The organism is Mesorhizobium sp. P3_A10, from assembly GCF_056403175.1.
Window position 1 is genome coordinate 326469 of record NZ_JBFUFZ010000007.1, and the last position, 57671, is coordinate 384139.

Annotated in this window: 47 protein-coding genes; 28 read left to right on the forward strand and 19 right to left on the reverse strand. The window is 63.2% G+C overall.

Annotated elements, in window-relative coordinates:
• Nucleotides 1-58 precede the first annotated feature (58 nt).
• The 4 genes from AC1DXU_RS25485 to AC1DXU_RS25500 all read left to right on the forward strand — a co-directional run bounded on the left by AC1DXU_RS25485 (nt 59) and on the right by AC1DXU_RS25500 (nt 3182).
• Nucleotides 59-310, forward strand: a complete 252-nt coding sequence (locus AC1DXU_RS25485) for a GlsB/YeaQ/YmgE family stress response membrane protein (RefSeq protein ID WP_477345419.1) — start codon at nt 59-61, stop codon at nt 308-310.
• 404 nt (nt 311-714) lie between these two features.
• Nucleotides 715-1191: a YciE/YciF ferroxidase family protein gene (locus AC1DXU_RS25490; RefSeq protein ID WP_477373404.1), complete on the forward strand. Its 477-nt coding sequence runs from the start codon at nt 715-717 to the stop codon at nt 1189-1191.
• Nucleotides 1192-1508: 317 nt separating this feature from the next.
• Nucleotides 1509-2360, forward strand: a complete 852-nt coding sequence (locus AC1DXU_RS25495; RefSeq protein WP_477373406.1) for a PRC-barrel domain-containing protein — start codon at nt 1509-1511, stop codon at nt 2358-2360.
• A 207-nt stretch (nt 2361-2567) separates the two neighbouring features.
• A complete protein-coding gene (locus tag AC1DXU_RS25500) occupies nt 2568-3182 on the forward strand; it encodes a DUF2062 domain-containing protein (protein WP_477373514.1) in 615 nt (204 codons plus the stop codon).
• Between the two features lie 192 nt (nt 3183-3374).
• Here the strand turns inward: AC1DXU_RS25500 and AC1DXU_RS25505 are convergent, their stop codons facing one another.
• On the reverse strand, nt 3375-4781 hold the full coding sequence (locus AC1DXU_RS25505; RefSeq protein ID WP_477373408.1) for an FAD-binding oxidoreductase: 1407 nt from the start codon (nt 4779-4781) through the stop codon (nt 3375-3377).
• 98 nt (nt 4782-4879) lie between these two features.
• On the opposite strand from AC1DXU_RS25505, the gene AC1DXU_RS25510 reads away from it, so the two are divergent.
• The gene (locus tag AC1DXU_RS25510) at nt 4880-5911 is read left to right on the forward strand and encodes a GlxA family transcriptional regulator (RefSeq protein ID WP_477373410.1); all 1032 of its coding nucleotides are present in this window, start codon (nt 4880-4882) and stop codon (nt 5909-5911) included.
• A 124-nt stretch (nt 5912-6035) separates the two neighbouring features.
• Here the strand turns inward: AC1DXU_RS25510 and AC1DXU_RS25515 are convergent, their stop codons facing one another.
• From AC1DXU_RS25515 to AC1DXU_RS25530, 4 genes are all read right to left on the reverse strand, one after another.
• Nucleotides 6036-7289 carry an adenylate/guanylate cyclase domain-containing protein gene (locus tag AC1DXU_RS25515; RefSeq protein WP_477373412.1) on the reverse strand — a complete coding sequence of 418 codons (1254 nt, stop codon included), beginning with the start codon at nt 7287-7289 and terminating at the stop codon, nt 6036-6038.
• Entirely contained in the window at nt 7286-7675 is a 390-nt protein-coding gene (locus AC1DXU_RS25520; RefSeq protein ID WP_095081778.1) for a response regulator, read from the reverse strand. Before AC1DXU_RS25520 ends, AC1DXU_RS25515 begins: the two co-directional genes overlap by 4 nt.
• Complete coding sequence (locus AC1DXU_RS25525; protein WP_477373414.1) at nt 7672-12420, reverse strand: GAF domain-containing protein; 4749 nt, start codon at nt 12418-12420, stop codon at nt 7672-7674. The genes AC1DXU_RS25520 and AC1DXU_RS25525 overlap by 4 nt, the downstream gene beginning before the upstream one ends.
• A gap of 219 nt (nt 12421-12639) precedes the next feature.
• Nucleotides 12640-12933, reverse strand: a complete 294-nt coding sequence (locus AC1DXU_RS25530) for a hypothetical protein (RefSeq protein WP_477373416.1) — start codon at nt 12931-12933, stop codon at nt 12640-12642.
• Between the two features lie 19 nt (nt 12934-12952).
• Between AC1DXU_RS25530 and AC1DXU_RS25535 the strand changes: the two genes are divergently transcribed.
• The 3 genes from AC1DXU_RS25535 to AC1DXU_RS25545 all read left to right on the forward strand — a co-directional run bounded on the left by AC1DXU_RS25535 (nt 12953) and on the right by AC1DXU_RS25545 (nt 19050).
• Complete coding sequence (locus tag AC1DXU_RS25535; RefSeq protein ID WP_477373418.1) at nt 12953-14530, forward strand: LuxR C-terminal-related transcriptional regulator; 1578 nt, start codon at nt 12953-12955, stop codon at nt 14528-14530.
• Between the two features lie 1038 nt (nt 14531-15568).
• Entirely contained in the window at nt 15569-17314 is a 1746-nt protein-coding gene (locus tag AC1DXU_RS25540) for an adenylate/guanylate cyclase domain-containing protein (protein ID WP_477373420.1), read from the forward strand.
• Nucleotides 17315-17718: 404 nt separating this feature from the next.
• On the forward strand, nt 17719-19050 hold the full coding sequence (locus AC1DXU_RS25545) for an APC family permease (protein WP_477373422.1): 1332 nt from the start codon (nt 17719-17721) through the stop codon (nt 19048-19050).
• A gap of 78 nt (nt 19051-19128) precedes the next feature.
• On the opposite strand, the gene AC1DXU_RS25550 is transcribed toward AC1DXU_RS25545, so the two are convergent.
• A complete protein-coding gene (locus AC1DXU_RS25550) occupies nt 19129-19905 on the reverse strand; it encodes a helix-turn-helix transcriptional regulator (protein ID WP_477373424.1) in 777 nt (258 codons plus the stop codon).
• A gap of 123 nt (nt 19906-20028) precedes the next feature.
• On the opposite strand from AC1DXU_RS25550, the gene AC1DXU_RS25555 reads away from it, so the two are divergent.
• The gene (locus AC1DXU_RS25555) at nt 20029-21444 is read left to right on the forward strand and encodes an amidase (protein WP_477373426.1); all 1416 of its coding nucleotides are present in this window, start codon (nt 20029-20031) and stop codon (nt 21442-21444) included.
• Nucleotides 21445-21488: 44 nt separating this feature from the next.
• On the opposite strand, the gene AC1DXU_RS25560 is transcribed toward AC1DXU_RS25555, so the two are convergent.
• The 6 genes from AC1DXU_RS25560 to AC1DXU_RS25585 form a co-directional block, all read right to left on the reverse strand.
• On the reverse strand, nt 21489-22646 hold the full coding sequence (locus AC1DXU_RS25560) for a YncE family protein (protein ID WP_477373428.1): 1158 nt from the start codon (nt 22644-22646) through the stop codon (nt 21489-21491).
• A gap of 140 nt (nt 22647-22786) precedes the next feature.
• Nucleotides 22787-24067, reverse strand: coding sequence for a GNAT family N-acetyltransferase (locus tag AC1DXU_RS25565; RefSeq protein WP_477373430.1), 1281 nt, complete (start codon nt 24065-24067; stop codon nt 22787-22789).
• Nucleotides 24067-25479 carry a lipopolysaccharide biosynthesis protein gene (locus AC1DXU_RS25570; protein ID WP_477373432.1) on the reverse strand — a complete coding sequence of 471 codons (1413 nt, stop codon included), beginning with the start codon at nt 25477-25479 and terminating at the stop codon, nt 24067-24069. Before AC1DXU_RS25570 ends, AC1DXU_RS25565 begins: the two co-directional genes overlap by 1 nt.
• A 311-nt stretch (nt 25480-25790) precedes the next feature.
• The gene (locus tag AC1DXU_RS25575; protein ID WP_477373434.1) at nt 25791-26291 is read right to left on the reverse strand and encodes a hypothetical protein; all 501 of its coding nucleotides are present in this window, start codon (nt 26289-26291) and stop codon (nt 25791-25793) included.
• Between the two features lie 175 nt (nt 26292-26466).
• The gene (locus AC1DXU_RS25580; protein WP_477373436.1) at nt 26467-26802 is read right to left on the reverse strand and encodes a hypothetical protein; all 336 of its coding nucleotides are present in this window, start codon (nt 26800-26802) and stop codon (nt 26467-26469) included.
• Nucleotides 26780-27052, reverse strand: a complete 273-nt coding sequence (locus tag AC1DXU_RS25585) for a DUF4242 domain-containing protein (RefSeq protein WP_477271053.1) — start codon at nt 27050-27052, stop codon at nt 26780-26782. Before AC1DXU_RS25585 ends, AC1DXU_RS25580 begins: the two co-directional genes overlap by 23 nt.
• 237 nt (nt 27053-27289) lie before the next feature.
• Here AC1DXU_RS25585 and AC1DXU_RS25590 point away from each other — a divergent pair, with 237 nt between their 5' ends.
• On the forward strand, nt 27290-29878 hold the full coding sequence (locus AC1DXU_RS25590) for an ATP-binding protein (RefSeq protein WP_477373516.1): 2589 nt from the start codon (nt 27290-27292) through the stop codon (nt 29876-29878).
• A gap of 106 nt (nt 29879-29984) precedes the next feature.
• Here the strand turns inward: AC1DXU_RS25590 and secA are convergent, their stop codons facing one another.
• On the reverse strand, nt 29985-32717 hold the full coding sequence (gene secA / locus AC1DXU_RS25595) for a preprotein translocase subunit SecA (protein ID WP_477373438.1): 2733 nt from the start codon (nt 32715-32717) through the stop codon (nt 29985-29987).
• Between the two features lie 251 nt (nt 32718-32968).
• Here secA and AC1DXU_RS25600 point away from each other — a divergent pair, with 251 nt between their 5' ends.
• Nucleotides 32969-33886, forward strand: a complete 918-nt coding sequence (locus tag AC1DXU_RS25600) for a peptidylprolyl isomerase (RefSeq protein WP_477373440.1) — start codon at nt 32969-32971, stop codon at nt 33884-33886.
• Nucleotides 33887-33948: 62 nt separating this feature from the next.
• Here AC1DXU_RS25600 and AC1DXU_RS25605 read toward each other — a convergent pair whose 3' ends face one another.
• On the reverse strand, nt 33949-34548 hold the full coding sequence (locus AC1DXU_RS25605) for a TetR/AcrR family transcriptional regulator (protein ID WP_477373442.1): 600 nt from the start codon (nt 34546-34548) through the stop codon (nt 33949-33951).
• A gap of 86 nt (nt 34549-34634) precedes the next feature.
• On the reverse strand, nt 34635-35861 hold the full coding sequence (locus AC1DXU_RS25610; protein ID WP_477373444.1) for a caspase family protein: 1227 nt from the start codon (nt 35859-35861) through the stop codon (nt 34635-34637).
• A 164-nt stretch (nt 35862-36025) separates the two neighbouring features.
• On the opposite strand from AC1DXU_RS25610, the gene argJ reads away from it, so the two are divergent.
• From argJ to AC1DXU_RS25635, 5 genes are all read left to right on the forward strand, one after another.
• Nucleotides 36026-37267 (forward strand): bifunctional glutamate N-acetyltransferase/amino-acid acetyltransferase ArgJ, encoded by a 1242-nt coding sequence (argJ, locus tag AC1DXU_RS25615; RefSeq protein ID WP_477373446.1) that lies wholly within the window; start codon nt 36026-36028, stop codon nt 37265-37267.
• Nucleotides 37267-38046, forward strand: a complete 780-nt coding sequence (locus AC1DXU_RS25620; protein ID WP_477318243.1) for a GNAT family N-acetyltransferase — start codon at nt 37267-37269, stop codon at nt 38044-38046. The genes argJ and AC1DXU_RS25620 overlap by 1 nt, the downstream gene beginning before the upstream one ends.
• Complete coding sequence (mutT, locus tag AC1DXU_RS25625; RefSeq protein WP_477373448.1) at nt 38043-38465, forward strand: 8-oxo-dGTP diphosphatase MutT; 423 nt, start codon at nt 38043-38045, stop codon at nt 38463-38465. Before AC1DXU_RS25620 ends, mutT begins: the two co-directional genes overlap by 4 nt.
• A 112-nt stretch (nt 38466-38577) precedes the next feature.
• Nucleotides 38578-38889 carry a hypothetical protein gene (locus AC1DXU_RS25630; protein ID WP_477373450.1) on the forward strand — a complete coding sequence of 104 codons (312 nt, stop codon included), beginning with the start codon at nt 38578-38580 and terminating at the stop codon, nt 38887-38889.
• Nucleotides 38890-39016: 127 nt separating this feature from the next.
• Nucleotides 39017-39199, forward strand: a complete 183-nt coding sequence (locus AC1DXU_RS25635; protein ID WP_477318249.1) for a Flp family type IVb pilin — start codon at nt 39017-39019, stop codon at nt 39197-39199.
• Nucleotides 39200-39230: 31 nt separating this feature from the next.
• Here the strand turns inward: AC1DXU_RS25635 and AC1DXU_RS25640 are convergent, their stop codons facing one another.
• Nucleotides 39231-40103 carry a methyltransferase domain-containing protein gene (locus AC1DXU_RS25640; RefSeq protein ID WP_477373452.1) on the reverse strand — a complete coding sequence of 291 codons (873 nt, stop codon included), beginning with the start codon at nt 40101-40103 and terminating at the stop codon, nt 39231-39233.
• A 63-nt stretch (nt 40104-40166) separates the two neighbouring features.
• Between AC1DXU_RS25640 and AC1DXU_RS25645 the strand changes: the two genes are divergently transcribed.
• The 4 genes from AC1DXU_RS25645 (at nt 40167) to AC1DXU_RS25660 (ending at nt 42636) form a co-directional block, all read left to right on the forward strand.
• Nucleotides 40167-40952: a ComF family protein gene (locus AC1DXU_RS25645; protein ID WP_477373454.1), complete on the forward strand. Its 786-nt coding sequence runs from the start codon at nt 40167-40169 to the stop codon at nt 40950-40952.
• Nucleotides 40953-40980: 28 nt separating this feature from the next.
• Nucleotides 40981-41250, forward strand: a complete 270-nt coding sequence (gene grxC, locus AC1DXU_RS25650; protein ID WP_477373456.1) for a glutaredoxin 3 — start codon at nt 40981-40983, stop codon at nt 41248-41250.
• Nucleotides 41251-41347: 97 nt separating this feature from the next.
• Nucleotides 41348-42214, forward strand: coding sequence for a carbon-nitrogen hydrolase family protein (locus AC1DXU_RS25655; protein ID WP_477373458.1), 867 nt, complete (start codon nt 41348-41350; stop codon nt 42212-42214).
• On the forward strand, nt 42211-42636 hold the full coding sequence (locus tag AC1DXU_RS25660; RefSeq protein ID WP_477373460.1) for a DUF1178 family protein: 426 nt from the start codon (nt 42211-42213) through the stop codon (nt 42634-42636). Before AC1DXU_RS25655 ends, AC1DXU_RS25660 begins: the two co-directional genes overlap by 4 nt.
• 4 nt (nt 42637-42640) lie before the next feature.
• Here AC1DXU_RS25660 and AC1DXU_RS25665 read toward each other — a convergent pair whose 3' ends face one another.
• Nucleotides 42641-43126, reverse strand: coding sequence for a MarR family winged helix-turn-helix transcriptional regulator (locus AC1DXU_RS25665; RefSeq protein ID WP_477373462.1), 486 nt, complete (start codon nt 43124-43126; stop codon nt 42641-42643).
• A gap of 117 nt (nt 43127-43243) precedes the next feature.
• On the opposite strand from AC1DXU_RS25665, the gene AC1DXU_RS25670 reads away from it, so the two are divergent.
• Nucleotides 43244-44176, forward strand: a complete 933-nt coding sequence (locus AC1DXU_RS25670) for a DMT family transporter (protein WP_477373464.1) — start codon at nt 43244-43246, stop codon at nt 44174-44176.
• On the opposite strand, the gene AC1DXU_RS25675 is transcribed toward AC1DXU_RS25670, so the two are convergent.
• Together AC1DXU_RS25675 and ubiG are read right to left on the reverse strand one after the other, a co-directional pair.
• Nucleotides 44145-44486: an MmcQ/YjbR family DNA-binding protein gene (locus AC1DXU_RS25675; protein ID WP_477373466.1), complete on the reverse strand. Its 342-nt coding sequence runs from the start codon at nt 44484-44486 to the stop codon at nt 44145-44147. The genes AC1DXU_RS25670 and AC1DXU_RS25675 overlap by 32 nt on opposite strands.
• A gap of 26 nt (nt 44487-44512) precedes the next feature.
• On the reverse strand, nt 44513-45262 hold the full coding sequence (ubiG, locus tag AC1DXU_RS25680; RefSeq protein WP_477373468.1) for a bifunctional 2-polyprenyl-6-hydroxyphenol methylase/3-demethylubiquinol 3-O-methyltransferase UbiG: 750 nt from the start codon (nt 45260-45262) through the stop codon (nt 44513-44515).
• A gap of 223 nt (nt 45263-45485) precedes the next feature.
• Here ubiG and AC1DXU_RS25685 point away from each other — a divergent pair, with 223 nt between their 5' ends.
• The 7 genes from AC1DXU_RS25685 to clpB all read left to right on the forward strand — a co-directional run bounded on the left by AC1DXU_RS25685 (nt 45486) and on the right by clpB (nt 57574).
• Complete coding sequence (locus AC1DXU_RS25685; RefSeq protein ID WP_477373470.1) at nt 45486-47717, forward strand: diguanylate cyclase; 2232 nt, start codon at nt 45486-45488, stop codon at nt 47715-47717.
• A gap of 153 nt (nt 47718-47870) precedes the next feature.
• Nucleotides 47871-49124, forward strand: coding sequence for an aspartate kinase (locus tag AC1DXU_RS25690; RefSeq protein WP_477373472.1), 1254 nt, complete (start codon nt 47871-47873; stop codon nt 49122-49124).
• A gap of 81 nt (nt 49125-49205) precedes the next feature.
• Nucleotides 49206-51476 (forward strand): phosphoenolpyruvate--protein phosphotransferase, encoded by a 2271-nt coding sequence (gene ptsP / locus AC1DXU_RS25695; RefSeq protein WP_477318271.1) that lies wholly within the window; start codon nt 49206-49208, stop codon nt 51474-51476.
• Nucleotides 51477-51485: 9 nt separating this feature from the next.
• Nucleotides 51486-52565 (forward strand): peptide chain release factor 1, encoded by a 1080-nt coding sequence (gene prfA / locus AC1DXU_RS25700; protein WP_477373474.1) that lies wholly within the window; start codon nt 51486-51488, stop codon nt 52563-52565.
• The gene (prmC, locus tag AC1DXU_RS25705) at nt 52558-53427 is read left to right on the forward strand and encodes a peptide chain release factor N(5)-glutamine methyltransferase (RefSeq protein WP_477373476.1); all 870 of its coding nucleotides are present in this window, start codon (nt 52558-52560) and stop codon (nt 53425-53427) included. The genes prfA and prmC overlap by 8 nt, the downstream gene beginning before the upstream one ends.
• Before the next feature lie 340 nt (nt 53428-53767).
• On the forward strand, nt 53768-54727 hold the full coding sequence (locus tag AC1DXU_RS25710) for a DUF4167 domain-containing protein (RefSeq protein WP_477373478.1): 960 nt from the start codon (nt 53768-53770) through the stop codon (nt 54725-54727).
• Nucleotides 54728-54967: 240 nt separating this feature from the next.
• Entirely contained in the window at nt 54968-57574 is a 2607-nt protein-coding gene (gene clpB / locus AC1DXU_RS25715) for an ATP-dependent chaperone ClpB (protein WP_477373480.1), read from the forward strand.
• Nucleotides 57575-57671: the final 97 nt, after the last annotated feature.

Here is a 57671-nt window from a genome sequence, read left to right on the forward strand (position 1 = left end):
TATTGGCTTATGGCACGTTCTCCGCCGAACCAATTTAGGTTCAAGGAAAGGGGAAAACATGGAAAATCCAGGTGTTGGTTGGATAGCGGCTATCGTCATCGGCGGTATCGCCGGCTGGCTCGCCGAGATGTTCATGAAAAGCAATATGGGCGTGCTCATGAACATCATTTTAGGGATCGTCGGCGCCATCGTAGCCAACGTCCTTCTCGGGCTGCTGGGCGTATCATTGACCGGCTGGCTTGGCTATCTTGTCGCCGGCTTTATCGGTGCATGCATTTTGATTGCCGTCGCTCGAATGATTAGACGCTGATCCAATAATCGAGCTTGCACGTTCTTACTCGCGATTGAGGCGCGTGGTCCTAGGGATCACGCGTTTTCACAACCCTCTTGCGACGCTCAATCCCTCGGGTTCAGGTCGACTTCGCAGTCCTCCTGAGCTGTCCAAGCCAGCTTTTGAAGCCCCTCCTGTAGCTCGCTCGGGCAGGGCAAGTCTAACCTTGGTGGAGTTGTTGTGCTGGTTGCGGTACACCCGCGAGCACAGCGCTGACCGCATTAATGCTGGGTCTTCGGCTCTGACCAGGCAGTAAGCTGTCGCAATTCGCCTATAAGCCAGCGTGACACCAGCAGGACGTGCCACGGCCAAGTGAAAGGCACGGAACCTTTTACCTTGCCCGCTCTTTCACCGGAAGCCAATTCGGGCCAAGGAGTACTGCAATGAAAACTCTAGGCGATATTTTCGAGCATACCCTCCAAGACATGTATTACGCGGAGAACGCGATTACCAAGGCCTTGCCCAAGGTGGCTGCGGCCGTGAAGGACACCAAGCTAAAGAAAGCAGCCGAGGACCATCTCGAGGAGACGAAGGGGCAGATCAAGAAGCTCGAGCAGGTGTTCAAGTCGATAGGCATGAAGCCGTCTGGCGAGAAGTGCGACGCGATTGAGGGCCTCATCAAGGAAGCCGACGGGCTGATGGATGAGGCGTCAGGGACGGCTCTCGATTCCGGCCTGCTGGCCGCCTGCCAGGCAGTCGAGCACTATGAGATCTCCCGGTACGGCTCGCTGCGGGAATGGGCAAAGGACCTTGGGCATGATGAGGCGCACAAGTTGCTCAGCGAGATCCTCGACCAGGAAAAAGCAACCAACAACAAGCTGACGAACCTCGCGGTTACATCGATCAACAGGACAAATTGATCCTCAGGGCTTTTATGGCTGCGGGCAGTTGATCCGAGCCTCTGGGGATGAGCATAGCGCCTCCAGGCGCCCGATGGAGTCGGTCGCCTCACTATGCACCTCACGATATGCATCTCACGATGATCAAGCTGAGGGTGGAAGGGTGCGCCATCCTCCGCTCCCAGAAAGTTGCATTGGGAATGCATTCGGCCAGCGAAAGGAACCGTGTCTCACCAAGCCCGTTGTGAAATGGCAAGGTGCCGCGTTCGGCCAACGGTTGCAATCAGTTAAGTCGAACGCGGCGTGCATCAACACTTAACGCACAAAGGAAACGTAACATGCTCCGCAAACTCTTGGCTACCACAGCAATAGCCACGCTCCTCACAGCCGGTGTGTGGGCCACGGGAGCCACAGCCGAAGATGCTACAAAGCCCGCCGCAACGACGACAAGAACTGCGGCGCATGCGACAACGGCGGAAGGAACCCTGGTCACTAAGATCATTGGCGCCGACGTCTACGACAGTGCCGCTGACGATGCCGCGAAGATCGGCGATGTGAAAGACATCGTCATCGCCAACGACGGCAAGGCCAAATATATTGTCATCGGCGTCGGCGGGTTCCTGGGCATTGGTGAAAAGAACGTCGCTTACGATTTCAGCAAGGCCGAATGGGTCGAGAAGAAGGGTGAACGCTGGCTGGTCGCTAAGACCAGCAAGGAAGACCTCACCGCGCAGCCCGACTTCGACCTCAAGGCTTACGACACGACGGCTTCGAATGCCGCCGCCTCGGCCAACAACGAACCTGCAGCTACAACGACCGACAACACAGCAACAGCTGCTATCGACAAGGCGTCGCTGACCGAGCTGCCGGTGGACAAGATCAGCACCAATGACTTTGTCGGCACCACTGTCTATGGCGCTGATGATGCGAAGGTCGGCGAGATTGGCGACGTGGTTCTGAGCACAGACAAAAAGGTTGATGCCGTGATCGTCGACGTCGGCGGTTTCCTCGGCATGGGCGAAAAACAGGTGGCCGTGGGCCTTGAGAAGCTGAAGTTCATGGCCGACAAGGACGGCAATCGCTATCTCTACACCAATTTCACCAAAGACCAGCTTGAGGCGCAGACCGCTTATGACAAGGGCACCTATGCCCAGAATCGTGACAAGCAGCGGATCGTTATCAGTCAATAGTTGGAAATGGCCCGCGCCCTAACCGGCGCGGGCCGTCCATCAGGTGGACTTGAAGTCATTACTCACAGGCAAGGCGGTGCCCGATCGTACTTGCAATCCTCGACGCGGCTCTTGGCTGATCCAAATTCAGAACAAGCGGAAAGGTTGCTTTTCAACGAGACGACATCAATCGCATCATCTTCAGACTGCGTTTTAGGTGGGCAAGGGATGCTCTTTAGACGCCGAAATCCTGATGGTCTCTTCGAGCGCTTACGCACTTATGTGTGGCCGCGCCGGTCGTTCTCACGCTCGCTTCAATATTTTTCAAAGCGCATTCTGCGCCTGAATGCCACTCCACACGCGGTCGCGGCTGGGGTAGCGGCTGGCATTTTCGCGTCATTCTTTCCGGTGGGTTCCCATTTCGCCATTGCCGCCATTGTGTGCTGGCTCATCGCGGGAAACATGGTGGCAGGAGGTTTAGGAACATTCGTCTTTGGCAACCCGCTGACCTTCCCACTTGTTGCGGGAGCGTCGTGGGAGGCCGGCAAGATCATGTTGAACGGCCACGTGCGAAACGGCCCGCCAGCGCATCTGAGTGAGATGCTCCAAGCCCATTCAATTTCGCAACTGTGGGAACCGGTGCTAAAGCCGATGCTGTTCGGCGCGGTGCCACTGGGGTTGATTTTTGGCCTGTTCTTTTATGGCATCACGCGATGTGGCTTAACCGCCTTCCGCGAACAGAGGCGTAAGCGACTGGCCGAGAAGGGGAGCCGCCCCCTTGAGGAGGAAGACATCGCGTTGTCGCCCCCTATGCCTGCTCGACACCGCCGTTCCGGCGGGTGAATTGCGGCGGGCTTTTTCTTTCATTGAGAAATGGCGGCTTCGCGCCTGATTTCGGTCGTTGCGGGCAGATTTGCCACTGATTGAAAGCGGACATCGCGGCGACCACGCTGGTCGTCGCTCGCGAACTCAGCGCGATCAAAGCCACCACGGCCGAAACGAGAGTCCCCGCCGTAGCCCGATTTGGATTGTGCGTCAGTGCATTGGCAGAATGTTCTGGTTCAGGCGGAACAGATTGTCCGGATCGTATCTGTGCTTGATCTTGGCGAGCCTCGCGTAGGCCTCGGCTCCAAAGGCGTCGCGCACGAGATCCGCTCCTTCGCCATGGCCGGGGAAGTTCAGATAGAGGCGGCCGGTCGAGTAGCGCTGCATGTCCTGCCAGAAGCTGCGAACCCAGCCGATGTTCGCATGGTCCTCGTCAGCGCCTAGCCAGATGGCGTCGAGGCTGAGCATGAAGGGCATGGAGCGGTCGCCGAAGGCAGTTGCATCGGCTGCAACGCGCTGGACGAAACCGCCGAACTTCCAGATCGAGGCGAAGGTCATTTCGGAGGGCCGCTTCACCATCCGCGCGGTGATCCCCTCGATGACTTCGTCGCCGAGGTGCGAGAGGTAGGTGGATTTCCAGTAGCAGCGGTCGCGGCCTTTCGGGAACAGCCCGTCATAGAGCGACTGGATGGTGCGATACGGCATGCGGCCGCTGAAATCCACGAGCGGTTCCCCAAAGCTGCGCAACGGCGCCACGACCCGCTCGCCCTCGTCGGCCGGTCCGTCATAGACATGCGCGAGCGCCAGGACGCGCCGGCCCCTTGCGTGCTCGGGAATCGAGGGATCGTCGGGCAGGGTGGAGAACTCGGCCAGGCCGCTCAGGCGGTCGGGTGCGGTCTGCATGAAGTCGCGCCAGAGTGGAATGACCTCGTTGGCGCGCTCTTCGGGATAGGCCGGACCGCACAACATCAGCTCCGGTTCGATCGAGTGCAGCTTGAACTCGAAGCTCGTCACCACGCCGAAATTGCCGCCGCCGCCACGCAGCGCCCAGAAGAGATCCGGGTTCTGCGTCGCGTCGGCATGGATGAGGCGGCCATCGGCGGTCACCAGATCGGCGGCCAGCAGATTGTCGACGCTGAGGCCGTGGCTGCCGCGCAGCCAGCCGATGCCGCCGGAAAGCGTCAGGCCGGCAACGCCCGTCGCCGAGATGAGACCCCCCGGCGTGGCGCGGCCAAGCGGGGTGGTGGCCGCATCGACATCGGCCCAGGTGGCGCCGCCCTCGACGAACGCACGGTCGAGGTCGGGCGCGACCCGCACGCCCTTCATAAGCGACATGTCGATCATCAGCCCGCCGTCGCAGACGGCGTAGCCTGCGACATTGTGGCCGCCCGAGCGGATCGCGATCGCCAGCCCGTTTTCGCGCCCGAAATTCACCGACGCCACGACATCGGCAGCATTCCGGCAGCGGGCGATGAGGGCGGGACGGCGGTCGATCATGCCGTTCCAGACGACCCGAGTCGCGTCATAGGAAGGGTGCGACGGCTCCAGCGCCTCGCCGCGCAAGATGGAACGGAAGCTTTCGATGCTCGATGATGCAAGGGTAGCGGTGGCGGCCATGGGGCGGTCTCCTCGTTTCACGCACGCACGCACGCATGCTAGCGCGGCGCGGGCACGGCCGCTAAAGTCGAAAATGCTGGAAGGCGGTCATTTCTGCCATGATTGAACAGACCAGACCATTGAATGTGGCGATCCTTGCCGCTCCGGAGGCTACCGCCTCCACGATCTACGGCATGTTCGACTTGTTTTCCTCGCCCGGCAGGGATTTCCTGTTCATCACCAGCGGAGCCGCAGGCACGCCGCGCATGCGGCCCTATGTGGTTGCCGGGGACGGCAGCCCGTTTCGCGCAGCAAACGGCATCTGGGTGCGCCCAGACCACGGCCTTGCCGATTGCCCGCCCCCCGACATCGTCTGTATTCCAGATTTCTTCGTCAATCCGGGCGAAAGCGTTGCCGGGCAGTATGATGCCGAAGCCGCCTGGCTGAAGCGAGCGCATGACGACGGCGCCATGCTGGCCAGCGCATGTTCTGGCGCGGTGCTGCTCGGCGAGGCCGGGCTGCTCGACAATCGCGAGGCCACCATTCACTGGGGCTATGTCGAGACGCTCACGAACAACTATCCCGGCGTTAAGGTAAAGCCGGGCCAGTCGCTCGTGCTGAGCGGCGAGGCCCAGCGCATCGTCATGGCCGGGGGCGGCTCGAGTTGGCAGGATCTCGCCCTCTATCTGATCGCGCGCTTCGTCAGCCTCAGGGAGGCGATGGAGGTCGCCAAGGTCTACATGCTGCAGTGGCACGATATGGACCAGCAGCCCTTCGCCGCGCTGATGCGGTTTCGCCAGACCGACGACGCGGTGATCAACCGCTGCCAGAAATGGGCCGAACGCAACTACCGGGCGCCCGCGCCCGTCGCCGCAATGACCAAGCTGTCAGGCCTGTCCGAGCGCTCCTTCGTGCGCCGCTTCGCGAGGGCTACGGACATGAAGGCGATCGACTACATCCACGCGCTCCGGCTCGAGCAGGCCAAGCAGCTGCTGGAGACGGGCGATCTCCCTGTCGAAGCAGTGGCCAATGAAGTCGGTTACGAGGATGCGAGTTTTTTCGGGCGGCTCTTCCGCCGCAAGGTCGGGCTGACGCCGGCAAAATATCGCATTCGCTTCGGTGCACTCCGGCGAGCGCTGAGCCGCGATTGAATCTCGTCGCGACGCGATGCCGATATTCCGCTCTGCGCCGCTTGTCGGCCGTTGAGGGCACCTTTGCCACCTCGTGAAATCAGACATTGCCGGCGACGAGGCGCGGTCGCGACAGGCGCTAAGATCAGTCGAGGCTGATCCGCGTTCCCTTGGCGCCGTTGAGCAGCCGCTTGAGATGGAAGCTGGCGAGCTGGTCGTCCGGACATTTGCCGATCTGCGCGGCGAAAGCCGTAAGCGCGGTTGCATCGCCGGCCTCCAATCTGCCGAAGGCTTCGAGATAGCTCGCCGTCGAAGGATCATCATACTGCTTTGACGACAATGGCTCGAACGCGCGCAGCGCCTCGGCCCTGCCGCGCAGCATCAGATCGCCGACCGGCCGTCCACGGAAGCCGTCGACCCTTGCAGCCGCGCTCCCGCTGACGCAGATACGCGTGCCCAGCTGCTTGTTGGCGCTTTCCAGCCGCGCCGCGATATTGATGGTGTCGCCATAGGCCGTGTAGTCGAAGAAGCGGCCTCCGCCGAAATTTCCGACCAGCGCCGGACCTGCATGGACGCCGATGCGGGTCGTACCGACCGTGACGCCCTTGTCGCGCCAGCTATCGCGGAACGATTGCGACAGCGCGTCGAGCTGGAGCGCGCAGGCAACCGCGCGCGCCGCATGGTCCTGCTGCTCGCCAGGCGCGCCGAACAGCACATGCAGCGCATCGCCGACGATCTTGGCTACGGTGCCTTCATGCGCGAACACGACGTCGGTCATGCTGGCCAAATAGTCGTTGAGGAGCGCGCCTAGCGTGGCAGGGTCGATCGTTTCCACCAGCGTGGTAAAGCTGGTAATGTCCGTGAACAGCGAGGCGACCTCGCGCCACTGCCCGGCTAGCGCCAACCCGTCGGCGTCGCCGGCCAGCCGCTCGGCCAGATTGGGCGAGAAGTAGCGCGACAGCGATGCATGCGCGCGCTCCGCGACCGCTTGCCGCCGATGCGCCTCGTGCAGCACCTCGCGATGCTTCAAGGTCTTGGCGATCGTGGTCTCCAGGTCGGCAAAGTCGATCGGTTTAGTGATGAAGTCGAAGGCGCCGCGGTTCATCGCCGTGCGGATGTTGGCCATGTCGCCGTAAGCGGAGACGATGACCGTCGAAAGCTGCTGCCCCTCGGCCTGCTGCAGCTTTTCCAGCAGCGACAGGCCGTCCATACGGGGCATGTTGATGTCGCATAGCACCATGTCGATGTCGCTGTTGCCGTCGATGACGGACAGGGCGTCCATACCATCGCTGGCAAACAGGAAAATGACCGCACCGTCGCGGATCTGACGCCGGAACTTCTGGACGATCAAGACCTCAAGATCGGGCTCGTCGTCGACCACGAGGATGCGCGCCGTCACGCCACCATTCCCAGCCGGGTTTCGATCTGTTGCCTGAGCGCCGAAAAGTCGATCGGCTTGGTCAGCAGCGCTTCGGCACCGTTCTCCAACGCCTTGCTCTTGGTTTCGGCGTCGCCATAGGCGGTGATCATGATGACCGGGACGTCGGGCCGCAGCACCTTGATCTTCGGCAGCAGCTCGAGCCCGCTCATGCCGGGCATGTTGATGTCGGACAGCACCAGGATCAGTGTCACCCCTTCGGCGTGGTCGATTTGCTCCAACGCATCGACCGCCGATTGCGCGAACTCCATAGTGAAGCGGCTGGCTCGGATGTCGCGGCGGAACTGCTGGCGAAACAGCGGCTCGACGTCGGGCTCGTCGTCGACGACCAGGATGAGGAGGCTCATACTTCACCTCCCGATTTTGCGAGCGAGGCCGCAACGCGCGGCAGCACAATCCGGAACTCGGTGAACTCGCCTGGTTGGCTGTCGACGTCGATCGTGCCGGCATGCTGTTTGACGACGATGTCGTGGCTGAGTGACAGGCCGAGCCCGGTGCCCTCGCCGGCTGGCTTGGTCGTGAAGAATGGATTGAACATCTTCTCCTTCACCTCCGGCGGAATGCCGGTGCCGTTGTCGCGGATCCTGATCTCGACACGGTCGCCGAGATTCCTGGTGGTGGCGGAGAGCGTCGGCTCATAGCCCGCGCCATTCGCCGCGGCGCTACGCTTGGCCGTTGCATAAAAGCCGTTGGAGATGAGGTTGAGAAGCACCCGCGTGATCTCTTGCGGGTAGAGATCGACATCCCCCGCCTGCGGGTCGAAATTCCGCGTCATGGTGATGTTGAATCCTGGCTTTTCGGCGCGCGCCCCGTGGTAGGCAAGGTTCAGGCTCTCCTCCACGACGGCATTGATTTCGATCGGATGATGCTCTCCTGAACCCGCGCGCGAATGCAGCAGCATGTTCTTGACGATGGAATCGGCCCGCTTGCCGTGCTGGACCACCTTGTCGAGATTGCTCTTGAGCATGCCTGTCAGCTCGGCGACCTCTTCGCGCACGGACGCCTCCAAAGGCGCTCCGGCCAGTACATTGCTCAAATCATCGATGAGTTCGCCGGAGAGGGCTGAGAAGTTGTTGACGAAGTTGAGCGGGTTCTTGATCTCGTGGGCGATACCGGCGGTCAACTGGCCGAGTGAGGCGAGCTTCTCCGTTTGCACGAGGCGGTCCTGCGCGGTCCTCAGATCTTCGAGCGAGCGTGATAATTCGCGGGTACGCGCCTGCACTTCGTCGAACAGCCGGACGTTCTCAATCGCTATGCCGGACTGGTCGGCAAACGTCTCGACGAGCTCGATCTGCCTCGGCGTGAAGTCCCGCACCTGTGACCGCGTCAGCGCGAACACGCCGACCGGTGCGCCTTCGCGCAAGATCGGAACGCATAGAATGGTCCGGTAGCCACCGAGCTTCTGAAGCTGCGTTGCCCCGTAGTCCGGGTCTGCGAGCACGTCCGAAACGTGAACGGCGCGGGCTTCGAGGGCCACCCGTCCGGTGACGCTGTCGCGACTGGCGGCGAAAGGATTGGCTTTGGCGAAAACCGCGGCTTCAGGCAAATTGCCGTACTCGGCCGACCACCGGTAGAGATCGCCGTCGCGCTTGAAGATGACGCTCGTGTCCGCGTCGCACAGCTTGGCCGCTGATTCCGCCAGCGTGTCGAGAACCGGCTGCAGGTCGAACGTAGAGCGGCTGATCGCCTTCAGCACGTCGGCCGTCGCCGTCTGCTGCTGTAGCGACTCGCTCAATTCCCCCGTGCGGGCCTGTACCTCGTCGAACAAGCGGACATTTTCAATGGCGATCACCGCTTGGTCGGCGAAAGTCTCGACCAGCTCGATCTGCTTTGGCGAGAACGGTCCGGGCGCCTTGCGCATGACCAGAAGCAACCCCATCAGCTCCGTACCGCGCAGGAGCGGAACGCCGAGGATGCAGCGAACGCCGCGCTGCCGCGCCACGTCGGTGAAGGTGAACTCGGGATCGGCTTCGAAATCCGGTACGTGAACGGTTTTCTGTTCCAGCAGAACGCGCCCCGACACCGATCCGCGCCCCGGCTGGCGCATGATCTTGGTATGGGCACGGGCCGCTTCCGGATCTCGGCTGAAGGTCGTGGTCCACTGAAATCCGTCGTCGACCAGACGATAGAAATCGGCAATGTCCGCGTCGCAGAGATGCGCGGCGGACTCTGCCAGGGTGTCAAGGACGTTCTGCAGGTCGAAGGCCGACCGGCTGATGACCTTGAGCACGTCTGCTGTCGCTGTCTGCTGCTGAAGCGACTCGCTTAGCTCCGCAGTCCGAGCCTTGACCTCATCAAACAGGCGGACATTTTCGATGGCGATTACGGCCTGGTCGGCGAAAGTCTTCAGAAGTTCGACTTGCTTAGCGGCAAGAAAGCCCGTCTCAGCACGCCCGACTGCTATGCAACCGATAGGCAGGCCGTCACGCAGCATCGGCACGGCGACAGCACTGCGCAGGCCCGAAAAAGCCGCCGCGGCGCGATGCGTGAATTCACTATCCAAGGTGAGGTCCGGGATCTGCGCCACGTCAAGATATAGAATTGCCCGTTCGGCAGCGCTGCCGCGAGTAGGTGCCACGGGAAAGGTGTTGCGCACGATCTCGACGCTTTCTTCGGTGATGCCGTGATGCGCGACGAAATGCAGAAGCTCGCCGTCAAATCTGTAGACAAAGCAGAACTGCGCCTCGCATAGACGGGCGGCGCTTTGCGCGATCATATTAAACACTGGCTGCCCATCGGTGGGCGAGCGGCTGATAACGCTAAGCACATCGCTGGTCGCCGTCTGGTACTCCAGCGCCTCTGTGGCCTCCCGTGTCCGCTGCTGCACCTCCTCGAAAAGGCGGACGTTCTCGATCGCAATTACGGCCTGGTCGGCAAAGGTCTGGACAAGTTCGATCTGGCTATCGGTGAAGGGCCCGGGTTCAGGTCGCGTCATTGCGAAGACGCCAATTACCGATCCTTCGCGCATGAGCGGTACACAGAGCACAGCCGAATAACCTCCGAGTCGCGGAGCTTCGGGAAGGCCATGTTCTGTGTCCTTGGTAACATCCGGAATATGGACGACTGCCTTGTCGAGTGCTGTTCGGCCGACCCAGGATTGTCGGCTGATCGGACTCGGATTCGCCTCTTCATACGCGCGATACTCCGGGGTTTGGTCGTAGCCTGCCGCAAGCCGGAAGACATCGCCGTCGCGCATAAAGATGCCAGACGTTTTCGCACCGCAAAGCCTCACAGCAGAATCGATAAGTGTCTGCAGGACGCTCTGCAGGTCGAATGCGGAGCGGCTTATGACCTTGAGCACATCCGCGGTCGCGGTCTGCTGCTGTAATGCTTCGCCAAGCTCGGCGGTGCGAGCCTGCACCTCTTCGAAGAGCCGCACATTGCCGATCGCGATGACGGCCTGGTTGGCGAAAGTTTTGAGAAGGCCAATTTGGCTGTCGCTAAAAGGCCGCGCCTCGATGCGCCGGATCATGAGCGCTCCGATTGCTTTTCCTTCCTGCAACAGCGGAGTGGCGAGAATCGCACGAAAACCGAGACGTTGAGCCATCGTTCGGGCAGTTGCAAACTCCTCTCCAGCGATGGTCAAGTCGTGAACGTGGACCGGCACCCGATCCAATACGGCGCGGCCGGTAACGATGTCGCGCGCGACCGGCAAGCCAGCACTGTCAATCGGAATCGGTCCGTGATGCGCTCCCACAGCCAGCCTGTCGGAGCGCAGCAGATAGATGGTTGCGTCATAGGCGTCGCAGAGCCGAGCCGCACTTTCAGCGACGGCGTCCAGCACAGGCTGAATGTCCGTAGGAGACCCGGCGATCACTTGCAATATTGCGCCGGTCGCTGTCTGCTGATCCAGCGACTCGGTCAGCTCACGATTGTGCCCCTCGACTTTCTCGAACAGCCGGGCATTCTCGATGGCGATCACGGCCTGGTCGGCGAAGCTCTCGACCAGTTCGACTTGACGCGGTGAAAATAGCCCGATCGTGCGCCGCGCCATGCCGAATACGCCGATGGTCTCCTCACCTCGCTTCAGCGGAACAGAAAGTACTCCGCGGAAACTGCCGATGATTGCGGCTTCCGGCCTTTCGTATTCCGGGTCTTCAAGCGCGTCCGCCACATGGATCGTCAATCCCTCCAGCGCGGCGCGGCCCTGGAACGTCCCTCGTCCCACGACATGTGGGTGGGCCCGTTCGTATGCATGCAGCTCAGCAGCCTGCCCGCCGCCTGCCATGAACCGCAACGTATCGCCAACGCGCAGCGTGATTGCGCCCATGTCGGCCGCGGCCAGGCGTATTGCAGAGTCGACTAGCGTCTGCAGTACCGGTTGGAGATCGAAGGCCGACCGGCTGATTGCCTTGAGCACATCGGCGGTCGCGATCTGCTGCTCCAACGCCTCGCCGAGGTCGCGCGTACGCGCCTGCACCTCGTCGAACAGGCGCACGTTCTCGATGGCGATGACCGCTTGGTCGGCGAAAATCTTGAGCAGCTTGATCTGCTTCTCGCTGAAAGGCTTGACCTCGATGCGCCTGATAACGAGCGCGCCGATCGCTTCCGTGTCCCGCATTAGAGGTGTTGCGAGCATCGTGCGGTGGCCAAGCTTTTCGGCAAGTGTTTGGCTGACAGGAAACTCGGCACCTGCTACCGCTATGTCGTTGACATGCACAGTCTTGCAGTCGGCGAAGGCGCGACCGCAGACCCAATCGCGTCCGACCGGCATCGGTTCGAAGTCGAAGTTGATGGGGCCGTAGTGCGCTTTTGGGAATAGTGTCCCGTCTCGCGCTAGGAAAATGCCGGCGTCGTAGGTGTCGCAAAAGCGCGCAGCACTCTCCGCCACGACCTGCAGGACGGGTTGGATGTCGGTCGGCGACGCGGCGATCACCCTGAGGATCGCACTCGTCGCATTCTGCTGCTCAAGGAGATTGGCGACCTCCGCAGTGCGTACCTGATTCTCTTCGCGCGCCGCTGTCAACTCGGATCGGAGCGAGCTGATCGTCATCACAGAGTCGGAGTCGGGCCCTCCCACCGAGGTGCTCCTGTTTTTTCTCTGCTCAGTGTCGGCTTTGGCCAGCCCAGCGTCAAGTTTGGCGATCTGCAACGTCCGTTCATCACGCAGAGCGGCCGCTTTGGTGATGCACCTGAGCGCCGGTTTTCGGAGCTATTGCAGATAGGAATACGTCCGAGATGCGGTCGTCGGCGGAGTGTCTGCTTCTTCTCGCCTTGACCTACAACCGGTCGATCAGCTTCCGGCCGCCTTCTCCTGAACGTTTGTGCTCATGTCTCAATTCTGAAACCGAGTACCAGCACAACTTGGCGATCAGCCTGCGATGTCGCATTGAAGTCGGTGGCCGACCGGGACGATCTCATAGCCGATATCGATCAATCGGAATTTCATCTCGTCGAAATGCCGCTTTGAGCCGCTGACTATCAATTCAGGCGCGTAGTCCCAGCCGTTGCGAGCAGCACTGGCCAGGATGTCGGCATAACCACGCATGCTGGCGATTTTCACATCGGACTCCAGCAGCTGCCTACATCCGCTTGCGGAGGACGACGACGGGGCGGCGGAAAAACCCAGGATCGCGTATGCCAGCACTCTTGCAACAGGACGCATCGAAAACTCCCTTGGCTGATTGCAGCGTGTCGCTGCAGGCAATGACCTTGCATCTCGTTCGCCTGCGGTGGGATCGTGCAGGTGCCGTATTCTGCCTCCTGCATTTGTAGTATTTTGCTGCGGTAGCAGTTGTAACCGTGCCTATCCGATGGCAGGGAACTTCTTGATGAGCCGCATCGCGACGTCTTCACCGGCCGACGCGCTATCGGACCGCGAGCGCGCGGTGGCGGAGAAGTTTGCCTCCGGACTGACCTATCGCGAGATCGGCGAGGCGCTGTTCATCGCCCCTTCGACCGTCCGCACCCATCTGGCCGCGATCTATGAAAAGCTTGGAGTGCGCAACAAGGTGGCGCTTGCCTCCCATATCAACGCCGTCGCCGGCCAGCAGCCAGTCGGCTCCGCTTTGCCCGACACATCGCCGGTGCTCGCCATATTCCCGATTGAATGCCTGAATTCGGAACAGCGCTGGCGCCGCTTTGCCGACGGCCTGTCGTCGGACATAACCATCGACCTGGCACGCTACGCCGATGTGCCAGTTATCGCCTTCCACACCATGAAATCGCTGGACAGCAAGCCCGCCGACTTCGCCGCCAACGGCAAGGCGCTTGGCGCCACCTACATCGTCTCGGGCCAACTGCGCGCCGACGAGCGGCGGGTCCGGTTGTCGATAGAGCTCGCCGACGCAGGCAACGGTGTCAGCCTGTGGCGCGAGCGCTACGACCGTCCGGTCGAGGACATATTTACGCTGCAGGACAGCCTGACCGAAAGCGTCATCAATGTGATCGCCGGCAGCTACGGAGCCCTTGCGACGGTCGGTCGTAACGCGATTCGCCGCAAACCCCCGGCCAGTCTGCGGGCCTACGACTGTTATCTGCTTGGTGTTGAACAGCAAGACACATTCAGCCGCGCTGGAACTGCCGAAGCGATACGCCTGTTCTCACGCGCGCTGGAGCTTGATCCCACATTAGTCAGAGCCTGGACCGCGCTTGCCTACACCTACTCGATCGAGGGTGCCAACGGCTTCAGCGACGACGCGCAAGGCTCGATCGAGAACTGGCGGACGGCGGCTGAAACTGCGATTCTGCTCGATCCGATGGACAGCCTTGCCTGCAATTGCCTTGGCGATCTCAAGGGATGTCTCGGTGACCTCGCAGGAGCGGAGCGCGCGTATCGCCGCGCCTTCGAATATGGCTCCAACCATGCTGATACGCTGGCGCTACTGGCCGGCAGCAAGGCGCTGGTCGCTGGCGATCCAGCCGAGGCGATGCCGCTTATTGAGCGCGCCATGCGCCTCAATCCGTTGGCCCCACCTTGGTATTTCGGCATGCTGGGCCGTATCCTGTTCACGGCCGGTAGGCACGGAGAAGCCATCGCGGCGCTGCGCAGAAGTACACTGGATTCTCCTAACGTGCTGCTGTTTTTGGCATTGGCGCATGCGGCCGTGGGCGAAACCGCCGAGGCGGCCAGGACCGAAGCCCGCTTGAAGGCTGAGTTCCCGGACTTTTCTGTCGAACGTTTCATCAGGAGCTATCCCGTGACCAGCCCCGCAGCGGTGCACGCCATTCGCCACGCCGCCCAACTGGCAGAGCGCGAGTGAGGGCTTTTGAAGCACCCGACTCGAGCTGAAGGCGATGGCAAGCCATAAAAGGCCACACATCGGAACCAGTCCCCCTACCGATCAGCGTCTGCTTTCGCAGGGCGGTTCTCGAAAGCCGCCCGACCTGAATCGGCCTATTGCAGTCATCCGACAACTGTCGGTGAATGAACGCTGCTTAGATGAAGCAGGCGCCTGAATTTTCCGTTTTTCTGTGGGGAAATCTGTGGGGTGTCGGGAGAAACAAACACCTAAGTGTCTGTTTTTTCTGGTCGGAGTGGCAGGATTTGAACCTGCGACCCCCTCGTCCCGAACAATGCCGTCTGAGCTCGTGACCTGTACACGATTTTTCGTTTCAGCTGACAGATCGACGTGCTTAACCTGGCTCCATTCGCGGTGAGACAAGTCAGACGAAAAGCATAAGGATTCTGATTAGCTCATTCTGCCCCACTCTTAAAGGTGACCATTGAAAAGGTTCAATTTTTGCTCCCCGGCTAGGGGCACCACTTCTCTACTGGAAATGGCCTATTTCCAGTAGGATAAAGGAACACGGTGGATCTTGATCCACCCAGAAATCCACCTTGGACTGCCTCGTTGGCACCCTCTATGACGGGTCGAGTCCAGCCTGGACCTTGGCCGACAAGGCGAAGGCATCCGTCATCAGATTGACCAATCCCGCTTACCCCATTTGCCGGCCTCACCACCTCTAAGCGCGAACGTCTGGTGTGATGCCTGATACAAAAGCACCGCCACGGTGGCGTCAGCCGGTTACACAGGGCAGGAAATATCTCCGGCCTTCTGGGAGTGGCGTATCAGCGTCCCAGAGACTGCGTGGGCGTGTCGTCGGTTGGCTGTTAGCGCGGCGACTGGAACGCTCCACGCCTGGCAAGCGCGATAGCGAAATATCGTGAGGGCAAGGTCAAGCTGCGTTCTCCGTTCCGTATCGGCGACCGGCAGAGACTGGGAGAGATGGATACCATGCACGTGAGGCGTCTGGAAGTTGGCCGGACATGGACGCGGGGCGGCCCGCTGAGCGGCGCAGTGACCACGCAGCGCCACCTCGCAGCGATCCTGGCTTGCGACGTGGTCGGCTATTCGCGCCTGACGGAGCGCGACGAACGCGGCACGCTCGAGCGGCTGAAGATCTACCGCAAGGACCTCCTCGAACCGCTGATCTCCGAGCACCAGGGTCGGATCGTCAAGCTCACCGGCGACGGCATGCTGTGCGAGTTCGCGAGCGTCGTTAACGCGGTGACCTCGGCGATGGCGATCCAGCAGGCCCTGGCAGAACACGAGGCGGAGACGCCCGAGGAAGAGCGGATTCGCTTCCGCATCGGCGTCAATCTCGGCGACGTGGTCTGCGAGGAGGACGGTGACCTTTACGGCGACGGGGTCAACATCGCCGCCCGTCTCGAAAGCATCGCCGATCCCGGCACCGTGGTCGTCTCGGGCACCGCCTACGACCACCTTCAGGGCAAGCTCGACTGCGGCTTCACGCCGCTCGGCGACCTGCGCCTCAAGAACATCGAGCGGCCTGTGCGCGCCTACCGCGTCGAGACCGACGCCAGCGCCTTGGTGGGCGCACCGCCTCCCCTGCCCGAAAAACCCTCGATCGCGGTTCTGCCTTTCACCAACATGAGCGGCGACCCCGACCAGGAATACTTCGCCGACGGGCTGGTGGAGGACATCATCACGGGATTGAGCCGGGTGAACTCCTTCTTCGTAATCGCCCGCAACTCGTCCTTCACCTACAAGGGCCGGGCGGTGGACCTGCGCCAGGTCGGGCGCGAGCTGGGCGTCCGCTACGTGCTCGAAGGCAGCATCCGCAAAGCAGGATCGCGGGTGCGCATCAGTGGGCAGTTGGTGGACGCGATCAGCGGACACCATGTCTGGGCCGACCGCTTCGAGGGCGACGTGAGCGACATCTTCGACCTGCAGGACAAGGTGACAGAGAGCGTCGTCGGCGCTGTCGAGCCGAGCATCCGGCTGGAGCAGATCAAGCAGGCGCGCATGAAGCCGACCGACTACATCAGCGCCTACGACCTCTATCTTCGCGCGCTGCCGCGCTTCTACAGCATGACGCGCGAAGGCTTTGCCGACGTGCGCCGGCTCACCAACGAGGCGCTCAGCATCGACCCTGGCTTCAACCTGGCAAAGGGGCTTGGCGCCTATATCCGCAGCGTATCCGTGAGCCAGTGCTGGCATGAGCCCGACGATGTCCGGGTCGCCGTGCGCATGGCGCGCGAGGTACTGGCGGAAGCGCGCGACGACCCCACGAGCCTACGCTTCGCCGCGCAGGTGCTCGCCTACAGCGCGAAGGACTACGAGATGGCGTTGGGCACGATAGAACGATCCTTGCTGCTCAACCCCAATTCGGCGCAGGGCCATACGAGCAGCGGCTGGGTGAACGCACATTCCAGCCGCCCGCTCGTCGCGATCGAGCATTTTCACAGGGCAATGCGGCTGAGCCCGGTCGACCCAGAGAAGGGCATCGCGCTCTCCGGCATCGGGATGAGCTACCTGATGCTCGAGCGCTATGAGGAAGCGCTGGCATGGGGAGCACGCGCGCTGCAGGAGATGCCGAACTACGGCACCTCGCACCGGGTGGTGATCATGGCGCTGGTCAAACTCAACCGGCTGGACGAGGCGCAGGCGGCGGCGCGGCGTCTGATGGAGGCGTTCCCGATCTACACGCTCACCCTGCAGAGACAGATCAACCCGTGGCGGGACAAGGTGTTCGCCGAGCGTTACGTCGAGGCGCTGGGCATCTCCGGCGTGCCGGAGTGATCGTCGCGGTTGCACGATGCCCTCTCCCGCGAGTCGCGTCAGGCTAGGCGACGTCCCGAAGATCGCGGGTGGTCCGGCTAAGAGCACCATTTTCCCGTAGTGGCACCCTACCGCATATCCCCCGTATGCCCCCTGCGAGTACCGGCCAGGCTGCGGCCAGACCGTCAGGCCGTGGCGTACCAGGCCGGTTCTCATAGGATCGATCGGCGTGGCCGAACTTACACACAGGATCGGGCAGCGAGTGCCGCATAATCCCTTGGGGTTATGGTCGCGCTGCGCCGGCTAAGTCATGTTCGCGGCATCTTGAAAGAATGCGAACGGAAGCCTGCGCGGAACAGTTCGATGTCAAGTCCGCCCCGGTCTCCAGAAAAAGCATCGGACACAACCCTCCTGGAGGCGGAACAATGAACGATACAATCAAACTCGACCGCGCGCTCGGCCTCTGGTCCGTCGTGCTTTTCGGCCTCGCCTACATGACGCCGATGATCGTCTTCGGCACATTCGGCGCGCTGGCGACGACAAGTCAGGGAACGACCGCGATGGCATATCTGGTCGCGGCCGCGGCCATCCTGTTGACGGCCATCAGCTACGGCGTCATGGCACGGGTCTATCCGGTTGCCGGATCGGCCTATACCTATGCCCGCCGGTCGATCAATCCCAGCGTCGGCTTCCTCGTCGGCTGGGCTGTTCTGCTCGACTATTTCTTCTTGCCGATGGTGATCTGGCTGATTGGTGCCGCCTATCTCACTGCGGCCTTTCCGGCCGTGCCGAGCTGGGTTTGGATCATTGGCTTCATCGCGGTGACGACGCTGGTCAATGTCATCGGCATCGCCTTTGCCAATCGCGTCAACTTCATCCTGATGCTGGTGCAACTTGCCGTGCTGGTGGTCTTCCTGGTGCTGGCGGCGCGCTATGTGATCGCGCTCAACGGCCCTGGCGGACTGGTTTCCGTCACGCCCTTCTTCAAGACCGGCGTGCCGTTCTCGGCCTCGGTCGCCGGTGCTGCCATCGCAGCATACTCCTTCCTGGGTTTCGACGCCGTGTCGACGTTGACCGAAGAGACCAGGGATGCCAAGCGCACCATGCCGAAGGCGATCCTGATCGTCGCGCTTGCCGGCGGCTTCATCTTCATCGTCTCGGCCTATCTCACTCAACTGGCCCACCCAGGTGCGGATTTCGCCTCGGTCGACGCTGCCGCCTCCGAAATCGCCAAGGCGATCGGTGGCGACCTCTTCGTGACCATCTTCCTGGCAACGCTGGTGGTGGCGCAGTTCACCTCGGGTCTTGCCGCGCAAGCGAGCGTCGGCCGGCTGCTCTACGCCATGGGCCGTGACACTGTGTTGCCCGCGTCTTTCTTCGGCAGCCTGCATCCGAAATGGCACACGCCGATCCTGAACCTGATCCTGGTCGGTGTGGTCGGCCTCGCGGCGCTGACCATGGACGTCACCACCTCGACTTCGTTCATCAATTTCGGCGCCTTCCTCGCCTTCACGGCCGTCAACGTCTCGGTGATCGCGCTCTACCTGAAGCGCGATCAGCAGGTTCACCCGCTCGGCGTGCTGATCGGTCTCGTCATCCCGGCGCTGGCGGCAGTCTGTGACCTCTTCCTGCTGTGGAACCTTGATGGAAATGCCAAGGTTCTCGGCCTCGTCTGGCTGGCTGTCGGCGTAGTCTATCTCACCTACCTCACGAGCTTCTTCCAGAGCGCGCCGCCGGAAATGGATTTCGCCGAATAGCAAAGCAGCGAGACCCGACGGTGCCGGGTCCTGGCGCATCGAGTTCGAATGGATTTATTGGTGCGCTTCAAATCCACCTCAAGCGAGGAACAGCCGGAACAGCTCGGCCTGGCTTGAGATGGCCAGCTTGGAATAGACCTGCCGGCGATGGACCTTGACCGTGTTGGGCGATAGCGAAAGCACCGCGGCGAGCGAAAGGTTGGAATGTCCCTTGAGGATCAAGGTGACGATTTCAAGCTCGCGCCGGGTCAGCAGCGGATGCTCGATCCTCGCCGCGGGAACTGTGTTCTTGATGTCGAGCGAGAGGCCGGGAACATGAAACCAGTGCCGCGCCGCCAGCGCGCAGATCGCCGGAGCAGCGGATCTGAACAGATCCAACTCCTCGCCGAAAAACAGCGCCGCGGTCCCGGTTCGCGACAGCGAGAGGACGCCGGTGAAGCCGTTTTCCAGCCTCAGCACGAAGCCGATCTCGTCGACGATTTCGGTCGTGGCGTAGTGCAGGCGGTAATATTCGGTCTGCAGGAAATTGTCTGGCGCCAACTCTCGCATGACGATCATGCGCTGGCTGCTGTCGCCGCGCACGGCATCGTAGAACGGATCCAGCACATAGGCGCCGGCAAGATAACGGTCGACGATGATCGATCGCGCGGCCACGATCTTGTCGTTGTAGAGGTCGAAGGCGTGGCCATCCGGCGAATAGAGGAAGCCGTTCATCATCTGAAAGGGCGCCAGCAGGCGCAACGCCGCCGCCAGCGCATCGGGAAATCCGCGCACGCCGATCGCGGCCACCGCCGCGCCGAGGCTGGCATTCCAGACATCGAAGGACGGAGGCCGGACTCCGGCAGCGGACTTCATGGTAACGGCAAGCCTCTTCTTCGGGCGCGCTTGCGAAATTGGGCAGGTCCCGCTGGACAGAAGAAGCACGCTTTCCCTTTCACGCGCAATCACCCCGTCTAGGAAGCCGCTGGAGACCTTGCCATGACCCATCCACTGGACCTGACCGCCGTCGAGATCGCCAACGGCATCCGTTCTGGCGCGTTCAGCGCCGAGGCCGTCGTGGCCGAGTCGATCCGTCGCGCCAGGATCGTCAACGAGACGCTCAACGCGTTTGCCGTCATTCGCCAGGACCAGGCGCTGGAAGCGGCGCGGCGCGCCGACCAGGCCGTGGCACGTGGTGAAGCGGCCGGGCCGTTGCACGGCGTGCCGTTCGCAGCCAAGGACCTGACGCCGACCGCCGGCGACCTGACCACTCTCGGTTCGTGGACGCGGGGAGATTGGGTGCCGTCCGGGACGGCACTTTGCATCCGCCGCCTGGAGGCGGCCGGAGCAATCCTGATCGGCAAGACGACGACGCCTGAATTTGCTTTCTCCAGCTTCACCAACAGCCCGCGCTGGGGCATTACCCGCAATCCGTGGAATCCCGAGCGCACCAGTGGCGGCTCCTCGGGCGGGTCGGCGGTCGCCGTGGCGATGGGCGTCGTACCGTTCGCCGAAGGCACCGACATGGGTGGTTCGGTCCGCATTCCGGCGGCCTTCTGCGGCGTGGTTGGATTGAAGCCAAGTTTCGGGCGCATCCCGATGACCATCCTGCCCAGCGTCTTCGACAACATCTCGCATTTCGGGCCGCTGGCGCGCAGCGTCGCCGATGCCATCGCCTTCATGGCGGCGACGTCAGGCGGCAGCGACGAGGACATCTCCTCGCTGCCGATCGCGTTCGACATCTCTGCAGCAAATACGGGTGGGCTCGAAGGCAAGCGCTTCGCGCTGTCGATCGACCTTGGCTACTACGCCATCCAGCCGCAGGTGGAAGCCGTCCTCAGGCAGGCTGTTGCCGAGATGCGCAAGGCCGGAGCCGTCGTCGAAGAGGTGCCGATCGCCTGGACGCGGGCCGTCAATGACGAGTGGTTCGATCTGTGGTGCGTCTTCATGTCGGCCTTTTTCGGCAACGAACTTGCCGGCCATCGCCACCACATGGACCCTGCCGTCGTCGCCATGATCGAACGCGGCCTGGCGATGAACGCGACCGCCTACAAACGGATCGAACTGCTGCGCACCTCGATGTGGCGCGATATGGCGAGAATCTATGAAAGCTACGACGCGCTGCTGTGCCCGACCTGCGCCATCACCGCACCGGCGGTGAGTCAGACCGACGATGACTATAGCTCGACGCTGCCTGACGGCCGCTTCATGGGGCTCGATATGACGTGCCCCTTCAACATGCTGCCGCAATTGCCGGCGCTGTCGCTGCCCGTTGGTTTGGCGGCCGACGGCTTGCCGGTCGGTCTGCAGATTGTCGGTCGGCGATTCGCCGACGAACAGGTTCTTTCCTATGGGGCCGCTCTGGAAGCGGTTTCAGGTTCCGGTATTGATGCCCTGCGGGCACCGGCACGGTGACCGCGTCGCCGGCCGCGTCGGCCCTTTCTTGAGCGCGTCGGCGCTCATCGCATATTCCCCGTATGCCCTTGCGAATACCGTCCGGGCTGCGGCCAGACCGTCAGGCCGTGCGGCTCGACCCCGACGCGGATCTTGGTGGTGGCGCCTGAGGTCGTGTCGATCATGTAGACGTCGCTGTCGAAACGGCCGGCCAGCCATAGCTGTTTGCCGTCGGCGCTGACATTTCCCATGTCGGGGCTGCCGCCGCCGGGGATCGGCCATTGGGCTACGACCGCGCGGGTGGCGAAGTCGATCACCGTCACGCTGCCCGGTCCGTTTGCCTTGCCTTGCTCCATCCGGTGCGAGCCGCGGTTTGAGACGTAGAGCCGCTTGCCGTCGCGGCTGACGACGAAGCCATGGGTGCCGATGCCGGTCGGGATGAAGCCGATTTCCTTGAAACTGTCGCCGTCGACGAGGAACACGCCGTCATTCATCATGTCGGCGATGTAGAAGACCTTGCCGTCGGGCGAGAGGCGGATGTCCTGCGGCATGCCCATTTTCGAGAAATCGAGATGGCCCAGCACCTTCTGGTTTTTCAGGTCGATCTTGGCCAGCCCGCCATTGCCGTATTCGCAGGTGAAGATCGCGTAGGCGCCGTCGACCGAGAAATCGGCGTGGTTGATGCCGGGGCAGGTCGGCGTCGGCAGGCTCGACTTCAGCGCCATGGTATGGGGATCGCGGAAATCGAGCTGCTCCAGGGCTTCATCGACGATGATGGCCGCGCTGCCATCCGGCATGAAGTAGACGTTGTAGGGATCGTCCACGAAGATCTGCGGGCCGGGCTTGCCGGTCATCGGATCGATCGGCGTCAGGCTGCCGTTCTTGCCGGTGCCATTGTTCGCGACCCAGAGCGTCTTCAGGTCCCAGGACGGCACGACGTGCTGCGGTTTGCTGCCGACGGAGAACTTGTCGACTTCCTTCAGGGTCATTGTGTCGATCACAGTGACGCTGTTGGAGGAGCGGTTAGGCACATAGACGCGCGGCAGCGCGCCAAGTGTCGCCGGGCCGAGATGGCCGGCGGCGGTGTGGCGGTAGATGTTGATGGGCGGCGCGGGCTCGCTGCAATCCTCGGGACAAGTATCGGCCCAGGCACCAACGGGCAGCAGTGCAAGCAGCAGGAAGGCCGCACGGGGACCGGCGTTATGAAAAAAGGTTCTGATCATCAGGATGGCTTGTGGTGAAGGCCGGCCGAAATTGCCGGCGCGACCCATAGCTTGTGTTTTGCCGCTGATCCAGCGCCTTTTCAGCGGCCTCCGTGTATGGTTGAGAGCCGAATTGCTTGGGTTGGAAGACCACCTCTGGCCTACCGCCGCCCGAGCAGGCTCTTCATGCGGTTGCGCAGGATGCGCGCCATGTTGCGGGTCTCGCGGTAGAGATGCAGTTGCGAGGCTGCCTGGCGGGCGAGGCGGTCGGCGTCCGGCGTCAGCCCGATGACCAGCGAGCCGACCGGCCTGCGCTCGCTCCAAAGCCGGCTCATCACCGGATGGTCAGGCACGGCGCAGGAATCGGTCATCATGATGTTGGGGTCATCGAGATGCTGCCGGGTCACCTCGATCATCAGCAGCGTGCCCGGCGAATAGGCGGCGAGCGTCTCGTCATAGGCGGTCTTCCAGGTGTAGGCAACGCCGGCTTCGACAAAGACGATCAGGCAAGCGACGGTGCGGCCATCGAGCGTCAGCGAATGGATGCGGCACAGATCGTGTTCGGCCAGCCGGTGCACGGCCTCGCGGGCGAAGGCGGCTCGGTAGCGGTCGATCGCCATGGCGGTGCGCTCGCGGCCTTTCCAGCCGGCGGCTTCGAGCGTCAGGAAGCTTTCGATGGCGTGGCGGATCTCGTCCGGCCCGCGCGCCACCACATGCTCAAGTTTGCCAAGATCGGCGAGGCGCCGCTTCAGCCGGCGGAACTCGCGGTAATGGTGCGAACGTAACGAGGCCTTGAGGTAGGCGTCGCCATCGAGCTCGCTTTCAAGGAACGGGCGGTCGGCCTTGCCGGTGGTGACCATCGTCAGGCCGCGCGTCTCGGCGACGCTGGCGAGCAGGCTTGCCACGGCGCCGTCGAGCCGCATGTCGGGCAGCACGAAGACCTTCGGCAGCTTCAGATGCGGCCGCGACAGCATCGCAAAGAAATCCTCGACGACGCCGACCGGATCGTCGCGGTCGATCAGCGGCGTGCCGATCGGGCCGAACGGGCTTGACCAGGTGCGCATGACCGGGACGCCGAGCGGCACCGCCGGCTTTTCCACCGAGAACGGCACCAGCAGGCGCAGGCGGTTGCGGTATTCGTCGCCGTCGCGGATGACGGCCAGCCGCACTTCGCGGTCTTCCAGCCGGGGCATTGCCGGCGCCAGGAAGCGCGGGTTGAAGAAGACGTTGGGCTCGATGGTGCGGGTGCAGAGATAGTCCAGTTCCTCGACCAGGTCGAAGCCGGCGGAGGCCGGATAGATCGCCAGCTTCCGCTGCGGCCGGTTGTTGGCCAGGATTTCGAGATGGGCAGGATCGGCGTCGCGCTGCAGTCCGGCAAGGCCGGACACCATGGCGCCGGCCGGGCCGCCGCTGGTTTCCTCGAGCAGGGGGGTGGCGGCCATCAGGCGTCTCCCCTGGCGGCCGGTACGGCGGGCACGAAGATGAGCATGACGATGCCGAGCTTGCGCCAGACGGTGAAGGACAGCGCGCTGGCCTCGAAGATCATGGCGAAGCTGGTGGCGATAGCCGCGCCCCACAGGCCAAACAGCGGGATCAGTACGACGTTGAGGCCGATGTTGAGGGCGAGCGTCATGGCATAGACGGCCGCACAGATGTTCTGGTTGCCGCTCATTGTCAGCAGGCTTTCGCAGGGGCCGACGGCGGCGCGGGCGACGACGCCGAAGACCAGCAGGAACAGCAGCGGATAGCCTGCGGTGAATTCAGGGCCGAACAGCACCAGCATCGGCCAACCCAGCGCCAGCACCAGCAACGCCATCGCCAGCGACGGCCAGAAGGTCCACGACACCGTCTCGCGGGCGAAGGCGGCGAGCTTGTCGGGGTCGCCATGGGTGAACTGCGCGTAGCGCTGGGCGACGCCGGCCTTGACGGCGAAGTAGACGAAATGCACCAGCGCCAGCGTCTTGACGGTAGCGAAGTAGACGGCGACGTCGTTGGGGTCGAGATAGGCGCCGACCATCAGCACATCGGCATTGGTGAGCAGGAAGAAGAAGCTCTCGACCAGGAAGATCGGCAGCGAGACGATGAACCATTGCGCGAAATGCACCTTCATCGGCCCGGCCGGGATTTTCTTGTCCATGCGCGTGGTGACGCCGATCAGCTGCGCCAGCGTGGTGGCGTAGGTGGCGGCGATCGAGGCGAAGATCGCGGTCCTGGCATCGGGCGCGTAGCCGACCATCAGCATCAGCGCCATCAGCGCCAGGATCAGCACCGGCCGCACCAGATAGGTCGGCGACAGCGCAAACAGCGCCCATGAATTGGCGCGCGACAGCCCCTGCAAAAGGTCGCCCATCGCGATCATCGGCAGGCAGATGACACCGAGGATGAACGGCACGACATAGTAGTTTTCGATCAACGGCGAAAACAGCCAGACGCCGAGCGCGCCGAGCCCGGCGAACAGCGTCGAAGCGATCAGTACGAACAGGCGGCTGGCCACCACGATGCCGCGCAATTCGTCCATCATGCCGCGCTCGCGGTATTCGGGAATGAAGCGGATGACAGAGGTGTGGAAGCCGAGGCAGGCGAGGTTGCCGACGATGACCATCGTCACCCAGACGAGGACGAAAATGCCGTATTCGAACGAGCCCATCCAGCGCGCCATTAGCACCTGGCTGACGAAAGCGATGACGGCGCTGATGATGCGGATGGAAAAGGCGATGATCGACATGCGGCCGGCTTCGCCGCGTTCGTCGGCGGTGAACAGTACGGCATCGATGCGGCCAAGCAGCGGCCTTATGCGCAGCGCCAAGCGCTGCGGCAAAAACCGGCCGGCTGTCGTCGCCGCGGAAAAGCGCACCCCGATTTCACTCCGTTTTCCGCCTCTTTTCTGGGTTTGGTGTAGCCAAAACACATTAAGAAAGCGTGGGCGGAGAGAGCCCTTCTCCCCGTCGCTATACGGGGAGAAGGTGCCGGCAGGTGGATGAGGGCAGCGCAAGCTTTCGGGGATTTGCGCTGATACCCTCAAGCCAGGGAATTTGTTCAGAGAGGGGGCATGGTAGTAAAGCCGCGGGAGATCGGCCAATGGCCAACCCCTGTGCTGCCCCTCATCCGGCCCTTCGGGCCACCCTCTCCCCGTATAGTGACGGGGAGAAGGAAGAAGCGCCGGCCTTACATCCCCTTCATCGCCTCGCAGGAGACGTTCGGGTTCATGTCGGCGAAGGTGCCGGTCGAGTTCTGTTTCCAGGCCCAGACATGCAGCTCGTAGAACGGGCCGAGTCCGTAGCGATTGGGGGCGCTGTTGAAGTTGAACAGCTGGCCGCCGAGCGAAGCCGGGCCTTTCGAGGTGATGTATTCGACCGCCACCAGTTTCAGCGTTCCGTCGGCCATCGGCTCGTACATCACCGCCTCGGGCTTGGCGACGTCGACCGCATCGTCCTTGAGATAGGTGGGATTGACGTAGTGGATGCCCATGGCGCCGCCGGTGATGCCGCTGGCGCAAGGGATCGGGGCGTAGCCTTCGGCGGTCGCCGCCGACACGTTTGCGAAGCGGTCGTTGGCTGTGCGCACCATCTCGGCCAGCATGTTGGCGTCGTGGGCGTGGGCGGCTGTGGCCGCCATTGACAGGACTGCGAGGGCGGCGAAGCGTCCGGTCCAAAGCGTTTTGGTCATGATCTTTCCGTTCATTGTTGATGACGCGACAGGACGACCGGCGGTCAGGCCGGGCGTGTTGCATGCTGCAGCGTCTGTTTTGCAATCCGGAACGGACCGTCCGTCCGGTTTGTTCAGGCCAGGCGGCCTTTGCGGTTTCAAAAATGTCTTTGCCGTTCAAAATGGCTTTGCGAAATCAGTGGTCCCACCAGTAATATTGCCAGTATTCCCGCTGGATATCGCGCTCCGACAGGCCGATGTCGCGCCTCAGAAAATCGTCCTCCAGGGGCAATCGCCGCCTGCCAAACAGATACGAAGGCAGGTTCGACGCGAACCGCCATAGACGGCCGAGCAGGGAGGTTGCCTGGTCTCCCACGACAGGCGCGGCTTCACCGACCGGCAGGCCAGCAAGCAGGTCGCCATCGCCGCGAAGGGCAGTTTGATGCTCATTGATTTGCCCATCATTTGGGATTTGCCGATCGTTTGGGATTTGCCGGTCGTCTTGGGATTCAACGGTAAAAGTAAGGGTCAAGAACCCGCACCTCCATGATCTTGTCGACCGGCAGCGAATTCTTGTGGGCGGCGCTGCGGATCGCCTCGGGCGAAGGGCCGTCATAGATGCAGAAGCTGTGCTTCTTGTCGGGCGTCACGAAGGACTGCACCCAGGTGACACCTTTTTCGGCGTTGCGCATGACGACGCCGCCGAGCGCATCGGCGCCGATTTCGGTCATCGGCACGTTGAGCCCGTCTGGAAATGTACGTTCCACCACATAACGAGGCATGGGAAGCTCCTCTTCTCATCGATTCACGCTCGGTCCGAGCGCGGCTGGACAATGATCACGTCCGGCAAGAGCGCACATCGGAGCCATTCCCTATTTTTGGCGGGACGATTCCCTATGTTGGCGACGTTATTTGTGGAGAGAGTCACTGGAATGTGTGCAAAGTCACATTGCAGCGCTTTCGCCCAGGGCTATCGTGGCGGCAGCCGCCACGGTGGCCGATCTCACGAGAGAATGACAATGCTTCTGGAACGGCAGACACAGCTGGAGCAACTGGACGGCCTGCTCATGGAGGCTGGCCGTGGCCGTGGCCGGGTGGCGGCGCTGGCGGGAGAGGCGGGCGCCGGTAAGACGTCGCTGGTCGAGGCCTTCATCGAGCGCGCGGGAGAAGGTGCACGCATCTTGCGCAGCGCCTGCGAGGATCTGTCGATACCCGATCCGCTGGGGCCGCTCTATGATCTCGCCCGGGAGGCGCATTGGGCGCTGCCGCAGGCGATCGACCATCGGCAAGGACAGAGGCTGCCGCTGTTTTCCGATGCGCTCGAGATTTTCGAGACCAGGACGCAGCCAAGCTTGCTGGTGATCGAGGATCTGCACTGGGCCGACGACGCGACGCTGGATTTCGTTCGTTTTCTCGGTCGGCGCATCGTCAACACCCACATCCTGCTTCTGGTGACGGCGCGCAACGACCGCAGCGAGGCGCAGATGCGCGTGCGCCGGGCGCTGGGGGAAATCCCGGCGGGCAATGTCGCGCGCGTCGACGTGCCGCTGCTCAGCGAGGCCGCCGTGCTGTCGCTGGCCGATGCGGTGGGCCGCGATGGCGATGCCATTTATCGGGCGACCGCCGGCAACGCCTTTTTCGTCACCGAATTGCTGTGCGCCGAAAATGCAACGACGCCGCCGGCCAGCGTGCGCGACGCGGTGTTGGCGCGGGCCGAGCGACTGTCGGCCGGTGCCCGTTCGATGCTCGATGCGGTGTCGGTATTTCCACGCCGCGCCGATGCGTGGGCGTTGCAGGGCCTGTGCGGCGTCGCCAGCGCCGGGCAGCTGGCGGAATGCGTCTCCGCCGGCCTGCTGGACGATATGGGCGACGGCTATGCCTTCCGCCACGAGATCGCCCGCCGCGCAGTCGAAATGATGCTGACGACAAGCCACAGGCGGCAATTCAACCAGCGCGCTCTGGCTGCCCTGCTCGAAAACAGCGAGGTCTCCGCCGGCCGCCTGGTGCATCACGCGGTGGAGGCGCACAATCTGGAAGCCGTGCGCGAACTCGCGCCGATCGCCGCGCGCGAGGCATCCCGCGTCGGCGCGCATCGCGATGCCGCCGGCTACTATGAGGTCGCCCTACGCCATGCCGACAGCCTGCCGGCGGTGGAGCGCGCGGTGCTCTACGAGAAGCATGCCTTCGAGTGCCATCTCATCGGCCAGATCGAAGAGGCGATCGAGGCGCAGAGCCATGCGCGCCTGCTGCATCAGGCTCAGGGCAACAGAGCGAAGGAAGGCGACAGCCTGAGATGGCTGTCGCGCTTTGCCTATCTGATGGGCGACCGCAAGGCTGCCGACGCCTTCGGCGAGCAGGCGGTGGCTCTGCTGGAAACCGTGCCGGCCGGCGCGGAGCTCGCCATGGCCTACTCCAACCTGTCGCAACTGGCGATGCTGGCCGAGCGGCTGGACGAGGCGTTGCGGCTTGGCGAAAAGGCGGTGACGCTTGCCGAGCGCATGAACCGGCCCGACATCGTCTGCCACGCGCTCAACAATCTCGGCAGCGCCGGGCAGTGGCTGGATCTGGCGGCGGGGCGGCTGCACCTTGCCCGCAGCCTGGAGATCGCGCTCGAGCAGAACTTTCAGGAACATGCGGCGCGCGCCTTCACCAACAGCGCCTGCAGCGAGATGAACCAGCTTGGCTTCGACGCGGCGCAGTCCTTCCTCGATCGCGGCATCAACTATTGCGTCGAAAACGATCTCGTCACCTGGCGTGACTATATGCGCGGCGTGCTGGCGCAGCTTTTGCTGCGCCAAGGGCAATGGGAAGAGGCCGCCACCGAAGCGCTCGATGTGCTGTCCAACGACCATGCGACCATGCTGGTGCGCTATCCCGCACTGATTGCACTGGTGAAACTCAGGATCCGGCGCGGCGATCCCTCGGCCGAACCGCTGTTCCAGGAGATGAAACAGTTCCTGGAAAAGGGCACGGAGCTGCAGCGGCTGGCGCCCTATGCTTGCGTCATGGCCGAGCAGGCATGGCTCGGGCAAGGCGACAGAGATGAGGCGCTGCGGCTGATCGATCTGGCCGACAGCCTGTCGCCGACACGGGCGGTTTTCAGCGAGTTGGCGACATGGCGCCAGAAGCTGGCTCCGCATAGTCACCCCGGCGATACGTCAGGCATGGCCGCGCCCTACCGGCTGCTTCTGGACGGCGACTGGCAGGCGGCGGCGGCCCTTTGGGCCGAGCTCAACGCGCCTTACGAACGCGGGCTTGCACTCGCCCAGGGCGACGAGGAGGCGCAGCGCGCGGCGCTGGAGATTTTCGAAAACCTTGGCGCCAGACCTGTGGCCCAGCATGTGCGCGAAACGATGCGACGTAACGGCGTCAATCACATTGCAAGGGGGCCGCGCCGCACGACGCGCGAAAACCAGGCCGGCCTCACCCAGCGCCAGATGGAAGTGCTGCAGCTGATCGAGCGCGGTTTTTCCAACAAGCGGATTGCCGAGCAGCTGACCATTTCACCGAAAACCGTCGATCACCATGTCTCGGCGGTGCTGGGCAAGCTGGAAGCGGTTTCGCGCGGCGAGGCGACCGCGGCGGCGCGCGATTCGGGGCTGTTGTAGGCCGGTCCTGTTCTGACAGGCGGACCATCTCAGGCGCCAGCGCTGCCCCTCATCCGGCCCTGCGTGCCACCTTCTCCCCGTGAACGGGGAGAAGGAAAAAGGGGTGTTAGGCAAACGCGCCGTGGCAGTGCTTGTACTTCTTGCCGGAGCCGCAGGGGCAGGCCTCGTTGCGGCCGATCTTGCCCCAGGTTGCCTGGTTGTTCGGATCACGATCTTCGGGAGCGACGATGGCGTTCTGTTCCTGACGGACCAGAAGGGCTGTCTCGCCACCTTCGAAGTCGTTCTCGCCGGTGGTGCCGTCGATGTGGGTGCCGAACATCTCCGGCGCTTCCGGCGGCGGGGCTTCGGCGGCCTGGCGAACCAGTTCGACGCGCATCAACTGCGCGGTGACGGCCTGGCGCAGATTGCCCAGCATCGCCTGGAACAGTTCGAACGCCTCGCCCTTGTATTCCTGCAGCGGGTCGCGCTGGGCATAGCCGCGGAAGCCGACGACCGAGCGAAGGTGGTCGAGATTGACGATGTGCTCGCGCCACAGGTGGTCGAGCGTCTGCAGCACCACCGAGCGCTCGACATAGGTCATCACGTCGGGGCCGAAACGCTCGGCGCGTTCCTTGGCGGCGGTGTCGGCGGCCTCGGTGATGCGCTCGCGGATATCGTCCTCGGCAATACCTTCTTCTTTGACCCAGTCCTCGATCGGCAAATCGAGATTAAGGAATTCGGCGACCTCGGCCTTGAGGCCGGCGGCGTTCCACTGCTCGGCATAGGCGTTTTCGGGGATGGCCTTGGCGACGATCTCGTCGATGACGCCTTCGCGCATCTCGGCGATGATTTCGGTCAGGCCCTCGCCGTCCATGAGCTCGATGCGCTGCTCGAACACCACCTTGCGCTGGTCGTTCGAGACGTCGTCGTACTTCAGGAGGTTCTTGCGGATGTCGAAGTTGCGGGCTTCGACCTTCTTCTGCGCCTTTTCCAGCGCCTTGTTGATCCAGGGATGGATAATCGCCTCGTCTTCCTTGAGGCCAAGCTTCTGCAGCATGCCGTCCATGCGTTCGGAGCCGAAGATGCGCATCAGATCGTCCTGCAGCGACAGGAAGAATTTCGAGCGGCCGGGATCGCCCTGGCGGCCGGAGCGGCCGCGCAGCTGGTTGTCGATGCGGCGCGATTCGTGACGTTCGGTGGCCAGCACATAGAGGCCGCCGGCGGCGAGCGCCTTTTCCTTGAGACGGGCGATATCCTCGCGGATTGCCTTTTCCATGGCCTCGCGCTCGGGGCCTTCCGGCATGTCGCCAAGCTCGTCGGCAATGCGCATCTCTGCGTTGCCGCCGAGCTGGATGTCGGTGCCGCGGCCGGCCATGTTGGTGGCGATGGTGATGACGCCGGGCTTGCCGGCCTGGGCGACGATCGCCGCCTCGCGCTCGTGGTGGCGGGCGTTCAGCACTTCGAAGTTCTTGAAGCCTTCCTTGCGTAGGCGCTCGGCCAGCTGCTCGGATTTCTCGATGGACGTCGTGCCGACCAGCGTCGGCTGGCCCTTGGCACTGGCTTCTCGGATCTCCTTGACGATCGCTTTGTATTTTTCCTCGACCGTCCGGTAGACCTCGTCATCCTCGTCCTTGCGGATGACCGGCAAATTGGTCGGGATCTCGGTGACGTCGAGATTGTAGATGTTGCCGAATTCCTCGGCTTCGGTCAGCGCCGTGCCGGTCATGCCGGCGAGCTTCTTGTAGAGGCGGAAATAGTTCTGGAAGGTGACGGAGGCCAGTGTCTGGTTCTCCGGCTGGATCGCCACATGCTCCTTGGCTTCGAGCGCCTGGTGCAGGCCTTCCGAATAACGGCGGCCCGGCATCATGCGGCCGGTGAACTCGTCGATGATGACGATCTCGCCGTTGCGGACGATGTAATCCTTGTCCCTCTGGAACAGCCGGTGCGCCTTCAGCGCATTGTTGACGTGGTGGACGATGGCGACGTTTTCGACGTCATAGAGCGACTCGCCCTTGAGCAGGTCGGCATCGCGCAGCAGGTTCTCCAGCTTCTCGGTGCCTTCCTCGGTAAAGATCGAGGTCTTCTGCTTCTCGTCGATCTCATAATCCTGCGGCTGCAGCTGGATGATGAAGGTGTCGATGGTGTTGTACATTTCCGAACGGTCCTCGAGCGGACCGGAAATGATCAGCGGCGTGCGCGCCTCGTCGACCAGGATGGAATCGACTTCGTCGACGATCGCGTAATTGTGTCCGCGCTGCACCATCTGGGCGCGCTCGTACTTCATATTATCGCGCAGATAGTCGAAGCCGAGTTCGTTGTTGGTGGCGTAGGTGACGTCGGCGGCGTAGGCGACGCGGCGCTCCTCGTCGGAGAGGCCGTGGACGATGACGCCGACCGAGAGGCCGAGGAATTTGTAGACGCGGCCCATCCATTCGGAGTCGCGGGTGGCCAGGTAGTCGTTGACGGTAACGACGTGARCGCCGTTGCCGGCCAGCGCATTGAGGTAGACGGGCAGCGTGGCGACCAGGGTCTTGCCCTCGCCGGTGCGCATCTCGGCAATGCCGCCATTGTGCAGCACCATGCCGCCGATCAACTGCACGTCGAACGGGCGCATGCCGAGCACGCGGCGTGCCGCCTCACGCGCGGTGGCGAAGGCTGGCACCAAAAGGTCATCGAGGCTGGCGCCGTTGGCGATGTCCTGGCGGAATTTGTCGGTGCGCCCGACAAGCTCGGCGTCGGAGAGCGCCCGCATCTCGTTTTCCATGGCGTTGATCGCCTCGACACGGGGCCGGGTCGCCTTGACACGGCGATCGTTTGAGGAGCCGAAAACCTTACGGGCGAGACCGCCGAGACTGACCATCCAATGGTCCTTTCGATAGAATTCTCAATCTTGAGACGGGTGCCGGCCGGCCCCATCACATCCGCGTGATACGCAGACGAACACAAAAAGCGCCCGGAAAACGGTTCTGGACGCAAAGTCGTTGGACAGATAAGAGGGGGCTCAACTGATGTCAACGCCGCGCTCGCCCTGCGGGTCGCGCCAAATTCCGCCACAATCAGGCTGATCTGCAAGCCCTTCCCGCTCTCGCAATCCCCATTGGAGTTATCTTGATGTCCTTATTGTTCCGCCGTGCGTCGCTCGCCAGCCTTGGTCTGGCTTTCGGCCTGTCGGCTCTCTCCGTGTCGCCGCTGATGGCGGAAGATGCCGCCCCGGCGCAGCCGGCAGCCGCAGCACCCGCGGCCGCGCCGGTTGATCCGAACGCCGTTGTCGCCACGATCAACGGCCAGACGCTGACCGAGGCGGACCTTGTGCTTGCTGAAGGCGAGCTGTCGCAGCAATTCGCCCAGCTTCCGCCCGAACAGCGCCGCGCCGCTGCCCTTTCGGCGGCCATCGAGATCCGCGTCATGGCCGCCCAGGCGGTCACCACCGGCCTCGACAAGGACCCTGATTTTCAGCGCCGCATGGCGTTCCTGCAGCAGCGTGCCCTGCATGGCGAGCTGGTCGAGAAGGGTGTCGTCAACAAGGTCACCGACGCCGAGGTTCGCGCCCGCTACGACCAGGAAATCGCCAACACCCCACCGGTCAATGAGGTGCATGCCCGTCACATCCTCGTGAAGACGAAGGAAGAGGCCGAGGCGATCATCAAGCAGCTGGACGGCGGCGCCGATTTCCAGAAGCTCGCCAACGAGCACACCAGCGATCCCTCTGGCAAGACCAGCGGCGGCGATCTCGGTTGGTTCGGACCTGGCCAGATGGTGCCGGAATTCGACAAGGCCGCCTTCGCGCTCGAGGTCGGCAAGTACACCAAGGAGCCGGTGCAGTCGCAGTTCGGCTGGCACGTCATCAAGCTCGAGGACAAGCGCGTCAAGCAGCCGCCGGCGTTCGACGACGTCAAGGACCAGGCCAAGCAGGCGGTCATCCGCGACAAGTATTTTGCGCTGGTCAAGTCGCTGCGCGCCGCCGCCAAGGTCGAGATTCCTGACGCGAACCTGAAAAAGGCGGTCGATACGCTGGAAAGCGCCAAGTAGGCCTGAAGACAACGACAAAAGGGCGCTGCAAGCGATTGGGCTTGCGGCGCCTTTTTTGTTTTCTAGCCCGCGCCGGGCGCTATGCCGCGCATCACATAGCGGACCGCTGCGCGTATCGTGGCTTCGTCTTCGTCGAGGCGGTCGGTCAAAAGATGCGTCCAGGCGAAGGAGGCGATCAGGTCGGCGACGAGCTCGACGTCGACATCGGCCGCAACCTCACCACGCGCCTTGGCGCGCTCGATCATCTGGCCGGTATGGGCGCGGCGCCCTTTCGCATAGTCGGCAAGGGCCACGGCCGCGGCTGAATCCGACTGCGCTTCGGCGACAAGCGACCTGAACACACTGCCCGACGACGTCAGGCGCCAGTGTGAGAACAGGTTTTTCAGGAAGCCGACGAGGTCTCCCTCCAGATTGCCTGTGTCTGGAGTGTCGACGCGCTTGCCCCGCTGATAGACTTCGAGCAGCAGGGCGGCCTTGCTCGGCCACCAGCGATAGATCGTGGGTTTTCCCGCACGCGCCCGCCGGGCCACGGCCTCGATCGAAAAGCCGGCATAGCCGGCCTCGACCAGCACCGCTTCGGCGGCATCGAGAATGGCGCCGGCGCTGTCAGGGTTACGCCGCGCGCCGATCGATTTGCGCCCGGGATACGCGTCTTCACCCATCTGCCTGTTCCCCGCGGACCGTTCTACAGGGATCATATAGGGTCTCTTGATGAAACGAAACGCTCCGTTCTATCCCCGGCCTGTGGCTATTGCATCGCTTCGGATGTTTCCGATGCGATGCGCCATTGCCCATCGGCCTTGACGAGTCCCAGCGTCACCCGCGCCTTGCCGGTCAGCCGTGCCGCCGCTTTGTCCTTCGGCACATAGTCGTAAGCCATGGCGAAAACCGCCTCGGCGCTGTCTTCGCCATGCGGCGTCACCTCAAGGCTGCCGGGCTCGAGATCGAACGACCATGAGGCAAATTGCGCGAACCAGTCGGTCTTGACCTTGATGAGGGCGTCCGTGTCGTAGCGGGTGCCGAAGATGGTGGCGGAGGGACTGTAGAGCCGCTTGACGGTTTGGCTCATCGCGTTCGTATCCGGTGCCAGATAATCATGGCGCAGGAAAGCCTCGATCGAGCCCTTGTCGCCGACGGAACGCTCCAGCGCCGCAACCTTGGTTTCGGGCGCGGGGCCGACAGCCGGCTTTACGTCCGCGACGGGTTCTGTGCCAGGCACGAATTCGAAGCGTTCGAGCAGCGAGCCTTGCTCCCAGGGGCGCTGACCCTCGCGTGTTTCGGAGACCACGTCGCGGCGCACGGCGATCATCATGTCGTTGATGCTTTGGCCGGGTTCGGCGATGTGCCGCAGGAGTGCCGCGGCGAAGGGCGAATTGCGCCCGGTGCCGTCCATGGCGACCGCGCCGGGCGCGGTCGAGAAGGCGATGAACGAGCCGCGCGTCGAATCGAACTGCGCCAGGCCGGCGAGAGCTGTTGCCGAGCGGGTGCTGGCGGTGCGGCTCAGGCTGCGCGCAAACGGATTGTTACGGCAGGCATCGAGGAACACCAGGCTGACCTTGGTCTGCTGTTCCATGATGTCGAGAACTTCGTCGATCGGCACGGCTTCGAGCTGCAGCTTGACCGGCATATCGAGCCTGGCATCGACCGGGACGATGTAGTTGCGCCCTTCGACCTGCAGGCCATGACCGGCATAATAGAATAGCCCGACACCGGCGCCCTCCAGCGCATCGGAAAATTCGCCGATCTTGCGTTCAAGCTCGCGCTTGCCGAGATCGTTGCCTTCGATGACCTCGAAACCGATCGAGCGCAGCTTGCCGGCAATGTCGAGCGCGTCGTTGACCGGATTGGTCAAGGTGCCGGCCTCGGCATAGGTGCCGTTGCCGATGACCAGCGCCACGCGCTTTTCCGGCTGCGCATCGGCGCTCAGGAGCAGAAGCCCCAGAAACGCCATCGCCAAGATCACCAACCTGCCCATGGCCGATCATAACGCGAGAGGTCTCGCCGACGCCAACGGATTTGAAACGCAAGCTTAATTCGCAGTGGTTGCCACCCCGGCAGGCGCGGCGAAAACGCCCTTGCGCCCGCGCGCTGTATCGGGCAAACCGGCCTTCCCTTGCGAATTTCCCGCCCGAGGTCTCCATGTCCGCAACGATTTCGCCGCTCGCGCCGAAGAAATATCCCAAAATGCCTGCCATCGAGGGCGTGCGCATCGCCACTGCCGAGGCGGGGATAAAGTACAAGAACCGCACCGACCTGCTGGCCATGGTCTTCGACGCCGGCACCACGGTCGCCGGTGTGTTCACCAAGTCGAAATGTCCGTCGGCGCCGGTCGATTTCTGCCGGCAGAACCTTGCCGCAGGCAAGGCGCGCGTGCTGGTCGTCAACTCCGGCAACGCCAATGCCTTCACCGGCAAGAAGGGCCGCGCCTCCACCACATTGACCGGCGAGGCGGCTGGCAAGGCTGCGGGCTGCACGCCAGGCGAGGTGTTTTTGGCCTCCACCGGGGTCATCGGCGAGCCGCTCGATACGGCGAAGTTCAGCCATCTGCTGGCCGGGCTGGTCAAGGACGGCAGGCCGGACCAGTGGACCGAGGCGGCAAAGGCCATCATGACCACCGACACCTATCCCAAATTGGCGACCGCGACGATCAAGCTCGGCGACACCGATGTCACCATCAATGGCATCGCCAAGGGCGCCGGCATGATCGCGCCCGACATGGCGACGATGCTCTCCTTCATCGCCACCGATGCGCCGATCGCCGCACCCGTGCTGCAGGATCTTTTGTCGCGCGGCACGGCCAAGACCTTCAACGCTGTCACCGTCGACAGCGACACCTCGACCAGCGACACGCTGCTGATCTTCGCCACCGGTGCTGCCGGCAGGCGTGGCGCGCCGGCGATCAGCGACCCTAAGGATGCCCGCCTCGGCGCGTTCCGCCGGGCGCTGGGCAAGGTGCTGAAATCGCTGGCGCTGCAGGTGGTGCGCGACGGCGAGGGCGCCCGCAAGCAGGTCGAAGTCACCGTCACCGGTGCGAAATCGGCCCGCTCGGCCAAGCGCATCGCGCTGTCGATCGCCAACTCGCCGCTGGTCAAGACGGCGGTCGCCGGCGAGGACGCCAATTGGGGCCGCGTCGTCATGGCCGTCGGCAAGGCCGGCGAACCCGCCGACCGCGACCTGCTGTCGATCTGGTTCGGCGACAACCGGCTGGCGCATGAGGGCGAGCGCGACCCCGGCTATTCCGAAGCGGCGACATCGGCCTACATGAAGCGCGACGAGATCCGCATCCGCGCCGATATCGGCATCGGCCGCGGCAAGGCAACGGTGTGGACCTGCGATCTCACCAAGGAGTATGTCGCCATCAACGGCGATTATCGGAGCTGATGGTGGTGGTCCCCAGGCATCCGGCAAGCGTGCTGGCGACCGTGCGCCGCTACGAGGCGGCCGGCTTTCGCGCCTGGCCGGCGGCGGCCGTCCACTATGACGGCACCTGGGTGGTGCGGCTCACGGCCGGCCATCCAGCCAAGCGGCTGAACTCGGTCAATCCGCTCGATCCCGGCGACATCCAGCACATTGCCGAGCGCATCGGCCGCGCCAGCCGTCGTTTCGAGGCCTATGGCAGGCCGTTGACCTTCCGCATCTCGCCGCTGTCGGGGCCTGATCTTTCCAACCATCTCGACAGCGAAGGCTGGAGCACCTTTGACGAATCACTGGTGATGCGGCTGCCGCTGGCGGACGCCCAGCTTGACGCCGCCATGGACCAGATCCCGTTGAAGGACATCAGCCGCTTTATCGGCGCGTCGCTCAAGGTCAGCGGTTCGGATGTGTCGCTGCGACCGGGCCTGTCGGAGATCATCGGCGCCATCCAGCCGGAGGCCGGGCTGTTTGCGCTCGAAGAGGGGACCGAGCCGCTGGCGACGCTGATCTGCGTCCATGACGGCGATCTCGCCGGACTGTTCGAGATCGCCACCGACAGATCGGTGCGCAACCGGGGCCATGGCCGCCACCTCATCCTGTCGGCGCTGAAATGGGCGCGGCTGCGCGGCGCCCGCGAAGCCTGGCTGCAGGTCGAGGCCGTCAATGTGCCGGCGCTTGGGCTTTATCACTCGCTCGGCTTCAACGAAGTCTATCGTTATCACTATCGCCGGCCGCCAGGGGCATGAGCGGCGCGAACCCCGCCGGCAAGCGCCTGCTGCTGGTCGCCGCCTGTGCGCTGGTCGATACCGATGGCCGCGTACTGCTGGCGCAGCGGCCTGAAGGCAAGCAACTTGCCGGGCTGTGGGAGTTTCCCGGCGGCAAGGTCGAACCCGGCGAGACGCCGGAACAATGTCTTGTCCGCGAACTGCATGAGGAGATCGGCATCGAAACCGAGATCCCGTGCCTGGCGCCGCTCACCTTTGCCAGCCATTCCTATGATGATCTTCATCTGCTGATGCCGCTGTTCGTCTGCCGCCGCTTCCGGGGCATCGCGCAGCCAAAAGAAGGGCAGGCGCTGAAATGGGTGCGGCCAAAGCAGATGCGCGATTACCCGATGCCGCCGGCCGACGCGCCGCTTATCCCGTTCCTCATCGACCTTTTGTGATCCGCAGCCACTGCCTTGGTTCAGGCAGCGTTAATGGAAGATTTATCTTGCCGTGAAAAATTGAGGGAAGGCCGTGTCTGGCCGCGCCTTTGATTCGCTGGGGAGCGATTGCATGAGCCTCGACAAGGACTGGGACTCGATCCGGCCCGATCGCAGCCGCGCCGCCGAAGCCGGCATGGGCATCTTGCGCGCTACGCTGCTGTTCGGCTCAGCCGCGGTGGCGCTGGCCTTGATCGCAACCCCCTTCCTCGACGGCCTGCGGTCGCAATCCGACCGTGATGGTCTTGCCGGTGGCTTTGACATGACGAGCACCGGTTCGATCGGCCGTCGCGACAGCTATACGCTGCGCAGAAGTGTGCTGCAGCCGCTGCCAAGTTCGATCTGCGTGATCCGTGCAAACGGCAAGCGCAGCGGCGATTGCTGAAAACATAGTCAACAAAGTCTTGGGGCCATCCCCGGTGAAGGCCCTGTTTCACCGCCTGTTAAGCTTGTGCCGTTAACCTTTCTTAACAGGTCCGCGTTATGGTTCCTGATATAAGGGATCGACGAACATGAAACCACTACTGCTACGTTTTTTGGAAGATGAAACTGGCGCCACGGCCATCGAATATGGCCTGATCGTCGCGGTATTGTCGCTCGTCATCGTCGGCGGCGTCGGCAGGGTTGGCAATGCGATCCAGTTCCTGTTCAGCGATGCCGACAGCAAGCTTGCCAACGCCTTCGCTCACCACTGATCTCATACGGCTGTGCAATCGGGGAACCCCGTCAGCGTTGGTCGGGGTTTTCCAGTATCGTCTTCAAAGATAGCTTCGCCGAGCCCGGCTTCAGCGGCTTTTGTTGCGAAGCATCGGGCGCCCAGCCGGACATCCAAACGATCGAGAAGCTCGCCCTGACGCGGCCGTCGGCGTCGGAAAATCGCTCGGCGTAGATTTCGGCGGCGCGCGCAAACAGTTTTCGCGTCCCCGGCCGCCGGCTGCGGTCGACGAGCGGGCTGGTTTCGCCCATGGCCCTGAGATCGGCGAGCAAGCCAAACAGACTATCGTAGCGCACCGTCACAGTCTCGACATCGGTGACCGGCAGAGCCAGGCCGGCGCGTTGCAAAAGCGCGCCGGCGTCGCGGACATCGGTGAACGGAATGACGCGCGGACTGGCGCCGCCATACAGTTCGGTCTCCGCGGCGAGCAGGCTTTCGCGCAATTCGAACAGTGTGCCGGCGCCGGCAAAGGCGCCGAGGAAAAGCCCGTCCGGGCGCAAGGCGCGGCGAATTTGCACCAGCATGCCGGGAATGTCGTTCATCGCCTGCAGCGACAAAAGCGAGACGACGAGGTCGAGGCTTTCCGGCGCGAAAGGCACGGTTTCCAGCGGCGCCAGCAGGCCTTGCCCGCCATCCAGGAAAGCCGGGTCCGCCTCGACGCGCACGATGTCCATCACCTTGCCGCTTTCGGCGACGACGTCGGTTGCCGTCGGCGTCTGGCAAAACAGTGTTGCCGCCTTGGCGAATTGGCGCTCGACCGCCCCCAGCCGGTCGGCAAGATCTTCCGCCGCCCGCCGCATCAAGAAATCGGCGCCGCCCACCGGGCGCGCCAAAGCCCGGCGCTTGCGCGCCAGCCAGAGCGGGGTGTCGATTATCGGCTGCAACGGATGGGTTCCTGTTTTTCCGCACCGATGATGTGGTGTTATAGTGGTGCGGAGACCAACCACGTGGCCGATCCCATGCCAGAGATCAAGAGTATTGCTCGAAAGGCATTGGACTGGCCGGCGCGCATCCTGTTTCCGCCGGTCTGTGCCGGCTGCCGCCGCCATGTCTCGCAGCCCGGCGTGTTGTGCGGCGCCTGCTGGCCGAAGCTCAGGCTGCTGGAACGGCCATGGTGTGCGGTGATGGGCACGCCGTTCACCCACGATATGGGCGAAGGGTTCCTGTCGGCCGAAGCGATCGCCGATCCGCCGCCCTTCGAGCGGGCGCGGGCCGCCGTTGCTTATTCGGGTGTCGCCCGTCAGATGGTGCAAGGGCTGAAATACCAGGATCGCACCGATCTGGCGCCGTGGATGGCGCGCTGGATGCTGCGCGCCGGTTCCGAACTGATCGCAGACGCCGATGTGGTCGTGCCGGTGCCGCTGCACTGGCGGCGCTTTTTCAGGCGCCAGTTCAACCAGTCAGCGGAACTGGCCAGGGCGGTATCGCAGCTCAGCGGCCTGCCGTTTTCACCCTCGGCAATTCGCCGCGTCAAACTCACCCGCCAGCAGGTCGGGCTGGAGCGGCACGAGCGCGAGGAGAACGTGCGTACCGCCTTCCGCGTGCCGGGCGAGGCGGAAATCCAGATCGCCGGCCGCCGGGTGCTGTTGATCGACGATGTGTACACCACCGGCGCCACCGTGCGTGCCGTCGCCAAGGCGCTGAAGAAGGGCGGCGCCGGTGCGGTCGACGTGCTGACCTTTGCGCGTGTGCTGCCAGGGGACTTTCGGGCCGACGAGTCCGCGACTATATAACGTTGGTACAAGGCAGGATTGCTGAGTGATGCTCGATGTGACGATCTACACGCGGATGATGTGCGGCTATTGCGTAGCGGCCAAGCGGCTGCTCGAGCGCAAGGGCGTCGCTTACACCGAGCACGACGCTTCCTTCTCGCCGGAACTGCGCCAGGAAATGATTTCCCGCGCGCATGGCCGCTCGACCTTCCCGCAGATTTTCATCGGCGACACGCATGTCGGCGGCTCCGACGATCTCCACGCGTTGGAGGCGCAGGGGCGGCTGGATAAACTGCTCGCCAACGGTTCGACCACATAGAGCGGTTCGTAGAACCGCTCTATGTCTTTGTTTTACGCAATTCCGGACGGAAAACCGCTACACACTTTTCCTGGAATTGCTCAAAAGGGACATGACGATGGGTGTTTTCAAGGCGGCGGCGATCCAGATGCGTTCGGGCGAGAGCCCGGAGCGCAACGCGGTCGATCTGGAGCGGATGGTGCGCGACGCCGCAGGCCAGGGCGCGACCTACGTCCAGACACCGGAAATGACCGGCGCGCTGATCCGCGACAAGGAGGCGCGCGCCGCCTCCTTCACCTCCGAGGACAAGGACATCATCGTCTCGACGTCGCGGAAGCTGGCCAAGGAGCTTGGCATCTTCCTGCATATCGGCTCGACCGCCATCCTGCGTGCCGACGGCAAGCTCGCCAATCGCGCGCTTTTGTTTGGGCCGGACGGCGCGACGATTGCCGTCTATGACAAGATCCACATGTTCGACGTCGATCTCGACAATGGCGAGAGCTGGCGCGAATCCGCCGCCTATGAGCCGGGCACCGAGGCCGTCGTCACCGAGGTCGACGGCGCCAGGCTCGGCTTTGCCGTTTGCTACGATCTGCGCTTTCCGCAATTGTTCCGCGCCGAGGCGCTGGCCGGCGCCGATGTGCTTTCGGTGCCCGCCGCCTTCACCCGCCAGACCGGCGAAGCGCACTGGCATGTGCTGCTGCGCGCGCGCGCCATCGAGAACGGCGCCTATGTCGTCGCCGCAGCCCAGGGCGGGCTGCACGAGGACGGCCGCGAGACCTACGGCCATTCGCTGATCGTCGATCCGTGGGGCCGTATCATCGCCGAGGCCGCGCATGATGAGCCGGCGGTGATTGTCGCCGAGATCGATCCGGCGCAGTCGCTGGCCGCGCGCAAGAAGATCCCCAACCTCAAAAACGCGCGCGATTTTGCCGTCAACGCCGGCGCAGTGGAAGCGCCGCGTCTGCGAGGTGCGGCCTCGTGATCCGTTTCTCGCTCATTTGCGAACACGAGCACGAATTCGAGGGCTGGTTTCGCAGCAATGACGATTTCGACACGCAGAAGAAGCGTGGCTTCGTCGATTGCCCGGCCTGCGGCTCGCACAAGGTCGAAAAGGCGCTGATGGCGCCTGCCGTCTCCACTGGGCGCAAGCAGGAAAAAATCGCGCTGGCCATGGGCGAGGCGCAGAAGCAGGCATTGGCGCAGTTGAAGGCGATGGCCGAGAAGGTGCGCGAGAATGCCGACTATGTCGGTGACAAGTTTGCCGAGGAAGCGCGCAAGATCCATTTCGGCGAAAGCGATGCGCGCGGCATCTATGGCGAGGCGACGCTGGACGAAGCCAAGAGCCTGGCCGAGGACGGCGTCGAGTTCATGCCGATCCCGAGTTTTCCCGACGAACGGCACTGATTGGTCAGCTCACGCTGCCTATCAATTTCTCGAGCAATTGAGCCAGCGTCTCTCGCTCGGCGCCGGTGAGGCCGGCGAGGATTTCGTGCTCATTGGCGACGTGGGCGGCGACGGCCTCGTCGATCAAGGCGAGACCCTTCTCGGTCAATTGCACGACAATGCCGCGCCGGTCGTTGGGGTGCGGGCCGCGCAGGATCAGTCCGGCTTTTTCCAGCCGGTCGAGCCGGTTGGTCATGGCGCCCGATGTCACCATCGTCGCCTCGTATAGAGCGGTCGGCGTCAGCGCATAGGGCTGGCCGGAACGCCGCAACGTCGCCAGCACGTCGAATTCGCCGGCTTGCAGTCCGAAGCGGGCGAAAAGCGGGGCGAGGCGTTCGCGGGCAATCAGCGACGAGGCTTCGTTCAGCCGCCCAAGCACCAACATCGGTGAAACGTCCAGGTCCGGTCGTTCCCGCTTCCATTGCTCGACCGCCTTTGCCGCGCGATCCATCTGTCTCACCGTTAAATATCTTGACGTTAAGAATCTTTGCATTATCTTATCCCAAGATACAACACCGGCCGAGTGCCGCAAGTGCCAAATTTCGCAATTGAGTGACGGGACCATCCGATGAAATTTCTCTGGGATTCGGCGCTCGGCCTGCTGATCGTCACCGGCGGGCTGCTCGGCCTGACATTGCCGTTCGGCAAGCTGGCAACAGTGGCCGGCGTTCCCGCCATGGTCTGGGCCTTCGTCATTTCGCTCGGCGCCGGCGGCGTTCTGTTGTGCTCATTGCTGTTGCGCGGCCAGCGTATCCGGCTGACCCCGCACAAATTGCGCTACTTCTTCATCACCGCGGCAGTGTCTTATGCCGCGCCCAATCTGTTGATGTTCTCGGCCATCCCGCATCTTGGCGCCGGCTATACCGGCATCATGTTCACGCTGTCGCCGGTGATCACGCTGGTGTTCTCGATCCTGCTGCGTGTCCGGCGTCCCAACATTCTGGGTATCGTCGGCATTGCCGTCGGCTTCGTCGGCGCCGTGATGGTGGCGGTGACGCGCGGCGAAGCCGGCCAGCCGGCCGAATTTTTCTGGGTGGCGATGGGGTTGCTGATCCCGGTCAGCCTGGCCGCCGGCAACATCTACCGCACGGTCGACTGGCCCGAGGGGACCGGCCCGATCGAGCTTGCCGTCGGCAGCCATCTGGCGTCGGCCGCGATTCTGCTCACCGGGATTCTGGTTTTGCTGGGGGGCAGTGCGTTCGGCCCGCTCGCTGGCGTGCCGCTGGTGGTCGTCGGGCAGGTCGCGTCGGCCTCGGCGATGTTCGTGTTCTTCTTTCGCCTGCAGGCGGTCGGCGGTCCGGTCTATCTCAGCCAGATCGGCTATGTCGCGGCGGCGGTTGGGCTGTTTGCCGGGACGATCTTTCTCGGCGAGCACTATCAGCTGCTGACCTGGGCCGGTGCCGCCATCATCACCGCCGGTGTGTTCATCACCACGAAGGCGCAGAGCCGGAAGGCAGAACCGCAATCTATCAAAGCGGGCTTGCGTCAAAGAGTTTCCTGAGAGCCGGAGGCGCAACATTTCGCCAGGACGTACGCACTGCGCTGCGGAACGTCAGCTCGTCGCAAGTATCGAGCATGATCGACGTCCAGCCTTTTTGTCCCCAGCCGCCCGGCACAGGCTTGAAAACCAGCGGTTCGGCCGCAGTCATCATCTCCTGCTGGTCGCGGTCGAGCTTGATCACGGCGCGATCGTTTTCGGGCAGCGACACGAAGATGCGATTGCGCACCCGGAAGTCGGCCTTGCCGAAATGCGATTTCTCGACGGCTTCGGGAAGTTCAAGCGCCAGCTGTCGGGCTCTCACAGTGTCCACGGCCTGACAAATCTCCAGATCAACCCTCAGACCGAGCCTTTTTCCGCCAGTACCATGTAGTTGACGTCCATATCCTTCGAGCGCTGCCAGCGGTCGGCCAGCGGATTGTAGGTGACGCCGGTGCGGTCGATGATGGTGAGGCCGGCGCCGCCAAGCGCCTTTTCAAGCTCTTCCGGACGCACCAGCTTGCCGAACTGGTGGGTGCCGCGCGGCAGCCAGCGCAGCACATATTCGGCGCCGATAATAGCCAGGCCCAGCGCCTTCAACGTGCGGTTGATGGTGGCCACGAACATGATGCCGCCGGGTCGGACCATCTCGCCGCATTTGCCGACGAACAGGTCGATGTCGGCGACATGCTCGACCACTTCCATGTTGAGGATGACATCGAATTTTTCACCGGCGTCGGCCAGATCCTCGGCGGTGGTGGCGCGATAGTCGACGCTCACGCCGGCCTCTGCCGCATGCAGTTTGGCCACTTCGATGTTGGTGACCGAGGCGTCGGCGCCGACCACTTCGGCGCCAAGCCGCGCCATCGGCTCGCACAAAAGTCCGCCGCCGCAGCCGATGTCGAGGAAGCGCAGGCCCTCGAACGGTCGCGCCGCACGTGGGTCGCGGCCGAAGCGTGCCGCCACCTGGTCGCGGATATAGGATAGCCGGACCGGATTAAACTTGTGCAGCGGGCGGAACTTGCCGTTCGGGTTCCACCATTCGGCGGCTAAAGCGGAGAAGCGTTCCACTTCTCCGGCATCGATCGTCGATCGTCGGGGCTCTGGCATATAGCGGGTCTCCTCGGACGCTAGGAAGTCGGGCGTCGGGCGGCGAAAGTCAAGGCAGCTTTTTTCGCCTGCTGACAGCGCGGTGCTCATGACGCTGCGGATGGCATGCCACCGAGCAAGGCGACAGCGCCGCCTTAACGTCACATTTACGAGGGTGACGTTTTCCCGGCGCGCGATCGGGGTTTGGCGTGTACATTGCTGACCCGAGTGGTTGGATGGCTTGGTGCGAATCAAGACCCAGATCATTGGTACACTGCTGAGCGCCGCGGCTTTGATTGGCCTGGTTGGCGGCATTGCGATATTCTCCCAGGTAAGGCTGACCAAGTCCGTTGCGCTGGCCGAAGCAACAAGCGTTGGACGCCAGTTGGCCGAGACGATTGCCTTCACTGCATCCGATGCGCCGCAGTCCTTGTTCGAGAGAGCCGAGGCGCTCCGCGAATTCGTGAAGGCGCAGCACAGCCGTTCAAAGCGCGATCTCGTCGTCGTCGATCACAACAAGATCATCCTTGCCGATGTCCCGGGCGAGGAAGCAAATATCGGGACGCCTTACGGCCACGACGCAGGCAATGAAGTCGGCCGCACGATCGAGGATGGCGTGCCGCGCGACTTCGTGGAAGACAGCAGCGACGTCAGCGAAGCGATCAACCTGGTCGCGGTGCCGATCGAGAATGCTCCCGACAAGATCGTCGGCGCCGTGCTGTTCGAATACACGCCTCTGTTGCGGGCCGCCCAACACCGCACCAACGACATGCTTTGGCTCGTCGGGCTGTGCACGGCGGCGGCGGTACTGATTGCAGCTGTCTCGGGCTTTCTGCTGTTGCGCGGCTTTGGCGCCGGTCTATCAGGCCTCAATCGCGGTATCGAATCGCTGGCGCGCGGCGAGGCGGGAGCCCGTATCGGCCGTACCTCCAACGATGAGTTCGGACAATTGGCGCAAGGGTTCGACACAATGGCGTCCGAACTCGAATCCTCGCGTGAGCAGCTTGTCGCGCAAAAGGCCTACATAGAGGACATCGTCCGCACGGTCGCCGAAGGCATTGCGGTCATCGACGGCAAGGGACAGATCGTTTCCGTCAATCCGGCGGCCGCCGACATCGTCGGACGGCGCAGCGACAAGATCGAGGGACAGGAATGGCGTTCGGTGCTGGATATGCGCGGGCTGTCGGCAGACAGCCAGGCGCCCGGAACATCCCCGGTCGAACTGGCGCTGACCACGGGCCGCGGGCACCAGGCGGAGGTCCGGCTGGCAAGACCGGACGGTTCGCTGTTGCCGGTGGTTGTGAGCTGCAATCCGCTCAATCGCGCCGATGGCGGCATCGTGCTGACGCTGAGCGACATCAGCGAGTTGCGCAGCGCCGAGCGTGCGGTCAATGACCGCGCCGAGGAATTGGCAACGCTCAACCGCGAACTGAAGGAGACGTCGGAAGCCACGACCCGTCTGGTCAAGCTCGGCGAGCTGCTGCAGGCCTGCGTCACCTTCCAGGAGGCTTTCTCCGTTGTCGGTTCGGCCATGCCAGACTTCTTCGGCGGATTGAGCGGAACCGTCCACCTGACCAGCGCTTCGCGCAACCTGGTCGAGGAGATGGCGCATTGGGGCCCCGTTCGCTCGAGCGTCGGCCAGTTTGCTCCGGAAGATTGCTGGGCGCTGCGGCGTGGCCAGGAGCATGTTGCCGGTCCCGGCATGCTGACGCCGCGTTGCAATCACATCACCGAAAATGGCGGCCGCGGCTATGTCTGCATGCCGCTGGCGGCGCAGGGAGAGACGCTCGGCGTCCTGCATCTGTGCGAACCGCACGCCGCCGACAAGCCGGAATGGCTGACAGAACGGCAACAGATTCTGCGTGGTGTCGTCGACACGCTGGCGCTGGCGCTGGCCAATCTGCGGCTACGCGAAACCCTGCGCCAGCAATCGATCCGTGATCCGAACACCGGCCTCTACAATCGCCGCTATCTCGAGGAAACAAGCAGTCGTGAACTGAGGCGCATGGAGCGCTCCGAGCAGCCATTGGCGATGATCATGCTCGACGTCGATCATTTCAAGCAATTCAACGACACGTTCGGCCACGAAGCCGGAGATCTCGTTCTCAAGCAGGTTGCCGCCACGCTGCTCGACCATGCCAGGGAAAGCGACGTGGTGTCGCGCTATGGCGGGGAGGAATTCCCCCTGATGATGCCGGGGACCTCGCTGGCCGACGGCGCCGAGCGCGCCGAGGCGCTGCGAAAGGCCATCAAACAACTTCATCTCGCGCATCGCGGCCGCACGCTTGGTACCATCACCGCATCCTTCGGGGTCGCCGCGTTTCCGGAACTTGGCGCCTCATGGGCGGAGATCGTCAACGCTGCGGATCGAGCCCTCTATCAGGCAAAGGCCGACGGGCGTGACCGCGTTGTCGCCGGGCCGGGCAAGGTCGCCGCCAGCCAAAAACTGTCCAAAGTCAGCAAAAGCGTGGCTTGAAACGCCCCGCGCGTCCCAGGAATCCTCGCAGCCTTGCGGAACCGCGATCATTTGGCTAAGGAGGCCGCGCATCCAGCGGCTCGGCCTGACTGGGCGCATTCTTTCCGCTTCTCGGCCCTCGGTCCGGCATTCAGTCAAAGGCATTTCGCTTCCATGGCGCGCATCGTGATGAAATTCGGCGGAACCTCCGTCGCCGACATCGTCCGCATCCGCAATGTGGCGCGCCATGTCAAACGCGAGGTCGATGCCGGCCATGAAGTGGCGGTGGTGGTCTCGGCGATGGCCGGCAAGACCAACGAACTGGTCGGCTGGACGCGCGAAGCCTCGCCGATGCACGACGCGCGCGAGTATGATGCCGTCGTCGCCTCCGGCGAGCAGGTGACCGCCGGTCTGCTGGCGATCACGCTGCAGAACATGGGCGTTCACGCCCGTTCTTGGCAGGGTTGGCAGATCCCGATCAAGACCGACAACGCGCATGGCGCGGCGCGCATCCTCGACATTGACGGCGCGTTTTTGATCAAGCGCTTCGGCGAGGGCCAAGTGGCCGTGGTCGCCGGTTTCCAGGGCATCGGTCCGGACAACCGCATCGCCACGCTCGGCCGTGGCGGCTCCGACACCAGTGCGGTGGCGATTGCAGCGGCGGTCAAGGCCGACCGCTGCGACATCTACACCGATGTCGACGGGGTCTACACCACCGATCCGCGCATCGAGCCGAAGGCCCGGCGGCTGGCCAAGATTTCGTTCGAGGAAATGCTCGAAATGGCCTCGCTTGGCGCCAAGGTGCTGCAGGTGCGCTCGGTCGAGCTTGCCATGGTGCACAGGGTGCGTACTTTCGTGCGGTCGTCCTTCGACGATCCCGATGCACCCGGAATGGGGGATTTGCTCAATCCGCCGGGAACGCTCATTTGCGACGAGGAAGAGATCGTGGAACAGCAGGTCGTCACCGGAATTGCCTACGCCAAGGATGAGGCGCAGATTTCGCTGCGCCGTGTCGGCGACCGCCCGGGCGTTGCCGCCGGCATCTTCGGGCCGCTGGCCGAGGCCAACATCAATGTCGACATGATCGTCCAGAACATCTCCGAGGACGGCAAGTTCACCGACATGACCTTCACCGTGCCGTCGGGCGACGTCGACAAGGCGCTTGCGGTGCTCGAACGGCTCAAGGCCACGATCGGCTACGATGTCGTGCAGTCGGAAGCCGGCATGTCGAAGGTCTCGGTCATCGGCATCGGCATGCGCAGCCATGCCGGCGTCGCCGCCACCGCTTTCAAGGCGCTGGCCGACAAGTCGATCAACATCCGCGCCATCACCACCTCCGAAATCAAGATTTCGATCCTGATTGACGGTCCCTATACCGAACTTGCGGTTCGCACTTTGCATTCCGTCTACGGTCTGGATAAGCAGTAAAGAGACAGAGTCGGTTGTTGCGTTTGTGCCGGTGCGCGAGGAAGCTGCGCTGGCCGAGAAGCCATTGGAGAACAAGCCGCGATGCGTGATACGGCCAGTGGCCCGCGCGTTTTGCTGAAACGGCTCCGCGAGCTCATGCAGGAGCCGCTGGAGCCGCAGGAGCGGCTTGACCGGATCGTGCGCGACATCGCCTCCAACATGGTCGCCGAAGTCTGCTCGCTCTATGTGCTGCGCTCCGATTCGGTGCTCGAACTCTATGCTACCGAAGGTCTGAACCCGAACGCCGTCCATTTGGCGCAGTTGCGGCTCGGGCAAGGCCTGGTCGGCACGATCGCGGCCAGCGCGCGGCCGCTCAACCTCTCCAATGCCCAGGAACATCCGGCTTTTGCCTATCTGCCGGAGACCGGAGAAGAGATCTACAATTCCTTCCTCGGCGTGCCGGTGCTGAGGGCAGGGCGCACGCTCGGCGTTCTCGTGGTGCAGAACAAAACCATGCGCCACTACCGCGACGACGAGGTCGAGGCGCTGGAAACGACGGCGATGGTCATCGCCGAGATGATCGCCACCGGCGACCTCGCGCGGCTGACCCGGCCCGGGCTCGAACTCGATTTGCGCCGTCCCGTCAGCTTTACTGGCCTGTCCTTCAATGACGGCGTCGGCCTTGGCCATGTCGTGCTGCACGAGCCGCGTATCGTCGTCACCAATCTGTTCAACGAGGACAGCGAGGAAGAAGTCCGCCGGCTCGAGACGTCGCTGGGCTCGCTCAGGCTCTCCATCGACGACATGCTGGAGCGTCGCGACGTCGCCTTCGAGGGTGAGCATCGCGAGGTGCTCGAAGCCTATCGCATGTTCGCCAACGATCGCGGCTGGGTTCGGCGGCTGGAAGAGGCGATCCGCAACGGCCTGACGGCGGAAGCGGCGGTCGAGAAAGTGCAAAGCGACATGCGCGCCCGCATGCTGCACATGACCGATCCCTATCTGCGCGAGCGGATGAGCGACTTCGACGATCTCGCCAATCGGCTGCTGCGCCAGCTGATGGGCCGCGGGCCGGACGACGTCGCGGCTTCGCTGCCGAAGGACGCCATCATCGTCGCCCGCTCGATGGGCGCCGCCGAACTGCTCGACTATCCCCGCGACAAGCTGCGCGGCGTGGTGCTCGAGGATGGCGCGGCGACCAGCCACGTCGTCATCGTGGCGCGCGCCATGGGCATTCCGGTCGCCGGCCAGATGAAGGGCGCCGTGTCCATGGCGGAAAACGGCGATGCCATCATCGTCGACGGCGAGGAAGGCACCATCCATCTGCGCCCGCAGCCCGACCTCGAAGCCGCCTATGCCGAAAAGGTCCGCTTCCGGGCGCGGCGGCAGGAAGTCTACCGCGAACTGCGCAAGAAGCCGTCGGTGACCAAGGACGGCGTGCAGGTCGACCTGTTGATGAATGCGGGTCTGGCCGTCGACCTGCCGCAGCTGGCCGAGGCAGGTGCCGCCGGCATCGGCCTGTTTCGCACCGAACTGCAATTCATGGTCGCCTCGACCTTTCCTCGCGCCGAAGCCCAGGAACGGCTTTACCGCGACGTGCTCGAGGCGGCGCGCGGCAAGCCGGTCACTTTCCGCACCATCGATATCGGCGGCGACAAGGTGCTGCCTTACTTCAAGGGCGCGATCCAGGAAGAAAACCCGGCGCTTGGCTGGCGCGCCATCCGGCTGACGCTCGACCGGCCCGGCCTGCTCAGAACCCAGATTCGTGCTTTGCTGAAGGCGTGCGGCGGTCGCGAATTGAAGCTGATGCTGCCGATGGTGACCGAACTCGGCGAGATTGCGCAGGCGCGCGAGATCATCGATCGCGAGGTGCGGCACCTCTCCCGCTTTGCCCACCATCTGCCGACCAGCCTCAAGCTGGGCGCCATGCTGGAAGTGCCGTCGCTGCTGTTCCAGCTCGACGAATTGATGAAGGCGGTCGATTTCGTCTCGGTCGGCTCCAACGATCTGTTCCAGTTCGTCATGGCGGTCGATCGCGGCAATACGCAGCTGTCCGACCGCTTCGATACGCTGTCGGCGCCGTTCCTGCGGGTTTTGAAGCAGATCGCCGATGCCGGGGTTCGCAACAACACGCCGGTGACGCTGTGCGGCGAACTCGCCGGCAAACCCATATCCGCCATGGCGCTGATCGGCCTCGGCTACCGCTCGATCTCGATGTCGCCGGCCTCGATCGGTCCGGTCAAGGCGATGCTGACCGAACTGCCGCTGGACGAGCTGCAGGCCTTCTTCGACGACAATCTGATGGCTCCGGCGCAAGGGCTGCCGATGCGGGCGTTGCTGCAGGCCTTTGCCGACGACCGCTCGATTCCGCTATAGCATCCCGCCATGATCAACCTGCCCCGCGACCGTATGGACCAAGTCGTCAAGCGTTTCGAGATGCTCGAAGCGCAGATGTCGGCCGGGCCGGCCGCCGACGCCTATGTGAAAATGGCGTCGGAATACGCAGAGATTCAGGACATGGTGGCCAAGGTCCGGGCGCTGCGCGCGGCCGAGCATGAGCAGGCCGATCTGGAGGCGATGCTGGCCGACAAGGGCACCGACGCCGAGATGCGGGCATTGGCCGAGGCCGATCTGCCCGGCGTCGAGGAGCGCATCGAAGAGCTGCAGAAGGACATCCAGATCCTGCTGCTGCCTAGGGATGCCGCTGACGACAAGAACGCCATCCTCGAAATCCGCGCCGGCACCGGCGGCGACGAAGCAGCACTTTTCGCCGGTGACCTGTTTCGCATGTATGAGCGCTATGCCGCCGAACGCGGCTGGCGCTTCGAGACCGTGTCAGCCAGTGACGGCGATGCCGGCGGCTTCAAGGAAATCATCGCCACCATTTCCGGCCGGGGGGTCTTTGCCCACCTGAAATTCGAATCCGGCGTGCATCGCGTGCAGCGCGTGCCGGCGACCGAGGCCAGCGGGCGCATCCACACGTCAGCGGCGACAGTTGCCGTGCTGCCGGAGGCTGAAGAGGTCGACATCGACATCAGGGCCGAAGACATCCGCATCGATACGATGCGCGCCTCTGGTTCTGGCGGCCAGCACGTCAACACCACCGATTCGGCGGTGCGCATCACCCATTTGCCGACCGGCATCATGGTGGTGCAGGCGGAAAAGTCGCAGCACCAGAACCGGGCGAAGGCCATGCAGATCCTGCGCGCGCGGCTCTATGACATGGAGCGCAGCAAAGCCGACGAAGAGCGCTCCGAGGCGCGCAAATCGCAGGTAGGGTCGGGCGACCGTTCGGAGCGCATCCGCACCTATAATTTCCCGCAGGGACGCCTTACCGACCATCGCATCAACCTGACGCTCTACAAGCTGGAGCGGGTGATGATGGGTGATCTCGACGAGGTCATCAATGCGCTGATCGCCGACCACCAGTCGAAGCTGCTTGCCGATATGGGCGTCGATGGCTGATAGCTTGCCCGGCATGCTCGGGCCGCTGCTCAAGGTGGCACGGGAGCGGCTTGCCGTGGCCGGCGTCGCCGACCCAGCGCTCGATGCCAGGCTGATCGTCGAGCATTTTTCCGGCACGAGCCGCACGCAGGCCATCGCGAATCCTGAGCAAGCGGTCGATGCCGGCACGGTCGCGACAATCGATGCTGCCTTACGCCGGCGTATCCTGGGCGAGCCGGTACATCGCATCCTCGGGTTTCGCGAGTTCTACGGCTTGCGGCTGTCGCTGTCGCCGGAAACACTGGAGCCACGGCCGGATACCGAAACGCTGGTCGAGGCGATCTTGCCCTTCGTCAAGACGACGGTGGAGCGGCAAGGCGAATGCCGCATCCTCGATCTTGGCACCGGCACAGGCGCCATTGCGCTCGCCTTGCTCAGCGTCGTTCCGGCGGCAACCGCCACCGGGGTGGATATTTCAGAAGGTGCCTTGGCGACTGCGACGCGCAATGCCGCGCAACTCGGCCTTGCCGGCCGGTTCGAGGCGCTGCAGTCCGACTGGTTCGAAAAAGTTTGTGGCCGATACCATGTAATTGCCGCAAACCCTCCCTATATAAGCTCTCAAGACATTGGAAATCTGCAGGACGAAGTCCGCGATTTTGATCCGCATAAGGCCCTTGATGGCGGCGCGGACGGTCTTGGCCCCTACAGGATCATCGCCGCCGAGGCGGCAAGGTTTCTGGAAGCTGAAGGCAGGATAGCGGTCGAGATCGGCCATACGCAGCGCCAAGAGGTTACAGATATATTCACAGCGGCCGGCTATGTGCTGGCCGGGGCGTTTGGCGATCTTGGTGGAAACGACAGGGTTCTGATCTTTGAACTGTGAATGCCTTGATGCAGTGCGAAAAAAGCGCTTGGCAATGCCGGGGAATGCGGCTAGGGTCGCCATAACCGGATGAGACGAAGCAGGCAGTGCTCTTAGCGATTCGGTTTTCCTTGGAAATAGCTGCCTTCTTGCGCAAACGACGCCCAAGCTTCGTGCGGGAATCGTCCGGCAAGTGATGTAACCGGAACAGGATGGCACGTGGCGCCAACGCAATTGATGCGGGCGAACGCCGGTGAAGAAACGAAACGGCTGGCTGCATGAGCGCCTCCGTTCGTGAAGAGTTTTTCRAAAATTTCAAAATGAAGAGAGTCTAATGAGGCCACAACAGCAGAACAGGCGCATGCGCGGTCGCAACAATAATGGCGGCGGCGGTGGCAACAACAATAACAACAACAACAACCGCAAGGGGCCAAACCCCCTGACGCGCAACTACGAGAGCAACGGCCCGGACGTGAAGATCCGCGGATCGGCTCAGCAGATCGCCGAAAAGTACGCCACCCTTGCCCGTGACGCGCAAAGCTCCGGCGACCGGGTTATGGCGGAAAACTATCTCCAGCATGCCGAGCACTACAACCGCATCATCGCCGCCGCACAGGCGCAGCTGCCGATCCAGAACGCGCAGCAGAACCGCGACGATTTCGACGATGACGGCGACGACGATCGCGATGATTTCGACAATTCCGGCAACAACAACGGCAATGAGACGCAGGCTCCGGCGGTCAATCACGGTGCCGGTCCGCAGCCGGTCATCGAAGGCACGCCGGCCGAATTGGCGTTCAACCAGGAAAACGGCCGCGACAATCGCAACAACCGCGACAATAATGGCCGCGACAACAGTGGTCGGGACAACAATGGCGGGCGCCATCGCGACCGCCGGCCCAATGGTGGCTATGGCCAGAACGGCCAGCGTGGCGACAATTCGCGCAATGAGCAGGGTGGCCAACGCTTCGACCAGAGCCGACCCAATGAAACGCCTGTGCAGGCGGAAACCGTTTCGCAGGCCGAAACTGGTTTCGTGTCTCAGACCGAAACGGGTTTCGTGTCCCAGGCAGAACCTGTTTTCGTGGCCGAGCCCGCGCCAATGTTTGATAGTTTTTCGCCGGCGGCTCTTGCCGCTCAGGCTGAACTCAACGAAGCCGCCGCTGAAAGCGGCGCCGCACGCCGGCCGAAGCGTCCGCGCCGTCCGCGCTTGAACGCCGATCAGGTCGATGGCGGCAATGACACTGCAGCCGCAGGCGTGGATGCGGCGCCGGCTGAAGACAATGGTGGCGAACCGGCCGCCGTTGTCGTCGACAACTGATCGATCAAGGCTTTCGGATAGCGTTAGACGCGGATAGCGTTAGGCGGCGGAGAGAAATCTCCGCCGTTTTTGTTTTACGCGCGCGTAGAATATTATGCGTTGACCGATATCAAGGTGTCTTGAGAGACCGCAGCCTATGCACCATATCTCGCGTGAACAGGACCCGGCTCGAATGAGCGGGTCCGTCACCGCAATCTGATCCGGTGCCGCAAAGCGGGCCGGTGATGGAAGGAGACAGATATGAACCTTGAAAAATACTCCGAGCGCGTGCGCGGTTTTATTCAGTCCGCACAGACCATGGCGCTCTCGCGCAATCACCAGCAGTTCACTCCCGAACATATGCTCAAAGTCCTCGTCGATGACGATGAGGGGTTGGCGGCGTCGCTGATCGAGCGCGCCGGCGGCAATGTCCGCGACGTCAAGCTCGGCGTCGAGACAGCACTCGAGGCGATGCCCAAGGTGGAAGGCGGCAATGGCCAGCTTTATCTGGCGCAGCCGCTGGCCAAAGTGTTCTCGACCGCCGAAGAACTGGCCAAGAAGGCCGGCGACAGCTTCGTCACCGTCGAGCGGCTTTTGCAGGCGCTTGCCATGGAGAAGTCGGCCAAATCAGCCGATATTCTCTCCAAGGCCGGTGTCACCGCGCAAACGCTCAACCAGGTCATCAACGATGTTCGCAAGGGCCGCACCGCCGATTCGGCGAGCGCCGAGCAGGGCTATGACGCGCTGAAGAAATACGCCCGCGACCTCACCGCGGATGCCCGCGCCGGCAAGCTCGACCCGGTCATTGGTCGTGACGATGAGATCCGCCGCACCATCCAGGTGCTGTCGCGCCGCACCAAGAATAACCCGGTTCTGATCGGCGAGCCCGGCGTCGGCAAGACGGCTATCGCCGAAGGGCTGGCGCTGCGTATCGTCAATGGCGACGTGCCGGAATCGCTCAAGGACAAGCAACTGATGTCGCTTGATCTTGGTGCGCTGATCGCCGGCGCCAAATATCGCGGCGAGTTCGAGGAGCGGCTGAAGGCAGTGCTGTCCGAAGTCACCTCCGCCAACGGCAACATCATCCTGTTCATCGACGAGATGCACACGCTGGTCGGCGCCGGCAAGGCGGACGGCGCCATGGACGCGTCGAACCTTTTGAAGCCGGCCTTGGCGCGTGGCGAACTGCATTGCGTTGGCGCCACCACGCTCGATGAATACAGGAAGCATGTCGAGAAGGACGCGGCGCTGGCTCGCCGCTTCCAGCCGGTGTTCGTCAACGAGCCGACGGTGGAAGACACGGTGTCGATCCTGCGGGGCCTGAAGGAGAAGTACGAGCAGCACCACAAGGTGCGCATCTCGGATTCGGCGCTGGTTGCGGCGGCGACGCTGTCCAACCGCTATATCGCCGACCGCTTCCTGCCGGACAAGGCGATCGACCTCGTCGACGAAGCCGCGTCGCGGCTGCGCATGCAGGTCGATTCGAAGCCTGAGGCGCTGGACGAGATCGACCGCCGCATCATGCAGCTCAAGATCGAGCGTGAGGCGCTGAAGGTCGAAAAGGACGACGCGTCGAAGGATCGGCTTGCCCGCCTCGAAAAGGAACTCTCCGGCCTCGAGGAAGAATCGACCGAGATCACCACCAAGTGGCAGGCCGAGAAGCAGAAGCTCGGCCTTGCCGCCGATCTCAAGAAGCAGCTCGACGAGGCCCGCAACGAACTTGCCATTGCCCAGCGCAAGGGTGAATTCCAGCGCGCCGGCGAGCTTGCCTATGGCCGCATCCCGGAACTGGAAAAGAAGCTGAAGCAAGCCGAGGCCCAGGACGGCAAGGCCGGCATGGTCGAGGAAGTGGTCACGCCCGACCATGTCGCCCATATAGTGTCGCGCTGGACCGGCATTCCGGTCGACAAGATGCTGCAAGGCGAGCGCGACAAGCTGCTGCGCATGGAAGACGAGATCGGCAAGCGCGTCGTCGGCCAGGGCGAAGCGGTGCAGGCGGTGTCGAAGGCGGTGCGGCGTGCGCGTGCGGGTCTGCAGGATCCGAACCGGCCGATCGGCTCGTTCATGTTCCTCGGACCGACAGGCGTCGGCAAGACCGAGCTGACCAAGGCGCTGGCCAATTTCCTGTTCGACGACGAGAGCGCCATGGTGCGCATCGACATGTCGGAGTTCATGGAGAAGCACTCCGTCGCCCGGCTGATCGGCGCCCCTCCCGGCTATGTCGGCTATGAGGAAGGCGGCGCGCTGACCGAAGCGGTTCGGCGCCGGCCCTATCAGGTCGTGCTGTTCGACGAGATCGAGAAGGCGCACCCGGATGTGTTCAACGTGCTGCTGCAAGTGCTCGATGACGGCCGCCTGACCGACGGCCAGGGCCGCACAGTCGACTTCCGCAACACGCTGATCATCATGACCTCGAACCTCGGCGCCGAATATCTGGTCAATCTCGGCGAAGACCAGGATGTCGATGTCGTGCGCGATGAGGTGATGAATGTCGTCAAGGCGTCGTTCCGGCCGGAATTCCTCAACCGCGTCGACGAGGTGATCCTGTTCCACCGGCTGCGCCGGCAGGATATGGGCAGCATTGTCGAGATCCAGCTCAAGCGGCTGGAAAGCCTGCTCGTCGACCGCAAGATCACGCTGTCGCTCGCCCAGGAGGCCATCGACTGGCTGGCGGCCAAGGGCTACGACCCGGCCTATGGCGCGCGGCCGTTGAAGCGGGTGATGCAGAAGGAACTGCAGGATCCGCTGGCTGAGAAGATCCTGCTTGGCGAGATCCTCGACGGTTCGTCCGTCAAGGTCACCGCCGGTTCCGACCGCCTGAATTTCCGGGCGAAACCGGCGGTCGTGAAGGACGCCGAAGCGGCGTGAGCCGGGCTATTGCGAAGACAGAGCGCCTCGCGGTATCGCGGGGCGCTTCCGATCCGGCCTTGACCAGTTGCGTGGCCGGGGCCGGCATCGCCGACAA

Coding starts and splice junctions, on each gene's coding strand:
- prfA (WP_477373474.1), top strand. CDS start 51,486: ATGATCAACCTGCCCCGCGACCGTATGGACCAAGTCGTCAAGCGTTTC.
- grxC (WP_477373456.1), top strand. CDS start 40,981: ATGCTCGATGTGACGATCTACACGCGGATGATGTGCGGCTATTGCGTA.
- AC1DXU_RS25590 (WP_477373516.1), top strand. CDS start 27,290: ATGCTTCTGGAACGGCAGACACAGCTGGAGCAACTGGACGGCCTGCTC.
- AC1DXU_RS25485 (WP_477345419.1), top strand. CDS start 59: ATGGAAAATCCAGGTGTTGGTTGGATAGCGGCTATCGTCATCGGCGGT.
- AC1DXU_RS25560 (WP_477373428.1), bottom strand. CDS start 22,646: ATGATCAGAACCTTTTTTCATAACGCCGGTCCCCGTGCGGCCTTCCTG.
- AC1DXU_RS25710 (WP_477373478.1), top strand. CDS start 53,768: ATGCGCGGTCGCAACAATAATGGCGGCGGCGGTGGCAACAACAATAAC.
- AC1DXU_RS25605 (WP_477373442.1), bottom strand. CDS start 34,548: ATGGGTGAAGACGCGTATCCCGGGCGCAAATCGATCGGCGCGCGGCGT.
- AC1DXU_RS25575 (WP_477373434.1), bottom strand. CDS start 26,291: ATGACCAAAACGCTTTGGACCGGACGCTTCGCCGCCCTCGCAGTCCTG.
- AC1DXU_RS25500 (WP_477373514.1), top strand. CDS start 2,568: ATGCTCTTTAGACGCCGAAATCCTGATGGTCTCTTCGAGCGCTTACGC.
- AC1DXU_RS25655 (WP_477373458.1), top strand. CDS start 41,348: ATGGGTGTTTTCAAGGCGGCGGCGATCCAGATGCGTTCGGGCGAGAGC.
- prmC (WP_477373476.1), top strand. CDS start 52,558: ATGGCTGATAGCTTGCCCGGCATGCTCGGGCCGCTGCTCAAGGTGGCA.
- AC1DXU_RS25550 (WP_477373424.1), bottom strand. CDS start 19,905: ATGAAGTCCGCTGCCGGAGTCCGGCCTCCGTCCTTCGATGTCTGGAAT.
- AC1DXU_RS25620 (WP_477318243.1), top strand. CDS start 37,267: ATGGTGGTGGTCCCCAGGCATCCGGCAAGCGTGCTGGCGACCGTGCGC.
- AC1DXU_RS25600 (WP_477373440.1), top strand. CDS start 32,969: ATGTCCTTATTGTTCCGCCGTGCGTCGCTCGCCAGCCTTGGTCTGGCT.
- AC1DXU_RS25665 (WP_477373462.1), bottom strand. CDS start 43,126: ATGGATCGCGCGGCAAAGGCGGTCGAGCAATGGAAGCGGGAACGACCG.
- argJ (WP_477373446.1), top strand. CDS start 36,026: ATGTCCGCAACGATTTCGCCGCTCGCGCCGAAGAAATATCCCAAAATG.
- AC1DXU_RS25690 (WP_477373472.1), top strand. CDS start 47,871: ATGGCGCGCATCGTGATGAAATTCGGCGGAACCTCCGTCGCCGACATC.
- AC1DXU_RS25520 (WP_095081778.1), bottom strand. CDS start 7,675: ATGAGCCTCCTCATCCTGGTCGTCGACGACGAGCCCGACGTCGAGCCG.
- AC1DXU_RS25630 (WP_477373450.1), top strand. CDS start 38,578: ATGAGCCTCGACAAGGACTGGGACTCGATCCGGCCCGATCGCAGCCGC.
- AC1DXU_RS25585 (WP_477271053.1), bottom strand. CDS start 27,052: ATGCCTCGTTATGTGGTGGAACGTACATTTCCAGACGGGCTCAACGTG.
- AC1DXU_RS25505 (WP_477373408.1), bottom strand. CDS start 4,781: ATGGCCGCCACCGCTACCCTTGCATCATCGAGCATCGAAAGCTTCCGT.
- AC1DXU_RS25490 (WP_477373404.1), top strand. CDS start 715: ATGAAAACTCTAGGCGATATTTTCGAGCATACCCTCCAAGACATGTAT.
- AC1DXU_RS25610 (WP_477373444.1), bottom strand. CDS start 35,861: ATGGGCAGGTTGGTGATCTTGGCGATGGCGTTTCTGGGGCTTCTGCTC.
- AC1DXU_RS25495 (WP_477373406.1), top strand. CDS start 1,509: ATGCTCCGCAAACTCTTGGCTACCACAGCAATAGCCACGCTCCTCACA.
- clpB (WP_477373480.1), top strand. CDS start 54,968: ATGAACCTTGAAAAATACTCCGAGCGCGTGCGCGGTTTTATTCAGTCC.
- ubiG (WP_477373468.1), bottom strand. CDS start 45,262: ATGCCAGAGCCCCGACGATCGACGATCGATGCCGGAGAAGTGGAACGC.
- AC1DXU_RS25670 (WP_477373464.1), top strand. CDS start 43,244: ATGAAATTTCTCTGGGATTCGGCGCTCGGCCTGCTGATCGTCACCGGC.
- AC1DXU_RS25530 (WP_477373416.1), bottom strand. CDS start 12,933: ATGCGTCCTGTTGCAAGAGTGCTGGCATACGCGATCCTGGGTTTTTCC.
- AC1DXU_RS25565 (WP_477373430.1), bottom strand. CDS start 24,067: ATGGCCGCCACCCCCCTGCTCGAGGAAACCAGCGGCGGCCCGGCCGGC.
- AC1DXU_RS25635 (WP_477318249.1), top strand. CDS start 39,017: ATGAAACCACTACTGCTACGTTTTTTGGAAGATGAAACTGGCGCCACG.
- AC1DXU_RS25510 (WP_477373410.1), top strand. CDS start 4,880: ATGATTGAACAGACCAGACCATTGAATGTGGCGATCCTTGCCGCTCCG.
- AC1DXU_RS25545 (WP_477373422.1), top strand. CDS start 17,719: ATGAACGATACAATCAAACTCGACCGCGCGCTCGGCCTCTGGTCCGTC.
- ptsP (WP_477318271.1), top strand. CDS start 49,206: ATGCGTGATACGGCCAGTGGCCCGCGCGTTTTGCTGAAACGGCTCCGC.
- AC1DXU_RS25555 (WP_477373426.1), top strand. CDS start 20,029: ATGACCCATCCACTGGACCTGACCGCCGTCGAGATCGCCAACGGCATC.
- mutT (WP_477373448.1), top strand. CDS start 38,043: ATGAGCGGCGCGAACCCCGCCGGCAAGCGCCTGCTGCTGGTCGCCGCC.